The organism is Cupriavidus pauculus (assembly GCF_008693385.1).
Lineage (GTDB): Bacteria > Pseudomonadota > Gammaproteobacteria > Burkholderiales > Burkholderiaceae > Cupriavidus > Cupriavidus pauculus_D.
The window spans coordinates 2,314,223-2,371,893 of the sequence record NZ_CP044067.1 but is presented as its reverse complement, the minus strand read 5'-3'; the positions used below and the strand labels follow the sequence as shown (position 1 = coordinate 2,371,893).

The 57,671-nt window shown below is 67.0% G+C and carries 45 protein-coding genes (2 of these 45 running past the window's edge); 27 read left to right on the top strand and 18 right to left on the bottom strand.

Annotation, left to right across the window (positions count from 1 at the left end):
* The 4 genes from FOB72_RS28875 to treY form a co-directional block, all read left to right on the top strand.
* Positions 1-1,259 carry the 3' end of a glycogen/starch/alpha-glucan phosphorylase gene (locus tag FOB72_RS28875; RefSeq protein WP_223851625.1) on the top strand. Its footprint begins 1,321 nt before the window's first position, so the window shows 1,259 of its 2,580 coding nt (coding positions 1,322-2,580); its start codon lies beyond the left edge, outside the window; the stop codon is at positions 1,257-1,259.
* A 242-nt stretch (positions 1,260-1,501) separates the two neighbouring features.
* Positions 1,502-3,154: a glycogen synthase GlgA gene (glgA, locus tag FOB72_RS28870; RefSeq protein ID WP_150376612.1), complete on the top strand. Its 1,653-nt coding sequence runs from the start codon at positions 1,502-1,504 to the stop codon at positions 3,152-3,154.
* A gap of 12 nt (positions 3,155-3,166) precedes the next feature.
* The gene (gene treZ, locus FOB72_RS28865; RefSeq protein WP_223851624.1) at positions 3,167-5,137 is read left to right on the top strand and encodes a malto-oligosyltrehalose trehalohydrolase; all 1,971 of its coding nucleotides are present in this window, start codon (positions 3,167-3,169) and stop codon (positions 5,135-5,137) included.
* A gap of 30 nt (positions 5,138-5,167) precedes the next feature.
* Positions 5,168-7,747 (top strand): malto-oligosyltrehalose synthase, encoded by a 2,580-nt coding sequence (treY, locus tag FOB72_RS28860; protein WP_150376610.1) that lies wholly within the window; start codon positions 5,168-5,170, stop codon positions 7,745-7,747.
* Positions 7,748-7,776: 29 nt separating this feature from the next.
* Here the strand turns inward: treY and FOB72_RS28855 are convergent, their stop codons facing one another.
* Positions 7,777-8,790: an SDR family oxidoreductase gene (locus FOB72_RS28855; RefSeq protein ID WP_150376608.1), complete on the bottom strand. Its 1,014-nt coding sequence runs from the start codon at positions 8,788-8,790 to the stop codon at positions 7,777-7,779.
* A 226-nt stretch (positions 8,791-9,016) separates the two neighbouring features.
* On the opposite strand from FOB72_RS28855, the gene ligD reads away from it, so the two are divergent.
* From ligD to FOB72_RS28825, 6 genes are all read left to right on the top strand, one after another.
* Positions 9,017-11,569, top strand: coding sequence for a DNA ligase D (gene ligD, locus FOB72_RS28850; protein ID WP_150376606.1), 2,553 nt, complete (start codon positions 9,017-9,019; stop codon positions 11,567-11,569).
* Between the two features lie 397 nt (positions 11,570-11,966).
* Positions 11,967-14,039 carry a response regulator gene (locus FOB72_RS28845; RefSeq protein WP_150376604.1) on the top strand — a complete coding sequence of 691 codons (2,073 nt, stop codon included), beginning with the start codon at positions 11,967-11,969 and terminating at the stop codon, positions 14,037-14,039.
* 192 nt (positions 14,040-14,231) lie between these two features.
* Entirely contained in the window at positions 14,232-15,362 is a 1,131-nt protein-coding gene (locus tag FOB72_RS28840; RefSeq protein ID WP_150376602.1) for a Ku protein, read from the top strand.
* Positions 15,363-15,487: 125 nt separating this feature from the next.
* A complete protein-coding gene (locus FOB72_RS28835; protein ID WP_150376600.1) occupies positions 15,488-16,030 on the top strand; it encodes an Ohr family peroxiredoxin in 543 nt (180 codons plus the stop codon).
* Between the two features lie 88 nt (positions 16,031-16,118).
* Entirely contained in the window at positions 16,119-17,162 is a 1,044-nt protein-coding gene (locus FOB72_RS28830) for a LysR family transcriptional regulator (protein ID WP_150376598.1), read from the top strand.
* Entirely contained in the window at positions 17,159-18,046 is an 888-nt protein-coding gene (locus tag FOB72_RS28825) for a DMT family transporter (RefSeq protein WP_191002296.1), read from the top strand. The genes FOB72_RS28830 and FOB72_RS28825 overlap by 4 nt, the downstream gene beginning before the upstream one ends.
* A 32-nt stretch (positions 18,047-18,078) precedes the next feature.
* On the opposite strand, the gene FOB72_RS28820 is transcribed toward FOB72_RS28825, so the two are convergent.
* From FOB72_RS28820 to FOB72_RS28815, 3 genes are all read right to left on the bottom strand, one after another.
* On the bottom strand, positions 18,079-19,635 hold the full coding sequence (locus tag FOB72_RS28820; protein ID WP_191002295.1) for an ATP-binding protein: 1,557 nt from the start codon (positions 19,633-19,635) through the stop codon (positions 18,079-18,081).
* A 116-nt stretch (positions 19,636-19,751) separates the two neighbouring features.
* Positions 19,752-19,928, bottom strand: a complete 177-nt coding sequence (locus tag FOB72_RS32320) for a hypothetical protein (protein WP_191002294.1) — start codon at positions 19,926-19,928, stop codon at positions 19,752-19,754.
* A gap of 75 nt (positions 19,929-20,003) precedes the next feature.
* Entirely contained in the window at positions 20,004-21,035 is a 1,032-nt protein-coding gene (locus FOB72_RS28815) for a GlxA family transcriptional regulator (RefSeq protein ID WP_150376592.1), read from the bottom strand.
* A 223-nt stretch (positions 21,036-21,258) separates the two neighbouring features.
* Here FOB72_RS28815 and FOB72_RS28810 point away from each other — a divergent pair, with 223 nt between their 5' ends.
* The 3 genes from FOB72_RS28810 to FOB72_RS28800 all read left to right on the top strand — a co-directional run bounded on the left by FOB72_RS28810 (position 21,259) and on the right by FOB72_RS28800 (position 24,119).
* A complete protein-coding gene (locus FOB72_RS28810; protein WP_150376590.1) occupies positions 21,259-21,999 on the top strand; it encodes an acetoacetate decarboxylase in 741 nt (246 codons plus the stop codon).
* A gap of 49 nt (positions 22,000-22,048) precedes the next feature.
* Positions 22,049-22,834, top strand: a complete 786-nt coding sequence (locus FOB72_RS28805; protein ID WP_150376588.1) for a 3-hydroxybutyrate dehydrogenase — start codon at positions 22,049-22,051, stop codon at positions 22,832-22,834.
* Between the two features lie 76 nt (positions 22,835-22,910).
* Complete coding sequence (locus tag FOB72_RS28800) at positions 22,911-24,119, top strand: DUF3734 domain-containing protein (RefSeq protein WP_223851817.1); 1,209 nt, start codon at positions 22,911-22,913, stop codon at positions 24,117-24,119.
* 14 nt (positions 24,120-24,133) lie between these two features.
* Here the strand turns inward: FOB72_RS28800 and FOB72_RS28795 are convergent, their stop codons facing one another.
* The gene (locus FOB72_RS28795; RefSeq protein WP_223851623.1) at positions 24,134-24,850 is read right to left on the bottom strand and encodes a response regulator transcription factor; all 717 of its coding nucleotides are present in this window, start codon (positions 24,848-24,850) and stop codon (positions 24,134-24,136) included.
* Between the two features lie 329 nt (positions 24,851-25,179).
* Here FOB72_RS28795 and FOB72_RS28790 point away from each other — a divergent pair, with 329 nt between their 5' ends.
* Positions 25,180-25,932 (top strand): sensor histidine kinase, encoded by a 753-nt coding sequence (locus FOB72_RS28790; protein ID WP_191002293.1) that lies wholly within the window; start codon positions 25,180-25,182, stop codon positions 25,930-25,932.
* Between the two features lie 15 nt (positions 25,933-25,947).
* Here the strand turns inward: FOB72_RS28790 and FOB72_RS28785 are convergent, their stop codons facing one another.
* From FOB72_RS28785 to FOB72_RS28755, 7 genes are all read right to left on the bottom strand, one after another.
* Entirely contained in the window at positions 25,948-27,648 is a 1,701-nt protein-coding gene (locus tag FOB72_RS28785; protein ID WP_150376580.1) for an FAD-dependent oxidoreductase, read from the bottom strand.
* Positions 27,649-27,840: 192 nt separating this feature from the next.
* A complete protein-coding gene (locus tag FOB72_RS28780; protein WP_150376578.1) occupies positions 27,841-28,320 on the bottom strand; it encodes a BON domain-containing protein in 480 nt (159 codons plus the stop codon).
* A gap of 305 nt (positions 28,321-28,625) precedes the next feature.
* On the bottom strand, positions 28,626-28,988 hold the full coding sequence (locus FOB72_RS28775) for a hypothetical protein (protein ID WP_150376576.1): 363 nt from the start codon (positions 28,986-28,988) through the stop codon (positions 28,626-28,628).
* A gap of 18 nt (positions 28,989-29,006) precedes the next feature.
* Positions 29,007-30,191, bottom strand: coding sequence for an MFS transporter (locus tag FOB72_RS28770; RefSeq protein ID WP_191002292.1), 1,185 nt, complete (start codon positions 30,189-30,191; stop codon positions 29,007-29,009).
* A gap of 1 nt (position 30,192) precedes the next feature.
* Positions 30,193-30,906, bottom strand: a complete 714-nt coding sequence (locus FOB72_RS28765) for a hypothetical protein (protein WP_150376572.1) — start codon at positions 30,904-30,906, stop codon at positions 30,193-30,195.
* A 115-nt stretch (positions 30,907-31,021) separates the two neighbouring features.
* Entirely contained in the window at positions 31,022-32,194 is a 1,173-nt protein-coding gene (locus tag FOB72_RS28760) for a tripartite tricarboxylate transporter substrate binding protein (RefSeq protein ID WP_150376570.1), read from the bottom strand.
* Between the two features lie 113 nt (positions 32,195-32,307).
* Positions 32,308-33,369, bottom strand: a complete 1,062-nt coding sequence (locus FOB72_RS28755; protein ID WP_223851622.1) for an alpha/beta fold hydrolase — start codon at positions 33,367-33,369, stop codon at positions 32,308-32,310.
* A 139-nt stretch (positions 33,370-33,508) separates the two neighbouring features.
* On the opposite strand from FOB72_RS28755, the gene FOB72_RS28750 reads away from it, so the two are divergent.
* From FOB72_RS28750 to FOB72_RS28745, 3 genes are all read left to right on the top strand, one after another.
* Complete coding sequence (locus FOB72_RS28750; protein ID WP_150376566.1) at positions 33,509-34,459, top strand: LysR family transcriptional regulator; 951 nt, start codon at positions 33,509-33,511, stop codon at positions 34,457-34,459.
* 134 nt (positions 34,460-34,593) lie between these two features.
* The gene (locus tag FOB72_RS32700) at positions 34,594-35,268 is read left to right on the top strand and encodes a protein-L-isoaspartate(D-aspartate) O-methyltransferase (protein WP_223851621.1); all 675 of its coding nucleotides are present in this window, start codon (positions 34,594-34,596) and stop codon (positions 35,266-35,268) included.
* Positions 35,265-36,617: an erythromycin esterase family protein gene (locus FOB72_RS28745; RefSeq protein WP_223851620.1), complete on the top strand. Its 1,353-nt coding sequence runs from the start codon at positions 35,265-35,267 to the stop codon at positions 36,615-36,617. Before FOB72_RS32700 ends, FOB72_RS28745 begins: the two co-directional genes overlap by 4 nt.
* Here the strand turns inward: FOB72_RS28745 and FOB72_RS28740 are convergent.
* Both FOB72_RS28740 and FOB72_RS28735 read right to left on the bottom strand, forming a co-directional pair.
* Entirely contained in the window at positions 36,614-37,672 is a 1,059-nt protein-coding gene (locus tag FOB72_RS28740) for a linear amide C-N hydrolase (protein WP_150376564.1), read from the bottom strand. The genes FOB72_RS28745 and FOB72_RS28740 overlap by 4 nt on opposite strands.
* Positions 37,673-37,776: 104 nt before the next feature.
* Positions 37,777-40,461 (bottom strand): tannase/feruloyl esterase family alpha/beta hydrolase, encoded by a 2,685-nt coding sequence (locus FOB72_RS28735; RefSeq protein WP_150376562.1) that lies wholly within the window; start codon positions 40,459-40,461, stop codon positions 37,777-37,779.
* 296 nt (positions 40,462-40,757) lie between these two features.
* Between FOB72_RS28735 and FOB72_RS28730 the strand changes: the two genes are divergently transcribed.
* The 3 genes from FOB72_RS28730 (at position 40,758) to treF (ending at position 43,814) form a co-directional block, all read left to right on the top strand.
* Positions 40,758-41,270: a shikimate kinase gene (locus tag FOB72_RS28730; protein ID WP_150377530.1), complete on the top strand. Its 513-nt coding sequence runs from the start codon at positions 40,758-40,760 to the stop codon at positions 41,268-41,270.
* Positions 41,271-41,353: 83 nt separating this feature from the next.
* Positions 41,354-42,124, top strand: a complete 771-nt coding sequence (locus tag FOB72_RS28725; protein ID WP_150376560.1) for an SDR family NAD(P)-dependent oxidoreductase — start codon at positions 41,354-41,356, stop codon at positions 42,122-42,124.
* Positions 42,111-43,814 carry an alpha,alpha-trehalase TreF gene (gene treF, locus FOB72_RS28720; protein ID WP_150376558.1) on the top strand — a complete coding sequence of 568 codons (1,704 nt, stop codon included), beginning with the start codon at positions 42,111-42,113 and terminating at the stop codon, positions 43,812-43,814. The genes FOB72_RS28725 and treF overlap by 14 nt, the downstream gene beginning before the upstream one ends.
* Positions 43,815-44,122: 308 nt before the next feature.
* On the opposite strand, the gene FOB72_RS28715 is transcribed toward treF, so the two are convergent.
* Positions 44,123-45,040 carry a 2OG-Fe(II) oxygenase gene (locus FOB72_RS28715; RefSeq protein ID WP_150376556.1) on the bottom strand — a complete coding sequence of 306 codons (918 nt, stop codon included), beginning with the start codon at positions 45,038-45,040 and terminating at the stop codon, positions 44,123-44,125.
* 236 nt (positions 45,041-45,276) lie between these two features.
* Here FOB72_RS28715 and FOB72_RS28710 point away from each other — a divergent pair, with 236 nt between their 5' ends.
* From FOB72_RS28710 to FOB72_RS28685, 6 genes are all read left to right on the top strand, one after another.
* Positions 45,277-47,541: an alkaline phosphatase family protein gene (locus FOB72_RS28710; RefSeq protein WP_150376554.1), complete on the top strand. Its 2,265-nt coding sequence runs from the start codon at positions 45,277-45,279 to the stop codon at positions 47,539-47,541.
* Positions 47,542-47,633: 92 nt separating this feature from the next.
* Entirely contained in the window at positions 47,634-49,046 is a 1,413-nt protein-coding gene (locus FOB72_RS28705) for a cytochrome-c peroxidase (protein ID WP_150376552.1), read from the top strand.
* Positions 49,043-49,717: a hypothetical protein gene (locus tag FOB72_RS28700; protein ID WP_150376550.1), complete on the top strand. Its 675-nt coding sequence runs from the start codon at positions 49,043-49,045 to the stop codon at positions 49,715-49,717. The genes FOB72_RS28705 and FOB72_RS28700 overlap by 4 nt, the downstream gene beginning before the upstream one ends.
* Positions 49,718-50,012: 295 nt before the next feature.
* Entirely contained in the window at positions 50,013-50,993 is a 981-nt protein-coding gene (locus tag FOB72_RS28695) for a Bug family tripartite tricarboxylate transporter substrate binding protein (protein ID WP_411859858.1), read from the top strand.
* Positions 50,986-51,909, top strand: a complete 924-nt coding sequence (locus FOB72_RS28690) for a PhzF family phenazine biosynthesis isomerase (RefSeq protein WP_317889544.1) — start codon at positions 50,986-50,988, stop codon at positions 51,907-51,909. The genes FOB72_RS28695 and FOB72_RS28690 overlap by 8 nt, the downstream gene beginning before the upstream one ends.
* Positions 51,906-52,391: a RidA family protein gene (locus tag FOB72_RS28685; protein ID WP_150376548.1), complete on the top strand. Its 486-nt coding sequence runs from the start codon at positions 51,906-51,908 to the stop codon at positions 52,389-52,391. Before FOB72_RS28690 ends, FOB72_RS28685 begins: the two co-directional genes overlap by 4 nt.
* Positions 52,392-52,417: 26 nt before the next feature.
* On the opposite strand, the gene FOB72_RS28680 is transcribed toward FOB72_RS28685, so the two are convergent.
* From FOB72_RS28680 to FOB72_RS28670, 3 genes are read right to left on the bottom strand one after another with little or no spacing between them, the layout of a single operon-like run.
* Positions 52,418-53,221 carry a helix-turn-helix transcriptional regulator gene (locus FOB72_RS28680; protein WP_150376546.1) on the bottom strand — a complete coding sequence of 268 codons (804 nt, stop codon included), beginning with the start codon at positions 53,219-53,221 and terminating at the stop codon, positions 52,418-52,420.
* A 22-nt stretch (positions 53,222-53,243) separates the two neighbouring features.
* On the bottom strand, positions 53,244-53,927 hold the full coding sequence (locus FOB72_RS28675) for a Fe2+-dependent dioxygenase (protein ID WP_150376544.1): 684 nt from the start codon (positions 53,925-53,927) through the stop codon (positions 53,244-53,246).
* A 40-nt stretch (positions 53,928-53,967) separates the two neighbouring features.
* Positions 53,968-56,178 carry a TonB-dependent receptor gene (locus FOB72_RS28670; protein ID WP_411859886.1) on the bottom strand — a complete coding sequence of 737 codons (2,211 nt, stop codon included), beginning with the start codon at positions 56,176-56,178 and terminating at the stop codon, positions 53,968-53,970.
* A 477-nt stretch (positions 56,179-56,655) separates the two neighbouring features.
* On the opposite strand from FOB72_RS28670, the gene FOB72_RS28665 reads away from it, so the two are divergent.
* Positions 56,656-57,671: the 5' portion of an esterase-like activity of phytase family protein gene (locus FOB72_RS28665; RefSeq protein WP_150376540.1), read on the top strand. Its footprint extends 151 nt past the window's final position; 1,016 of the gene's 1,167 nt are visible here — the first part of the coding sequence; the start codon lies at positions 56,656-56,658; its stop codon lies off the right edge, out of view.

The following is a 57,671-nucleotide window of genomic DNA, read 5'->3' as shown; positions in this document are numbered from 1 at the left end:
TGGCCAATCTGGCCTGCCTGGGCAGCCATGCGATCAATGGCGTCGCGGCATTGCACTCGCAACTCATGCGCGAGGACGTGCTCAAGGACGTCTACGAGATGTGGCCCGACAAGTTCACGAACGTGACCAACGGCGTCACGCCGCGCCGGTGGATTGCGCTGTCCAACCCGCGCATGACGCAGTTGGTCACCGAGGCCATCGGCGACGGCTGGATCCGCGACCTCGGCGAGATCCGCGCACTCGAGCCCTACGCCGACGACGCGGCGTTCCGCGAGCGCTGGTACGACGTGCGGCGCGAGAACAAGCGCGACCTCGCGCGCCTCGTGCGCGACGCCACCGGCGTGGTCATCGACCCCGAGTCGATGTTCGACGTCATGGTCAAGCGCATCCACGAATACAAGCGCCAGCATCTGGCGGTGCTCCATATCATCGCGCTTTATCACCGCATCAAGTCGGATCCGCATGCGGAGATCACGCCGCGCACGTTCCTGTTCGGCGGCAAGGCCGCGCCCGGTTACCACTATGCCAAGCTCATGATCCGCTTCGTCACGTCGGTTGCCGACGTGGTGAACAACGATCCGCAGGTGCGTGACCGGCTCAAGGTGGTGTTCCTGCCCAACTTCAACGTGACCTATGGCCAGCGCATCTATCCCGCCGCGGACCTGTCGGAGCAGATCTCGCTCGCGGGCAAGGAGGCCTCGGGCACCGGCAATATGAAATTCGCAATGAACGGCGCCATCACGATCGGCACCATGGACGGCGCCAATATCGAGCTGCGCGACGCGATCGGCCCCGATTTCTTTTTTCCGTTCGGGCTCAATGCGGCCGAGGTCTACGCGCTCAAGGCCGCGGGATACCGGCCGGCCACGTTCTACGAGAGCGACCCCGAACTGCGCGCGGTCATCGACCTGATTCAGCACGGTTTCTTCTCGAAAGGGGATGCCGCGGTGTTCCGTCCGCTCTTCGAAGGCCTGCTCCAGCATGACCCATACATGCTGCTCGCGGACTTCGCGTCGTACGTGCATTGCCAGCAGAACGTCTCCAACGCCTATGGCGACCGCGCGCGCTGGCAGCGCATGTCGATCCTGTCGAGCGCACGCTCCGGGCATTTTTCGTCCGATCGTGCGATTCGCGAGTATGCCGACCGCATCTGGCGCGTGGAGCCGGTCCCGGTCTGCCTGCTGCACCGTTCGAGCGGACAGGTTCAGGGCGCGCGACAGGCGGGCGAACCCGGCTTCAGCGAGCGCTGCGCACCGTGAACGGGGCAGCGCGGTAGTTTCTACAACGACCGAGGAAGCTTGTACATCCACCTATGACAATGCGCCGGCGTGCAGCCACCGCCGCACACGTGCCGGCGCGGTTTTCACGCAGTGCAGCACGCTGGCACGGACTTCGCATTGGTCGTCGGCGCGCGTTTTCCGCGCCACGAGCCAATAACAAGAACGAACCCTGTATTGCGGCGCTCGCCGCACCTGCGGTTCGTTTTCATCCGGAGTCCACCTTGAACGCGAACATCCTTTTCGTCGCGGCGGAAGCGCAACCTCTTGCCAAGACGGGCGGCCTTGCCGACGTCATTGGCGGTTTGTCGGGCGCGCTGCAGCAACGCGGCGCGAACGTGTCTGTCCTTATGCCCGGCTATCCGCGCGCGGTCGCGGCGGCACGCGGCGTACGCAGCCTGGGCGCGATCCGGCTGCCAATGGCGCTGCCTCCCGGGCATAGTCCCGCCCGGCTGCTCGAGGGCCAGATGCCGGACAGCGGCGCGCGCGTGATTTTCCTCGATTGCCCCTCGCTCTACGATCGCCCCGGTTCGCTCTACGTCGATCCGACGGGCCGCGATTTCTGCGATAACGCGCAGCGTTTTGCTGCGCTCGCACATGCGGCCGCAGCGATCGCCGCGGGCGAGACACCGCTCCCGGCGCCGGCGATGGTTCACGCGCACGACTGGCATGCCGGCCTGACGCCGCTGTTCATGCGCATGCGCGGATTGCACATTCCTACGGTCTGCACGATCCACAACCTCGCGTTCCAGGGCGTGTTCCCGATGGAGCTGGCCGGCACGCTGGGCATTCCCGACGAATATCTCGCGCCGGATGGCATCGAGTTCTGGGGCAAGCTCAACTTCCTCAAGGCCGGCATCCGTTACGCCGATCGCGTGACGACCGTCAGCCACACCTATGCGCGCGAAATCCGCACGAGCCACTTCGGCCACGGCCTGGAAGGGCTGCTGGACTATCGCGCCGATGTACTCGGCGCGATTCCGAACGGCGTGGACACGTCGGCATGGGATCCCGCGACAGACCGCCTGCTGCCCCAGCGCTACGACGCGCGCAGCGTGGCGGGCAAGAAGGCATGCAAGGCTGCGCTCCAGGCGCGCTTCGGCCTGCCGCAGGATGCGGACCGCCCGATCGTCGCCATGGGCAGCCGCCTCACGCATCAGAAGATGGCGGACGTCGCGCTCGATGCGATCGAAATCATCGTGTCGGCGCATGCGGATGTGCAGTTTGCGATTCTCGGCTGCGGCGATCGCACGCTCGAGGCTGCGTACGTCGAACTCGCCGCGCGCTATCCCGATCGTGTCGCGGTCGCCATCGGCTATCGCGAGGAAGACGCGCACCTGCTGCATGCCGGCGCCGATGCGCTGCTGCATGGCAGCCGCTTCGAACCCTTCGGCCTGACGCCCGTGTACGCGATGCGCTACGGCACCGTGCCGATCGTCTCGCGCGTGGGCGGTTTGGCAGATACCGTGCGCGATGTGGGACACGAGGCATTGCCAGCCCCGCGCGCGAATGGGATCATCTTCGACGGCGAAAGCGCGGAGGACATGGCGGAAGCCATCACGCGCGCGCTGGGCTGGCTGGGCAAGTCGCGGCACTGGCGCGCGATGCAGCGCGTGGGCATGCAGACCGATTTCAGCTGGGACAGCCCGGCACGCCAGTACATGGCACTGTACGGCGCGCTTGCACCGGCACTCGCCATCGCTCCGCAACCGATCGCGGAGACACTGGCGGTTGCCATCGAGCGCGACGAAGCCCAGGCGGCCGCTGCCACGAAGCCGGCCAGGGCGCCGAGGAGCCGCAAGCCCGCACGCCCGGCATCCGTTGCCGAGCCGCAGGGCGCGACTGTGGAGTCCGTGGCTGCCGCCACACTTGCCTGACCGGAACGCGTCATGATGCAGACGATGCCGATGGAGCCTTCAGCGACGCCCGCCCCGCCCGGTGCCAACTGGGAGACGCTGGGTGGCGATGTGCGGACGCTGCCGTGCAACGAAGACGGCGAAGCGGTCTATCGCTTCGGCCCCGCGGCACTCGCCGACGGACGCGTGCGCTTTCGATTGTGGGCGCCCGATGCGGCCGCGCAGGGGCAAACGGTGCGGCTGGAAATCGCGGGCGTGCCGCCCATCCTGATGTCGCAGGGCGAGCGCGGCTGGTTCGAGGCCGTGACCGCCTGCTGCCATGGCGCGCGTTACTGGTTCCGGCTCGACGACGGCACGACGGTCCCCGACCCCGCCTCTCGCGCGCAAGCCGAAGACGTGCATGGCGCGAGCGTATTCTGGCATCCGGCGGACGAGACCGGATATGCATGGCGGCATGTCGAATGGACCGGCCGCCCATGGCACGAAGCCGTGATCTATGAAATGCACGTGGGCCTGCACGGCGGCTTCGCCGGCGCGCTGCGCGTGCTGCCGCGCCTGGCCGCGCTCGGCATCACCGCCGTCGAACTGATGCCGATCGCGGAATTCCCCGGCGCACGCAACTGGGGCTACGACGGCGTGCTGCCGTTCGCGCCCGAACATGCCTACGGCACGCCCGATCAGCTGCGCGAACTCGTCGATACCGCGCACGGCCTCGGCATGATGGTGCTGCTCGACGTGGTCTACAACCATTTCGGCCCCGATGGCAATTACCTCCATCGCTACGCCAGCAGCTTCTTTCGCGAGGACCGGCAGACGCCGTGGGGCCCCGCGATCGACTTCCGTCAACCGGAAGTGCGGCGTTTCTTTACCGAGAACGCGCGCTACTGGCTCGAACAGTTCCGCTTCGACGGCCTTCGGCTCGATGCCGTGCACGCGATCGAAGATGAAGGCTGGCTGCCGCAACTCGCGAACCATCTCCGCCATTGCATCCCTGGCCGGCATCTGCACCTCGTTCTCGAAAACGATCACAATGACGCCGGCCTTCTGCGCAGCGGCTACGACGCCCAGTGGAACGACGACGCGCATCACGCGCTCCATGTACTGCTGACCGGCGAGCATGACGGCTACTACGGCGAGTTCAATGCGGACCTGCCCGAAACGACGCCCTCCGGCCCCGGTACTCCCGCGCTGCGCCATCTCGCGCGCGTGCTGGGCGAGGGCTTCGCATGGCAGGGCGAGCTGTCCCCGCATCGCTCGGGCGACGCCGATGGACCGCTGCAGGGCAGAGCGGTGCGCCGTGGCCAGCCGAGCGCGATGCTCGAGGCCACCGCGTTCGTCATGTTCCTGCAGAACCACGACCAGACCGGCAACCGCGCCTTTGGCGAACGGCTGACGACGCTCGCCGATCCGGACGCACTGCGCGCCGCCGTGGCGCTGCAGCTGCTGAGTCCGCAGATCCCGCTGATCTACATGGGCGAGGAAGACGGCGCGCGCGAACCGTTCCTGTACTTCACCGATCATTCGCCCGAACTCGCGCAGGCCGTGCGCGACGGACGTCGCCGGGAGTTCGCCGCCGCCGCGGCTTTTCGCGACGAGGCACGCGCCGGACAGATTCCCGACCCGAATGCGCCCGAGACCTTCGAGGCCTCCCGGCCGCATTGCGACGACACCGACGGCTACTGCCGCGCGTGGCATCACTATTACAGCGAACTGCTGTCGATCCGCCGGCACGAGATCGTGCCGCGCCTGGCCGGTGCGCGCAGCGCGGGCGTCGAGATTCTCGGCGATCGCGCGCTCGTGGCGCGCTGGACGCTCGGCGATGGCAGCGTGCTGTCGATCTGGCTCAATCTCGGCGATACGCCGGTGCCGGCGCAATGCGAACCTTCCACGGCGCTGCACTCTAGCCTCTTGCCGGGCGGCATCGCCACGCTGACGGGCGGCACGCTGCCGCCGAAGTGCTGCGTCACCTGCCTGCACCGCGCCGACGCGCATGGCCATGCCTGAGCCCGCCGGCAAGCATTCACCCAAGGACTCATGAGCGACATTGAACTTGCCGGGGTGCCGCGCGCCACCGCTCGCCTGCAGATGCATGCGGGCTTTACGTTTGCCCAGGCCGCGGCCCTGGTGCCCTACCACGCGGCGCTCGGCATCAGCCATCTGTATCTGTCGCCGATCACGTGCGCACGGCCCGGCTCGACGCACGGCTATGACGTGACGGACTGCACGCGCATCAATCCGGAGCTCGGCGGCGAAGAAGGGTTCTATACCCTGTGCCGCACGGCCCGCGGAGCAGGCCTCGGCATCGTGCTCGATATCGTGCCGAATCATATGGCCGCGAGCGTGACGCACAACGGCTGGTGGCGCGACGTGCTGGCAAAGGGACAGGACAGCCGTTACGCGCATCACTTCGATATCGACTGGGAGTCGCGGGATCCGGTGCTGGCCGGCAAGGTGCTGGTGCCGATCCTCGGCGAGCGTTACTGGGAGACGCTGACATCGGGCGCGCTCTCTATCGAACGCGATGCCGACGACCGCGCCGTCCTGCGATACGGCGACCAGACGCTGCCGCTGGCCGAGACGCCGGCGACCTCCCCTGACAGCGCGGAGGCCTGGCACGCGCTGCTGGAACGCCAGCACTATCGCCTCGCATGGTGGCGCACGGCCGCGGCGGAGCTGAACTGGCGCCGCTTCTTCGAGATCAGCGAACTCGTCGGGCTGCGACAGGAGCGCGAGGACGTATTCGAGGACACCCACGCACTCGTGTTCCGGCTCTATCGCGAAGGCTGGATCGACGGCGTGCGAGTCGATCATGTCGATGGCCTCGCCGATCCGGCCGGGTACTGCCGCCAGTTGCGCGCGCGGCTCGATGCCTTGCGTCCGGGCCGCCCGGGCGAGCAGGCACGCATGCATCCCTGGGTCGTGATCGAAAAGATTCTCGGCGAAGACGAGCCCTTGCCCGCGGACTGGCAGACCGACGGCACCACGGGCTACGACTTCATGAACGATGTCGCGGCCGTATTGCATGACGCGCGGGGCGAAACGGCGCTCGACGCGCTGTGGCACGAAGTCGGTGGAGACATGCGCGACTATCCGGCGCATGTGAAAGCCGGGCGCGATCGCATTCTCGACCGGCACCTGATGACCGAGTTCGGCGGCGCATGCGCGCGGTTGTACTCGCGCGTGCGCGCCACGCCCGCATTGCGCGATATCACGCTCGCGGCCCTGCGCCACGCGCTGCACGCGCTGCTGCTGCAGATTCCGGTGTATCGGACCTATTACGTGGCGGACGAAGGCAGGACATCGCGCGGCACCGACGATGCCCTGCTCGATGCGGCGGCCGAGCGCGCCCGCGCCACGCTGGCCGGCGACGAGCGCGTCGCACTCGACCTCATCGTGACATCGCTGCGGGACGATGCGCCCATCGGCACGCCAGCCGGCGACCTGCGGACGCGGCTCCAGCAGATCATGCCCGCGCTCGCGGCCAAGGGTGGCGAAGACACGGCGTTCTATCGCTACGGCCGCCTGCTGTCGCGCAACGAGGTGGGCAGCGACCCCGGCGTGCTGGCGATCGCACCCGAGCATTTCCATGCGCGGCTGCTCGCGCGCCCCCGCCATGCGATGCTCGCCACGGCCACGCACGATCACAAGCGCGGAGAAGACGCGCGCATGCGGCTCGCCGTGCTCAGCGAGCTTGCCGAAGCGTGGAGCGACGCGGTGCGCGACTGGGAGGCGAGGCTCGCACCCGTGGTGACCGCCTCGCCGAAGGGACCGGACGGCGTCGATCGCATGATGCTTTACCAGACCCTGCTTGGCGCCTGGCCTGCCGACCCGCGCGTGCTGGAGCGAGAGGACGCCCAGCGCGACCTCATTGCGCGCGTGCTCGCCTGGCAGACGAAATCCATCCGCGAGGCCAAGCGCCACGGCAGCTGGACCGATCCGGATCCGCAGTACGAGGCGGCTTGCGAGGCATTCGTCGCCGCGCTGGCGGCAGGCGGCGCCGATAGCGTGCTCGAACGCATCGGGCAGTTCGCGCATCGCATCGGTCCCGCGGCGGCACTCAACAGCCTCTCGCAGACCCTGCTGCAACTGACCGCCCCCGGTGTACCGGACCGCTATCAGGGCAACGAGGCGTGGGACTTCAGTCTGGTCGACCCCGACAATCGCCGCGCGCCCGACTACGAACGGCTGCGCGCTCAGTGCGAATGCACGGCAGGGTGGGCGCACTGGTTACGGCATTGGCGCGACGGCCGCATCAAGCAGCAGCTGATTCGCGCGGTCTTGCAGTTTCGCCGCGAGCAGGAAACGCTGTTCACCGCCGGCACATGCCAGCCACTGGTCGCCACGGGCGCGATGTCCTCCAGCGTACTGGCGTTCACGCGGCAATGCGGGGCGCTGGAAGCGATCACCGTGGTCACCCGGCATGCCGCGCGGCATGTGGAACCGGATCTGCCGCGCGTGCCCACGCAATGCTGGGGCGACACGGCGCTGCGCGCGCGCGACGGCGGCGCTTGGGTCGATGTGCTGACCGGACGGGCCATTGCCGTGCACGCGGGACATTTGCGCATCAAGGACGTCCTGCATCAACTGCCCGTCGCGTTGCTCGTGCGCGGGTAGGCCCCGGCTAGCAGCGCCGGGGTGCGGCTTCAGCGGCGGCTGCGCAGCATGGCGGCCACCGCCGCCGATGCGCCCATCACGACCATCGTCGTCAGCAGCGGATGCTTTGCGGACGACGTATAGGGGCAGGACCGCAACGCGCGCCGATGTCCAGTCCGCTCGATCAGGCTGTTGGCCCCGTCATAGAGCGCATTGTCCTCGCGCGGCCCCGCCGGCGCGCTGGTCTGCTGCGCGCGGCCCATGAAGCGGCGCATAAAGCGGTCGAACGCGTACGGCGCGTGATAGGCCGCCGCGGAGAACGCCTTGGCGGCGCCACCCACGAACAGATCGCGCCGAGGATGCTGCGCCGCGAACAGGATCGCATCGGCGGCCAGTGCCGGATCGTAGAGCGGCGGCGGCTGCTGGGGCTCGCAATGCAGGAAGTTCTTCGCATGCGACACCATCGGTGTCTCCAGCCCCGCCGGCTTGATCAGCGTGACGGAGATCGGCGCCTTCTCCTGCTCGAGTTCCAGCCGCAGCGTATCGGTAAAGCCCTTGATCGCGTGCTGCGACGCCGCGTAAGCGCTCTGCAGCGGCATCGGCCCGTCGGCCGCTTCGCTGCTGATGTTGATGATCGCGCCGCCGCTATGCCGCATATGCGCGGCCGCGACGAGCGAGCCATGCACCACGCCCCAGTAATTGGTGTCGAACAGCCGTCGCTGGTCCTCCAGCGGTACGTCGCCATGACGCCCGAAGATCGTCACACCCGCGTTATTGACCCAGGTATCGAAGCTGCCGAAGCGCTCGATGGCCATTTGCGCGACGCGCGCGACGTCCTCCTGATTTCCCACATCGGCCCGCGCCGTGATGACTTCAGTGCCGTGCTCGCGCAACTCTTCCGCCAGTTGCTGGAGCGCTTCTTCGCTGCGCGCGACCAGCACGAGCTTGGCCCCGCGCGCGGCGGCCGCCCGGGCCGTCACGAGCCCGACGCCGCTGCTGGCACCCGTGATGACGATGACCTGCGACCCAATCTTCTTGAGTTCGACCTTTTTTCCGGATTCCATTGTGTCGCGTCCTCCTGAACGGTAGCGAATCAGAATCAGTCGAACGTCGCAATTCCCGTTCCCGGGGCCGCACGCCATACACCGCCTTGTATTTCTCGCAGCGGCGTGTGCAATACGTATTGAAGATTTACAACGCGCGCATGTAGGACAGGGGCTTATTTCCGGGGCGTCGTTTGCTGCATAAGCTGGAAGGCAACCGCCACCGACGCATCGAGAGGCATCGACCATGGCCAGAACCTCACATAGCACGCCTGCGACGGACACGCCTTCGCCGCTGGGAAAATACCAGACGATGCGCGACTTCGGCGCGACGCCGGAGCCGTCAGGGAAAAAGTCGCCGCGCGGCCGCGCGGGCAAGGCGCTGTCGTTCGTCATCCAGAAGCACGCGGCACGACGGCTGCATTACGACTTCCGGCTGGAACTCGACGGCACGCTGAAAAGCTGGGCGATTCCCAAGGGTCCGAGCTACGATCCGGCCGACAAGCGCATGGCCGTCCACGTCGAAGACCATCCGCTCGATTATGCGGACTTCGAGGGCGTGATTCCCGCCGGGCACTATGGCGCGGGAACCGTCATCGTATGGGACCGCGGCGTGTGGATTCCCGATACCGATCCCGAACAGGGCTATCGCGATGGCAAGCTCAAGTTCGAACTGCGCGGCGAAAAGATGCAGGGCCACTGGACGCTCGTGCGCATGGGTGGCAAGCGGCAGCGCGACCAGGATGCATGGCTGCTGATCAAGGAGCGCGACGAACTCGCGCGCGCGGCATCGGACTTCGACGTCGTGGAGGCATTGCCGGACAGCGTGCTCGCCGGAACGGCGAAGGCGGCGACCGACGGCAAGTCGGGCAAGCCGGCACGCGCGAAGAAGGCGAAGGCCGTCGCCCTGCCCGACGCCGTGGCAAGGCATGCGAAGCAGGCCACGCTGCCGCTGGCGTTCGCGCCGCAGCTCGCGACGCTGGTCGATGCCCCGCCCGCGCAGGGCGATTGGCAGTACGAGATCAAGTTCGACGGCTATCGCCTGCTCGCGCGCGTCGATGGCGACGACGTGCGGCTGTTCACGCGCAATGGCAACGACTGGACCAGCAAGCTTCGCTCGCTCGCGGCGGAAGTCCGCACGCTCGGCCTGCCCGACGGGTGGCTCGACGGCGAGATCGTGGTCGTGGATGCCAATGGCGCCACCGACTTCCAGGCGCTGCAGAATGCGTTCGAGACCTCGCGCGTCGACGCCATCCAGTACTACCTGTTCGACCTGCCCTACTATGCGGGCCACGATCTGCGCGCGGTGCCGCTGAGCGAGCGCCGGGCGTTGCTGGGGCGGCTGATGGAGAACAATACCGCGCCGCGCCTGCGCTTCAGCGAAAGCCACGACGTCGATCCGCACGAGATGCTGGAAGCCGCCTGCCGCATGAAGCTCGAAGGCGTGATCGGCAAGCGCGTGGATGCGCCCTACGTCAACACGCGCGCGAACACGTGGATCAAGCTCAAATGCACGCTGCGGCAGGAGTTCGTGATCGGCGGCTTTACCGATCCCAAGGGCAGCCGCAACGGACTCGGCTCGCTGCTGCTCGGCGTGCACGATGCCGATGGCAAGCTCCGTTATGCGGGCAACGTGGGCACGGGCTTCGATACGGCGCTGCTCGACAGCCTGCGCAAGCAACTCGACGCGCTGGCCGCGGACACCGCGCCGTTCGCGGATCTGCCCCGCGGCGTCAAGGGCCATTGGGTCAAGCCGAAGCTCGTCGCCGAAGTGGCGTTCGGCGCGTGGACCAAGGATGGCCGCGTGCGGCATTCGGTGTTTCATGGGCTGCGCACCGACAAGCCCGCGGGCGCGGTCTCCGTGGAGAAACCCGTTGCGGCAACGAAGGCAGCCGGCCGCAAACCCGATGCGAAGCTCGGCAAGATCGTCATCAGCCATGCGGACCGGGTCATCGATGCTTCGACGGGCCTCACGAAAGGCGACCTCGTCCGCTATTACGCCAGCGCCGCGGGACTGATGCTGCCGTACCTCAAGGGCCGCCCCATCGCCCTGGTGCGCGCGCCCGCCGGCATCGATGGCCAGCAATTCTTCCAGCGCCACGGCGATACGCTCGATATCGATGGCGTCAACGCGCTCGATCCCAAACTGTGGCCCGGCCATCCGCCGCTGCTGGAAATCGCCTCCGAGACGGCCATCGTCGCCGTGGCGCAACTCAATGTCGTGGAATTCCACACCTGGAACGCGCGCGCGAAGACGATCGACAAGCCCGATCGCGTCGTGTTCGACATCGATCCCGGCGAAGGCGTCGAATGGCCCCGCATCCAGGAAGCCGCGCATCTGGTGAAAACGCTGCTGGACACGCTGGGCCTGCAAAGCTTCCTGAAGACGAGCGGCGGCAAGGGCCTGCACGTGGTGGTGCCGATTGCCGCGCGGGCCGGGTGGGACGAGGTCCGCGACTTCGCGCAGGACGTGGTCCGGCATATGGCGACCACCATTCCGGACCGCTTTGTCGTCAAGAGCGGCCCGCGTAACCGTGTTGGCAAGATTTTCATCGATTACCTGCGCAATGGTGTCGGGGCTACCACCGCCGCCGCGTTTTCCGCACGCGCGCGGCCCGGCCTCGGCGTCTCTATTCCCGTGGCCTGGGATGAGCTCGACGAACTGACCTCGTCGGCGCAATGGACCATCGCCAATGTCGCCGACCGGCTCGACGCGCTGGCGCGCCACGATCCGTGGGCCGGCCACGACAAGGTCCGCCAGACGCTGACGCGCGCCCGAAAGCTGCTCGCCGACGCCTGACCGCCCCCCGACTTCCGCTGTAGGCGTCCGTCTGTCAGCGGGTCTGAGGCGCGCGGCACGCTTCTTGCCACTCCGGTCGGAAAACGTATGCCATTTCCGGCCCGAGCAACGAGGCGAAACCATGAGATACCACCCGTCAGGCCCGTCCAAACCCGCGCCAGCCCGCCATGCCACGTGGCTGAAGGGGCCCATGCGCCGGCCGGCGACGCGTTGACGCGCGATACAAAAATTACAAGGCAACGGTGCGCCAAACGGGTAATTTTTACAAAATCGACCGTCCCGAGCGGTCCCAGGCACTTTCTACTGTTTTTGACGTGACGACAACAATACATCGCACTCCTCGTACTTTCTTGATCGCCGCTTCCGCTACCGCGACGTCCTGCGCCGCCCGCTTGCCATGACTACGTCCACACACGCGCCGACACCCTCCGCCGCCACGACCGCTGCCACCCGTCGTCCGTTGATCCTCAACGTCGAGGATCGCGAGGGGCCGCGCTATGTGAAAAGCCGAATCCTCCATCGCGCCGATTTCACGGTGCTCGAGGCATCGTCCGGACAGGCGGCGCTGTCGCTCGTACGCCAGCATTCGCCGGACCTCGTGCTCCTCGGCACGCGGTTGCCCGATATCGACGGCCTCGAGGTCTGCCGGCTCATCAAGGCCGATGCGCAGACCGCGCGCAGCCTCGTGCTGCTGACCTCGCCGGGGGTCACCGACTCGCACCGCCGCGCGCAGGCGCTCAATGGCGGCGCCGACAGTTTCCTCGTGGAACCCGTGGAGCCCGAGGAACTGGTCTCCAGCATCAACGCGCTGCTGCGCATGCGGGGCGCGGAGGATGCGTATAGCCGTACGTCGCAGGCGCTGCACGAGAACGAGGACCTGTTCCGCCAGCTGGCCGAGTCGCTGGCCGACGTGGTCTGGATCTTCGATCCCGCCGCGCGGCGATTCCTGTTCGTGAGCCCGTCGTTCGAAGCGCTCTGGGGCCGCCCCGTCGGCGCCATCCAGCAGGAACCGAAGCGCTGGGTCGATTGGGTCGTCCCCGAAGAGCGCGACCGCATGAGCAGCGAGTGGGATGCCATGCTGCGCGATGGCCGGCTCGATACCGAATTCCAGCTCGAGCGGCCCACCGGCGAAATCCGCGAAGTCCATATGCGGGCGTTTCCCGTGCGCGGCGCCGATGGGCGCTGCCTGCGCGTGGCGGGCATCTGCCAGGACGTCACGCGGCACAACCGCGCCGAACGCGCGCTCCATAACGAAGAGCGCCGCAAGGACGAATTCCTCGCGATGCTCGCGCACGAACTGCGCAACCCGCTCGCGCCGATGCGCAGCGCGGTGGACCTGCTCCAACGCGGCGCGCCTTCGCGCGAAGACATGTTCCGCGCGCGCGACATCATCGGCCGGCAGCTGCGCCACCTCACGCGCCTCGTCGATGACTTGCTGGACGTGTCGCGCTTCAACCAGGGCAAGATCACGCTGCGGCGCGACCTCGTCGAGTTGCGCAGCGCGCTGAACACGGCCGTGGAAACGGTGCGGCCGCTGCTCGAGACGCGCCGCCATACGCTGCGCCTGTCGCTGCCCGAGCAGCCGCTGCCGGTCTGCGGCGACATGGTCCGGCTGACGCAGATCTTCGCGAACCTGCTGCACAACGCGGCCAAGTACACGCCCGAAGGCGGCGCACTGTCCGTCACGGCCTCCGTGGTCAGCTCGCCGAACGGTGACCGGGTCGCCGTGCGCGTGTCCGACAATGGCGCGGGCCTTTCCACCATGCTGCAGCGGCAGCTGTTCGACCCGCTCGCCCCCGCCGTGCATGACAACGGCAACGGCCAGCTAAACGATGCAGAGGAATCGCAGGCACTCGCCGAGCATGACGATCAGGTCGCCGCGAGCGCATTGCAGCAAGACGACGGCCATCCCGACAACCTCGCGGCGCGCGAAGGTCCCGGCATCGGCCTGACGCTCGTGCAGAAACTCGTGGTGCTGCACGGCGGGCGCGTCTCGGCGGAAAGCCCGGGACCGGGCCGTGGCAGCACGTTTATCGTCGAGCTGCCCGTGGAGCCGTGGCAGAACTGGCAGCCGTCGGCGGGCAAGCCGCGCATGCAGGCCAGCACCGCCCACACGATCATGCTCGTCGATGACAACGTGGATGCGCTGGAAGCCATGACGATGACGCTGCAGACGCTCGGCCATACGGTGGTCACGGCCTCGGATGGCCAGACCGCCGTGGACCAGGCCGCGAGCGTGCGTCCCGACGTCGTGCTGCTGGACCTCGGCATGCCCGCCATGGACGGCTTTGAAACCGCGCGGCGCCTGCGTGAGATTCCCGAACTGCGCAACGCGCGGCTTGTGGCGCTGACCGGCTTCGGCCAGCCCGACGACCGCCGCCGTACGCGGGCCGCCGGCTTCGACCTCCATCTGGTCAAGCCGGCCGACCTCGATGCCATCACCCGTTTGCTGGACGAACTCGATGCCTGAGCCAGCGCCATCCGCCGCTCACCGATACCAAGGAGTTGACGTTGCACATTACGCCTGAACCCGATATCACCCCACCCCCGCCGGAAGTGCCGCCGCCCGAGGCACCGCCCGATATGCCGGCCGATCCTGTCAGCGATCCGCCTCCGGGAGACGTGCCCCCGCCGCCGCCGCAACGCGCGTAGGAGGGCCGCCATGTCGCGCATCATCTGGAAGGGCGCCATCAGTTTCGGCCTCGTCAATATTCCGGTGTCCCTCAAGCCGGCATCGCGCACGCACACGCTGGACCTGGACATGCTCGACAAGCGCGACATGGCGCCCATCGGGTATCAGCGCATCAACAAGCACACGGGCAAGCCCGTGGAGAGCGACGACATCGTCAAGGGGTATGCGTACGAGAAGGACGAGTACGTCGTCCTGAGCGACGAGGACTTCCGGCAGGCCAACGTCGAAGCCACGCAGACCGTCGATATCGTCAGCTTTGTCGACGCGGCGAGCATTCCCCCCTACTACTTCGAGACGCCCTACTACCTCGAACCCGACAAGCGCGGCGAGCGCGGGTACGCGCTGCTGCATGAAACGATGCGCCGCACGGGCCGCGCCGCGCTGGCGATGGTCGTGCTGCGCAACCGCCAGCATCTGGCGGCCGTACTCGTCTCCGGCAAGGCGTTGGTGCTCAATACGATGCGGTTCGCCGACGAGGTGCTGCCGATCGAGGACCTTGCGCTGCCCAAGGGGGGCAAGCAGGGCGCCTCCGCGCGCGAGGTCGAGATGGCCGAAAAGCTCGTGGAGGACATGAGCGAGGACTGGTCGCCCGAGCAATACCGCGATACCTATCGCGACGACCTGATGGCCGTGATCGACGCCAAGATCAAGTCCGGCAACACGCAGTTGCTCACGCCGGCGAGCAAGGACACCGCACCTGCCGGCAAGGGTGCCAAGGTCATCGACATGATGGCGTTGCTGCGGGATAGCCTCGGCAAGCGAGGGAAGCGAGCCGAAGAGAAGGCCCCGGCTGCGGAGGAGACCCCGGCAAAGAAGGCCGCTGCAAAGGGGGCCGCCGCGAAGAAGGCCGCCGCAAAGAAGGTGGCTGCAACGAAGGTGGCTGCAACGAAGGCGGCTGCAACGAAGGTCGCTGCAAAAAAGGCCTCTGCAAAGAAAGTCGCGACAAAGAAAGTCGCGGCAAAGGAAGTCGCGGCAAATAAAGCGGCAAATCCAGCCCCAAAAAAGGCCGCAAGGGAGGCCGCCCCCAAAAAGGCCGCCCCCAGGAAGGTTGCCGCCAACAAGACCACTGCCCGAAAGCCGACCGTCAGAAAAGCCGCCTGACACCGCCCCGGCCGCAATACATTGGTGCCGGCGATGCAACATACTGCGTCCCTCGCATGCGCTAGTCATCGCCTCGCCCCCCGCCTAGCATTGAAACTCGGCTCGGCCTCATTACGGCTTACAACATGACAACCCTGACACCCCCACCCACTTCGCTGCTCGAGCGATACCGGGGGGAGGCATTCAAGCCGCTCTACGCTACCCGGGTCACGGTGGCCGGCGGCACCACCGAACATGGGCGGGCCTCCGGCATCGCGCAGTCCGACGACGGCACGCTCCAGCTGGCGCTGCGCATGCCGAAGGCGCTGGGCGGGCCAGGCGGGGGGACGAATCCCGAGCAGTTGTTCGCGGCCGGCTATGCGGCATGCTTCCATGGCGTGCTGCATCTGCTCGCGGCGCGCGCTTCCATCGCCGTGCCCAATATGACCGTCGATGTCACCGTGACCTTTGGACGCGATCCCGTGGACGGGCTCTTCATGCTTACCGCGGACGTGGAGATTCACCTGCCGGATGTCGAGTTCGCGGTGGCTGAAGAACTCGTGCGCAATGCGGAGCGCGTGTGTCCTTACTCCAAAATGACACGGCAGGGCATTCCGAGCATCACACTGGCGGTACAGCCGCGGGGCGGGCATCGGCACGGCATGAGCCACGCATTCGGGACCCGTTAAGCGTTGTAAATCCTCGTTAGCGCCACCGCGCACGGGGCAAGGCCGCGGCAACAATCGGCTCGATACTCCTGTCGATGTGCCGGTACCCATGAGACTCACTGAATCTTCGCGCGCCACCTCGCACGCCACCTCGCACACCACCTCGCCGGACGCGGGCACGGACGCCCTGTCCGCCAGCTTCGCGACGAGCTACGCGGGCGTCATGGCCTTTATCGCCGTCGTGCGCGAAGGCAGCTTCGCCAAGGCTGGCGAGCGCCTCGGCATTGGCCGCTCCGCGGTCAGCCGCAGCGTGCAGCGGCTGGAAGACCAGCTTCACACCCGGCTCTTCCTGCGCACCACGCGCTCCACGCGGCTCACGCGCGAAGGCGAGCTGTTCTTCGAGAACTGCCACCAGGGCGTGGAGCGCATCGTCGAGGCGATGAACGACATGCGCGAACTCCGCGAGGGGCCGCCGTCGGGACTGCTGCGCATCAGCGCGACGGTGGGCTTCGGCCGTAAGGTCGTGGCACCGCTGCTCGCGGAATTCCGCGGCCGCTACCCGGAGATCGCGATCGACCTGCTGCTCGACGACCGCCACACCGATTTCGCCGCGGATCGCATCGACGTGGCGTTTCGCAACGGCCGCATCGAGGATTCGAGCATCATCGCGCGCCAGATCATCCCCATGCAGATGGCCTTGTGCGCGTCGAAGCAGTACGCCAGCGAGCACGGCCTGCCCGAGACCCTCGACGACCTTGCCGATCACAACTGCGTCAACTTCCGTTTTGCGAACGGCCGCATCTTCGAATGGGAGTTCAGGGTGTCGGGCGAGACGCGCAAATACCAGCCGCGCGGCTCGCTCACGTTCAATGACGCGGATCTCGTCCTGCAAGCCGTGCTGGACGGCCATGGCATCGCGCAGATGGCGGGCTATCAGATCTGCGACCACCTGACCGCCGGATCGCTCGTCATCGCGCTGGCCCGCCACGCGCCCGACGATCGTGGCCACTACGTCTGCTACCTGAGCCGGCAGCACCTGCCCACGCGCATCCGCGTGTTCATCGACTTCGTGACCGATCGCATCCGCGCGCTGAACCTTGCATGCCTCAGCGACTACGATCCGCAGTATCCGCCTACCTGGAGAAAAATTTGAGTCTCGCCGCATGGCTGTGCGCCCTCGGCGCCATCGTTCTCTGGGCTGCATTCGCCTCGATGGTCGGTCAGGCGCGCGACGTGCCGCCCTGGCTGCTCACGGGCATTTCGCTCTGCATCGGCAGCCTCGTCTCGCTGCCGCGCATGCGCGCATGGCGCGTGCCCGTGCGCACCTGGGCATTCGGCGCCGGATGCCTGTTCGTCTATCACGTGTGCCTGATCGGCGCGTTCCGGCTCGCGCCCGTGGCCGAGGCGAACCTGATCAACTACCTGTGGCCGCTGCTGATGGTGATGCTGTCTGGCTTTGTCGGCCGTCGTGCGACGTCGGCCGCAGCCGCAATCGCGACACCGCGGCTGCGTGCATGGCTCGGCTGCGGCATCGCGTTCGCCGGCTGTGCACTCGCCATCCAGCCGTCGGGCGGCAGCGCCGCATTCACGATGACGCAGCTGGCCGGCTACGCCTGCGCGGCCGTTGCCGCGCTGACGTGGGCCATCTATTCGCTCGGCTCGCGGTGGCTGCCGCCTTATTCGTCGTGGGCGGTCGGCGGGTTCTGCCTCGGCGCGGGGCTGCTGGCGCTGGCGGGGCATTTCGCCTTCGAGGCGCGCTACGTGCCAACCGGCGCCAACTGGATCGCCATGGCCGCAATCGGCCTCGGCCCGCTCGGGTACGCCTTCGTGCTATGGGATCGCGCGATGCGCGCCGGCGATGCCGCGAAAATCGGCACCGTGGCCTATGCCACGCCCGTGCTGTCGATGCTCGGGCTGGCCCTCACGCTGCGCGACACGCACACCAACTGGCCGCTGATCTTCACGGCCAGCGCATTGATCGTGCTCGGCGTGCTCGTCGGCACACTGGAACCGCGCCGCCGCGAGCAGGCGTCATGATGCGGTAATGCCATGATCGGGCACCCCGCCGCTCAGCCGGCCTCGGCAAGCGGCAGGTCGCGCGCCGGAACGCGCTCGGCGGCGTGCGTGTCCGCGTGCCGCGGGTGCCCCCCTTGCGAGCCCGCTTTCTCGGCGGCATAGATCCGCGTGTGTGCGGGCAGCCGGTAGCGCACCGATTCGTCTTCCATCTGCGTGGCGGACAGCAGCGATTTCGCGACGAGGCTGTCGATCGCATCGACCACGTCGGCGCGCTCGCCATCGACCACGCAGAGCGCGTCGAGCGCGGTCTCCAGTGCGAAGGCATCCCCGAACAGCGCCAGCCGCAGGAATACCTTGCGCTCGACACCGGAGAGCAGAGCGTGACTCCAGTCGAGCAGCGCGCCCAGCGTCCGATGGCGCGGCGGCGCCGTGCGGCGCCCCTGCCATTGCAGCAGAAAGCGGGTATCGAGCAGCGCCGCGGTGCCGTCGATGCCGAATGCCCCAACGCGGCAGGCCGCAAGCTCGATCGCGAGCGGCACGCCATCGAGGCGCCGGCAGATCGCGGCCACCTGATGCGCCTCGCTGTCGGTCATCGCGATGGGATGACCGTTGGCCTCGGCACGTTCGAGAAACAGTTGCACCGCGGGATAGGCCTGCGCCTGCGCGGCCGTGAACGGCGCGTCCGGCGGCGGGCTCGCCAGCGGCGGCAGGCGGTAGACGTGCTCGCCTTCGGCACGCAATGCCTCGCGGCTCGTGGCCAGCACATGATGGTTCCGCGATCGCGCGACCAGCCGTTCCGCGAACGACGCCACCGTGCACAGCACGTGCTCGCAGTTGTCGAGCACGATCAGCACGGGCGCATCCGGCAACGCGTCGGCGAACGCCTGCAATGCGTGCCGCAGCGCGTCGCCATCGGTGTGCGCGCCGAGGTCGATAAAGGACGTGGCCGCGCCGCAACCCGATGCAACGTCATGCGCGATGGCCACCGCCACGGTCGTCTTGCCGATACCGCCAGGGCCGACGATCGACATGAAGCGATGCACGCGCAAAGCCGCCGCGATATGCCCCACGGCTTCGCCGCGCCCCAGCATGCGCGCCAGACGTGGCGGCAACGGCTGCTCCACCGCAGGCGCGGGCCGGGTGGCGATGCCACCCATGGCGCCGCGATCCGTGCCGGCATCGCGCGGTGCGGCGGCGCACTCCGTGTCGGGCGCATCGCGATGCGACGCGCGGACACGCGTGATCTGTCCCACGAAGCAGTAGCCGCGTCCCGGCACGTTGGTCACGTAGCGCGCCCCACCGTCGCCATCGTCGAGCATCCTGCGCAGGCCCGCGATATGCACACGCAGGTTGCTGTCATCGACCACCATGTTGCGCCACGCACGTGCCATCAGCTCGCGCTTGTCGACGACATCGCCCGCGCGCTCCAGCAACGCGATCAGGATATCCATCGCGCGGCTGCTCAGCGGCACGCACAGGCCGTCGCGCTCGAGACGTCGCTGCGTGGGAAACAATCGGAACGCGCCGAATGCAACGATCTCTTCCACGTCCGCGACGGCGGCCATGGCGACCGCGGGCGCTGTGATTGCCGGACGGATTGTTGCATTCATGGATGGGACACCCCGGATAGCGACCGATTCCGTGGCAGGCCGGGCGCGAGTTTCGATACTTGACTCATTCTCCATTGTTTCCCTCAAAACACGTATGCCCAGATTGCTCTCTTGTGTCACATGACGGGAAACAAATTGAGGGCCATCGCGGATATCGACCAGCGGAAGCGGCTCAGGCAGGCGATGGCGGCCAGCTCATCGAGGCTGACATGTCTTTCCAGGTTGGCATCGACGTGATCCAGCACGCGCTGCAAGCGCTGGACGTCCATACGGGTAACGGTTTTGCACGACATGCGAATCATTCTGCTAATGCATTCACACAAAGGCAATGTCACCCGCGCAGATTGGCAGAATTTCAGGGGTATTGGTCAGCGTTGCATGCCGAACGACACTGGAACGTCCTCGATACCGTCTTGACGATACTCGGACGGCGACAATCCCATATGACGGCGGAATGTGACACGCATGCGTTCCTCGTCGCCGAAGCCGCAGGCGTGCGCGATCTGGTCGATCGAACGCTCCGAAGCGCGCAGCAGGCGGCAGGCCGCTTCCACGCGGAAATGCTCGACCGCCTTGGCTGGCGTGCGGCCGACCTTCTCCTTGTAGGCGCGCGCGAAATTGCGCGGGCTCATGTTCACGCGCGCGGCCATGCGGTCCACGGTCAGCGCCTCGTCGCCGAGATTGTCGAGGATCCAGAGGTGCAAGCCATCGAACGCGGGCGTGTCCCGGACCTGTGCCTTGAGCATTTCGCTGAGCTGTGGCTGCTCCGCCGGCCGCTTCAGGTACACGACGAGCTGCTTGGCCACGGCCAGCGCGATGTCATGCCCGAGGTCCGCCTCGACCAGCGCCAGCGCGAGGTCGATACCCGCCGTGACGCCGGCCGAGGTCCAGACCGGATCCTGCTGCACGAAGATCGCGTTCCGGTCGACCGTGATGCCGGGGAAGCGCGTCGCGAGGTCGTCGATATTGATCCAGTGCGTGGTGGCGCGGCGGCCCTGCAGCAACCCCGCTTCGCCAAGGAAGAACGCACCGGTGCACACCGAGGCGGTACGCCGCACGATGCCGGCGGTCTGCCGCAGCCAGTGCACGAGGTGCGCCGAAGCATCGACCACCTCGAGGATCTCGGGCGTCCCGGGCACGATCACGGTGTCCACGTCGCGCGGCTGGTATTGCCCGACATCCTCGGTATGCAGGACCACACCCTCGATCGACCGAACGATGCCGCCGCCGATGCTGACCGTATGGCAGTCATAACCGGGCAACCCCCGTGCCTGCGCCAGATTTGTCGCGCACCAGAACACGGTCTGGGGACCGCTGAGGTCGAGCAGCCCGAACTTCGGAAATGTGACAAACAGGATGCGACGCGGCGCCGCAAGCGTCGGAAGGGTGGCGATGGACATGACGGGACGGGCAGGGTTGTCTGGATCGTAGGCCAATTGAAAGATTCTGCAAGCTCAGGCGCATCATGCCGCACACAGTAGGGCGGAGCGAGTCACCCATAGGTGTGATGGCGATCCATCGTTCGGGCTCCCACAATGGATCGCATCGTGCCGGCATGCGCCACGGCGTTGCCCGCGATTCGTGAGTCACCCATCTGCGACATCACCCTGAGGACCGTTACCCATGGAAATCAAGACGATCCGCGAGCGCGCCTTCGCGACGCCGCTATGTAGCCCTGCCTATCCGATGGGCCCGTACCGCTTCATCGATCGCGAGTTCTTCGTCATTACGTACCGTACCGATCCCGCGCTGTTGCGCGCGGCGGTGCCGGAGCCGCTGGAGATCACCGATCCGATCGTGCACTACGAGTTCATCCGCATGCCCGATTCCACGGGTTTTGGCGACTACACCGAATCCGGACAGGTCATTCCGGTGAGCTACGAGGGCCGCGCGGGCAGCTACACGCATGCGATGTTTCTCGACGACCATCCCCCGCTCGCGGGCGGCCGGGAATTGTGGGGCTTTCCCAAGAAGCTCGCCAGCCCCAAGCTCGCCGTGCATACCGACACGCTGGTGGGTACGCTCGACTACGGCCCCGTGCGCGTGGCAACGGGCACCATGGGCTACAAGCACCGCGAAATCGACAAGGAGGCGCTTGGCCGCTCGCTTTCGGAAACGCCCAATTATTTGCTCAAGATCATTCCGCATGTCGATGGATCGCCGCGGATTCTCGAACTCGTCTGCTACTTTCTCAAGGACGTGCAGATGAAGGGGGCATGGACGGGCCCCGCAGCCCTCTCGCTGGCGCCGCATGCGCTGGCTCCCGTCGCATCGCTGCCGGTACTGGAAGTCATCGGTGCGAAGCATTATGTCGCGGACCTCACGCTTGGTCTCGGCGAGGTTGCATTCGATTACCTGGCATGACCGCGTTCGCGCGTCTCTTCTCACCTGAAGTTCACCTGAAGGCCACATCATGAAACTCCAGAACAAGTCCGCCATCGTGACCGGCGCCGCAAGCGGCATCGGCAAGGCTATCGCCGAATTGCTCGCGCGCGAAGGCGCGGCCGTCGCCATCGCCGACCTCAACCTCGACGCCGCGCGCGCCACCGCCGAGGAAATCGAGCGCGCGGGCGGCCGCGCCTTGCCCATCGCCATGGACGTGACCAACGAGCAGGCGGTGGACGAAGCCACCGACAAGGTGGCGGAAGCGTTCGGCGGACTCGACATCCTCATCTCCAATGCGGGCATCCAGATCGTGAACCCCATCGAGAAGTACAGCTTCGCGGACTGGAAGAAGATGCAGGCGATTCACGTCGATGGCGCGTTCCTGACCACGCGCGCCGCGCTGCGTCATATGTACAAGGATCCCAAGCGCGGCGGCACGGTCATCTACATGGGCTCGGTCCACTCCCATGAAGCATCGCCGCTCAAGAGCGCTTATGTCACGGCCAAGCACGGGCTGCTCGGCCTGGCGCGCGTGCTCGCCAAGGAAGGCGGCGAGCGCAACGTGCGTTCGCACGTGATCTGCCCGGGCTTCGTGCGCACGCCGCTCGTCGACAAGCAGATTCCCGAACAGGCGAAGGAACTCAATATCAGCGAAGAGGAAGTCGTGCGCCGCGTGATGCTGGGCGGCACCGTCGATGGCGTGTTCACGACCGTCGAGGATGTCGCACAGACGGCGCTGTTCCTCTGCGCGTTCCCGTCGCAGGCACTGACCGGCCAGTCCTTCGTGGTCAGCCACGGCTGGTACATGCAGTAAGCGCGCGCGCCGCGCGCCATCGGTTCCGCAGGGACGCGCGCGGCGGCCCTACAAGACCAAGGAGCAATCCATGTCGATGGTTCAGCAACGGCCGCCCCGCGCGGCCGCGGACACCCTTGCGCGCAAGATCGCTGCCGCGCACGATGCCTACCCCGTCAGGGCGCTCGTGCTGCAGGGCGGCGGCGCGCTCGGATCCTATCAGGCGGGCGTCTACGAGGGACTGGCCGCGGGCGGCATCGCGCCCAACTGGGTGGCCGGCATTTCGATCGGCGCCCTCAATGCCGCGGTCATCGCGGGCAATGCTCCCGAGGACCGCGTGGCCCAGCTGCGAGCGTTCTGGACCCATATCTGCCGTCAGCCGTGGCTGCCGAGCCTGTTCCCTTACGACCTGATCGCCGACGGCGCCGCGCACTGGCCCGATACGCTGCGGGTGTGGTTCGACGGCCTGGAGGCAAGCCGCGCGCTCCTCGAGGGCCAGCGCGGCTTCTTTCATCCGCGCGCCTGGCCGCTGCCGTTCGCGCCGGGCAACGGCGCGGCCGGGGCGAGCTACTACGATACCGCGCCGCTCAAGGCCACGCTCGAGCGCTTTGTTGACTTCGACCGCATCAATCGCCATCAGGAGATGCGAGTCTCGGTCGGCGCGGTGAACGTGCGCACGGGCAATCTGACCTACTTCGACAATACCGAGACCCGTCTGCGCGCCGAGCACTTCATGGCATCGGGTGCGCTGCCCCCTGGCTTTCCCGCCGTGGAGATCGACGGCGAGCACTATTGGGACGGTGGACTGGTTTCCAACACACCGCTGTCGGAAGTACTGCGGGCCAAGCCGCGCCGCGATGCGCTGATCTTTCAGGTGGACCTGTGGAGCGCGCGCGGCGCGCTGCCCGACAACCTGATGGACGTGGCGACGCGACAGAAGGACGTGCAGTACTCGAGCCGCACGCGCGCGATCACCGACTACATGGCGGAGCAGCAGCGCTTCCGGCAGATGCTCAATGACGTGATGGCGCTGGTGCCGGCCAGCAAGCGCGATAGCGCGGGCTACCGCGATGCGGCGGCCTATGCCTGCACGGCGCGGCGCAACGTCATCCAGATGATCTATCGCGACAAGCCGTTCGAGGGCAACGCCAAAGACTTCCAGTTCGGCCCGCTGACGATGCGCGAGCATTGGCAGAGCGGCCTGGAGGATATCCGCGAAACGCTGCGCCATCCCGAGTGGCTCGCCATGCCGACGCACGACGCGCCGTTCGTCACGCACGACCTGCACCGCACGCACCGGCAATAGCCGGCGCCGCGATGTCAGCCGGCCGCGCGCGCGGCCGGCATCGCGGTGGCACGCGGCACCGCAAATGCGGGTTCCTGCCGCGCCGCCGCATCGCCCAGTTCGTGGACCATCTTCACCAGATCGGCGAACGTGCGCGCGGCCATCTTGCGCATGGCCTTGCTGCGATGGATCTTGATCGTGACCTCGCTGATGCCGATACGGCCCGCGATCTGCTTGTTCATGAGTCCCGACGCCGCCAGCAGCATCACCTCGCGCTCCCGGTCGCTCAGCGACGAGAATCGCGCGCGCAGGTCGAGTCCGCACCGGAACGTGGCGCGCTTGCAGCGGTCCGCCTCGATGGCGCCGGACACCGCATCGAGGAACACCTGATCGCGGAACGGTTTGGTCAGAAAGTCATGCGCGCCGGCCTTCATCGCGCGAACGGACATCTCGATATCGCCATGCGCCGTGATAAAGATGATCGGCAGGTCGATACCGTGCAGCCTTAAATGTTCCTGCAGATCCAGGCCGTTGGTGCCCCGCAGCCTGACGTCGAGGACAAGGCAGCCCGGCAGGTCCTCGAGCTCGCTCTGCAGAAACTCCTGCGCGGCAAGAAAGCCGCGCGAGGCAATGCCGACCGACCTCAGCAGGTCCGCGAGCGCGCCATTCATATGGGGGTCGTCGTCAACGATATAGACGAGCGCATCGGGCAGGACGCGCTCGCGTGACGGGAGGAGAAACGAGGGATTCACGGCGAGACTCCAGACTGCAATTGTTACGTCGATGGAGTCTAGGTATCGTGAAAATACGCGTCAAGACGGAAACCGGGACGTTCAAGTTTCCGTACGCGCAACAATCATCGTATCCCTCGCGGGGAGCGAGGCATGGCGCGAAATCTAGCAGCGCGACGCCCGCGTGGCTGCCGTCCAATGGACGGAGGTCCTACACCTTGCGGATAATCGCCGTCGGGACGCAGTCGGCAGTAATACAGGGATATCTGTCATTTACCGTGCGTCCGGCGTCCTCGTAACATCGCCGCACCCAACCCACACGAGGCCACGAGGCCGGCATGACATCCCCCATGACCACACCGACCCGACCTCTGCTCACGCCCGAAGAGCGCGCCGCGCTGCGCGGGGCACGCGTGTCGATGCTTGGCGAACTCTGCGCGACCGTGGTCCATGACGTGCTGCAGCCGATCTCCGCGAGCGTGATGCGTGGCCATGCCGCCCTGCGCTGGTTGCGGCTCTCGCAGCCGGACGTGCCCGAGGCCATCGCTGCCATCGAGCGCCTGATCGTCGACGCCGACCGCGCGATGGAGGTGGTGACGCGCTTTCGCGCCATGGCGAGCGACAAGCCGGGGGCGCCCGAGACCCTCGTGCTGAATGCCCTCACGCGCGAGTGCCTGGCATGGCTCGACCATGAGTTCGACCGCCATCGCATCGCCGTGGAGACCACGCTGCCGCGCGACGACCTGCGGTTGCTCGGCGAACGCGTGCCGCTGCAGCAGGTGCTCGTCAACGTGCTGATGAATGCCATACAGGCCATGGCGATGGCGCGTCCGGCCGACGACAGCAGGTGGCTGCGCGTGACGCTCGCCCGCGTGGGCCGCGAGGCCGAGATCGCCGTCCAGGACAATGGCCCGGGCCTCGACGACGCCGTCATGGCACGCATGTTCGATGCGTTCTATACGACGCGGCCGGACGGCATGGGCATGGGACTCGCCATCTGCCGCACCATCGCGCATGCGCATGGCGGCAATATCCGTGCGGAGCGGCCGCGCGAAGGCGGCGCCCGCATCGTCATCCGTCTGCCGCTGCTCGGCATGCCCTGAGGAAAGCCCTTCGCTTCAGACCATGGCGTGCGCGGCGAGGTAGGCGTGGACCTGCGACACCACGGCCGCGCCCTCGCCTACTGCCGTAGCCACGCGCTTGGTCGACCCCGACCGCACGTCGCCCACGGCAAAGATGCCGGGCACGCTCGTCTGCAGCGAGCCGCTGCCCGCCTGTCCCCGCTCGGCATCGAACCCGGTCACCACGAAGCCCTTTGCATCGAGCCGGATATCGCAATCGCGCAGCCACCGCGAATTCGGCTCGGCACCCGTGAACAGGAAGACGTGGCGCACGGCCATATGCGTACGCACGTCGGTGTCGCGATGGCGCAGCGTCACGTCGTCCAGCTGATGCGCGCCGCCCAGCGCCTCCACTTCCGTATGACAATGGACGGTGATATTGGGCTGCGCGGCGATCCGGTCGATCAGATAGCGCGACATGCTCTGCTCGAGCCCCGGACCGCGAATCACCACGTGGACATGCGCGGCATGCGTGGCCAGATACACCGCGGCCTGCCCCGCCGAATTGCCACCGCCCACGAGCACGACCTCCTGCTTCGCGCAGAGGCGCGCCTCCACCGGCGACGCCCAGTAATAGACGCCCCGCCCCTCGAACTCGGCAAGCCGCGACAGCGGCGGCCGGCGATAGGCGGCGCCGCAGGCGATCACCACGGCGCGCGTGCGAATGCACCGCCCATCCGTGAGCACCACCTGATGGGTCTCGTCACCTCTGCCGCTGCATTGCAGCCGGTCCACCTCGAGCGGTATCGCGATATGCGCGCCAAATTTCTGGGCCTGCGCGAACGCGCGGCTCGCAAGCGTCTGCCCGGACACGCCCGTCGGAAAACCGAGATAGTTCTCGATGCGCGCACTCGCGCCCGCCTGGCCGCCCGGCGATAGTGAATCGAGCACGGTCACGCATAGCCCCTCCGACGCGGCGTACACGGCGGAGGCCAGTCCCGCGGGACCCGCCCCGACGATCGTGACGTCGTAGACCTGCTCGGGCTGGAACTCCGGCAACAGGCCGAGGCACGAGGCCAGTTGCCCCGCATCGGGCCGGCGCAGCAGGTTGCCGCCCGGGCACACGACCAGCGGCAGATCGTGCGGCGCGCCCGTATCGGCCGCGAACACCCGCGCCGCATCGGCGTCCGCGTCGATGTCGATGACCGTATGCGGATGATTGTTCCTGCGCAGGAAGGCCTGCAGCAGCGACATGCGCGAGTCGTCGCTGCGGCCGACGAGAATCGGACCGCGTCCGCGCTCGATCAGCGCCGCGCGGCGCAGGATCAGCGCGCGCATGATGCGCTCGCCGAGCTCGGCTTCCGCCACGAGCAACGCACGCAGACGTTCGGGAGGTATCACCACGGCGGTGACCGCATCGAGCGCAATGCCATCGACAAGCTCGGGGCTGCCGGACAACTGGCCGATCTCTGCAAGGAAATTGCCCGGTCCATGCTCGGTGACCAATGCCGCGCGCTCGAGGCCGTCACGCTGCAGCACGCGCACATGGCCTGCCAGCACGAGGATCATGCCCATGCCGGGGCCGCCGGTGCGCACGACGTAGTCGTCCGCGACCCACTCGCGCCGGATGCCGAACGCGCTCACGCGTTCGATCTCGGCCGCGGTCAGGCAGGGGTACATCTGGTGACGCCGCAGCATCAGCGGCGAGTAGACGGCGCCCTCTTCCGCAGTGGGCAGGTGGTCGAGGTTGTGGCTCATGGCAATTCTCCGTAACGCTTGAGAACATATTGCGTCATGGCGTGCCACACGAATGGTGTTTTCCGGGAAACACCATGTCCTGCCGAACTGGAAAAATCAGGTCGAAAAAAAGCCGCGGCACCAATCGTGTGTCGCGGCTTCGCGGCATGTTGCGCCGCGCATCAAGGATCCGGTTGAACTACCGCGACGAAATTAACGCGACGAAACCTTGAGCGAGTCGTTGACCGAGGTCACGCCTTCCACCGAACGCACGGTGCTCAGCGCGAGCTCATGCTGTTCCTTGGAGGGCACGGTGCCCGTCAGGTTCACGACGCGGTCCTTCGTCTTGACGTGGATGCCCGTGGACTTGAGGTCCTTGGTGGCGAGCAGCTTGGTCTTGACCTTGGTCGTCAGCGCGCCGTCCGTCACGCCCTGCTTGGCGTTGTCGGCCGTGTTCTCGACCTTGTCGCCGAGCTTGGCATCGGTGGTGGCGGCAGGCAGCTTTTCCTTGTCGCCTTCCGTATGGCCCGGCATGCCCGGCGCATTGTTGGCAGGCGGTGCCTTGCTGTTATCCGAGGTGGTGGCCACCTTGATGAAACCACCACCGCCCATGTCCAGGGCGTGAGCACCGCCAGCGAAGGCGAGTGCTGCGGCGACGGCAACGATACGAAGGGTCTGTGCAGTCTTCTTCATGGCTCTCTCCTGAGTGCTTGGGATTGTTTGCAACGACGGTACGAGACCGTTACGACCATTACTGCAAATCGCGGGCCAGCCCGAAGACACCCCGTGAAATCAGGCACAGACGGGACTTGTTCGGATATCGGAAAGCGAGCGCGGCGCCTGGCATGTAAAAACACCGCACGCGTTGTAAATCGCGGTGCTTGCGATGCCTCGCATGCGTTACCTGCGGGCCTGTCAGATGAAAGAGGACACACATCTTCCGCGTGGCACGACGCTTGCAACGAAAGGACCGCGGCATGCTCGCCGCGTCATGGAGACTAGCGATGGGACAACAGGGACAGCAATCGGGAAATCAATCCCAATCGGGCCAGAACCAATCGGGCCAGAAGCAGCAGGAACAATCGCAGCAGCCCGGTCAGCGCGGTAACCAGCAAGGCGGCATGCAAGACGACAAGCAGCGTCAGGGTGGCGGTCAGATGGGCAACCAGGATCAGCGCCCGGGCCAGTCGCAACAGCAGGGCGGCCAGCAGGGCCAACAGGGCCAGCAAGATCAGCGCGACCAGCAGCAAGGTAACAAGCAGCAGTAACTGCGAAGCTCCCCCCGGGCCTCGATGCGACATCTCCACGGTTGTCGCAACGCAATGAGGTAAGACGAGGCCCACGGCCGGGACATCCGTCATGGATGTCCCGGCTTCTTTTTATGCGGTGACGCGCGTGGGCGCGTCCGCCGCGCGTTCGGCACGCGAGCGCGCGAGCATCATCGCGGACGCCATCCCCACCACGCACAAGGCTGCGGGCAACAGGAACGCCCGGCCGCCGACGCTTGCGAACAGGAAGCTGCCCGCGTAGACGCTCGCTGCGGTGAGCAAACCCGTGAATGCCGCATAGACACCGGTGCTGCTCGACAGGACATTGGCCGGCATGCGTGAGCGCATGTACTCGGCCGCGCCAAGCTGCGTGAAGCCAAGCGTCGCGCCCTGCAGCAACTGTGCGATCACGGCGACCTCCATGCGCGGCGCCATGCCGATCAGCGTCCAGCGCAACGCGCTCGCCGCGCACGCCAGGGCGATGAGCCTTGGCGCGCTGGCACGCGCGACGATGCGTGCGCCCACGGTGAACACGACGATCTCCGCGACCACGCCGAGCGCCCAAAGATAGCCGATGGCCGCGCCGGAGAATCCCTCGCGCTTCCAGAACAGCACGCCATAGCTGTAGAAGAACCCGTGGCAGGCCTGCGATACCGCGGCGCTGCACAGGAACAGCATGAACCCTGGGCGCCGCAGCACCTGCATGATCGGCCCCTGCACGCGCTGGCCCACGCGCACGGCATCGCCGGGCAACGCGAGGCCGACGAGGCCCTGCGCGATATAGGCCACGAGGAACACGATCGCGATGATGTCGGTGCCCGCGCGATCGACGAGCCAGCCGAGCACGATGGACATGGCCACCACGGCCATCGAGCCCGCGCTGCGCAGGCGGCCGAAGTTGAGGCCGTGGCGCGCGACACCGGCGATGGCGATGGACTCGCTGAGGGGCAGCAGGCTGGCGGAGCAGGCGCGCGTGGCCAGGAACACCAGCAGCACGCCGACGAAGCCGTCGGCGAGGGTCAGCATGGCGGCGCTCATCGCGGAGGCCGCCACCATCGCGAGCAGAATCGTCTTGCGGCTGCGGGCCTGATCGGCCATCGCGCCGATCATCGGATTGACCAGCACGGCGAGGCCCGCGCCGAGCGCGAGCACGAGGCCGGTCTGCTGCTCGCTCAGGCCCTGCGCGCGGATCCACAGCGGGAAGAAGCTGATGGTGATGGCAACGGGCGCGTAGAGCGACACGTAATACAGGTAGAAAGCCGCGCTGGTGCGGCGTGGATCGGCAGGCAGGGACACGTCAGGCAGGACGAGGGTTGGTCACGGGGACTTCGCGCGGCACGAGTTCGCGCACGCAGGCGTCGCGCGCCTGGCTGCCGGCAGCCAGGATGTACGGCGTGATCGACCGCATGAGCCGCGCAAAGCCGTTGTCGCGCAGGAATGCCGAAATTTCGGGCGATTGCGCAAAGCGGTTCATTTCCTCGACCTCGTCGGCGGTGAAGCTGCTGCGGTCGACGGACTTGTTCTGGATGACGAGGTCGATCATCTTGGTACCGAATCGCGATTCGAACACCACGGACAGTTCGGTCGGTAGCATCGGCTCGGTGAACGTCAGCGCGAACGCGGGACGCACCACCTGCTCGAGCATCTCGGGCGTGAGCTTGGCATGCGCGCACGCGGCGAGCTTGTCCTTGGGAATCGGACCGACCTTGTCCGGCATGCGCGCGAATGCGCGGTCCATGCCGACGATCATGAGCCGGCTCACGTTCATCGCGCGGATCAGGCGCGTGAGCGCGGTGTTCATGTCGATGACGGTCACGCCGTCGGCGGGTGCGCTCCGTGCGGCATCTGGCTGCGGGGAGGCGGCCGCCGGCGGTTGGGATTCGGTGGGGGGATCGGGCTGCGGGGCCAGTTGCTGGGTCTCGGCAAAGGCCGGCGCGACGGCGGCCATGCACGCGCAGGCTAGCGCCAGGCTGGACAGCCTGGAAACCGTACGGCGAACGATGCCCCTCATGATTGACCCCGTCGTGCGCGACCACGGCACGCGCCGCGGCATCACAGCGACGATTGTAGAGAGGATTCGGCCACTTGTGCGCGGGGCGTTGTGCGTGTGCGCACGCCGCGGCCGTTCAGGCGATCCGGTGCGACACCAGCGCCACCGCCTGACGCCAGATTTCCCGTTGCCGGTCGAGGTAGTCGATGGCCCGGGCGCCGGTCAACCCCAGCGGCTCGGCGCCATCCTGCCCCAGCCGGCGCTGTAGGGCGGCGTCCAGCAGCAGCCGCTGGAAGCGGCGCGATAACGCGGCGCACTGGGCACGCGTGACGCTGGGCGCGGCCAGTACGCCGTACCAGGCGTCCTGCCACATGCCGTCGATACCCGCCTCCGCGAACGTCGGCGTGGCGGGTGCCAGCGGGCTGCGGGTCCGGCCCGTCACCGCCAGCGCGCGGACGCGCCCCTGGCGCATCAGCGGCAGCGAGGCCTGCAGCGTGCTGACCAGCATCGTCACATGGCCGCCCTGCAGGTCGATGAGCGCCCGGGCGCTGCCCGGATAGGGGATATGGGTCATCGTGACGCCCGCCTCGTGGCACATGAGCTCGCCCACGAGGTGCGCGCTGGAATGGATGCCAAGCGAGGCGTAGGCGAGTTCGCCCGGCTGTTGGCGGGCCTGCGCAAGGCGCGCGCGCAATGCCGCGATGGCGTCGCCACTGCCGAACCGCGCGCCGTCGCCGCCGATGAGCAGCACGTGAGGGGTGCTGGCGACCACGGCGATCGGCTGAAGCGCGGGCGGCACGCGTGGCCCGCCCGGGGCGCCCGGGAGGGCCACCGCGCCGCCATCGACACGAGGGGCGCCACCGGCGGCGCGGCTGGCCATGCCGGGGGCCGATCCCGCCTGCGCGTTCGGATTCGGCAGCAACGGACTGATACTCACCGAGCCGACCGTCCCGAGCAGCAAGGTCTGCCGCTGCGGACCCGCACGCACCACCTCGTTCAGCGCGACCTGCCCCGCCGCGCCGGGGCGGTTCTCGACCAGCGTCAGCACGCCGTCGCCAGTCAGGCTGTCCGCGAGCAGGCGCGCGATATGGTCCGCTCCGCCGCCCGCGCCATAGCCGACCAGCATATGAATCGCCGCGTCGGCCGCCCACGCCTCGGACCCGCCGCGGGCAAGCGGCAGGCAGGCGAGCGCGGCCAGCAGCCGTCGGCGGGCGACATCTGGCGGGATGCTTGCGGGAGTGCGATACGGCGGCGGGTCTGGACGCGTCTTGGCGCGGCTATCGGAACCGGGCCACCCGGGGAGAGGCATGAGGCTGGACCAAAGGCGAATGCTCGCCGCATGGTAGCACCGCACTCCAGGTGCCGCCTCCGGGCAAACCCGGTTGCAACCAGCGTGGCTGCACGGACCGCTGGCGGCCAGCCTCAGCCGCCCCCCGCCGGCACGCAGGCCGCCCCCCTCGAGTCTGCCCCCGGGTCCGTGCCGAACAGCGCCCTCGCCCCGCACTGGGACCCAAACATCCGTGACTGGTCGTGGCCCACGCCCTCGACCTCGAACGCCTCGTGCCCGATCACCTCCCCCGGCGCCGCCAGCAGCCGCTCGTAGCGCATGTAAGCGCGCGCCCGCATCAGCCGCGTCGGCCCCTCGGCCTCGGCGCCGCACGATTTATCGAGCAAGCGATGGTTCGGATCGTTGTCCGCCGAGCCGACCATATAAGTCACCTGCCGGCCCATATACCGCGTATAGAGCGCCATCCCATCCGCCCCCCGCGCATATGGCACCATATCCTGCACGCCATACCGGTACCGGTCGTAGTTCGCACACACGGCCGTGTCGTACGGCGCAAACCGCTCGTAATCGGGCGCCACCGGCCGCACCGGCGTGAAATACAGATACGAGGACGGGTTCGCCACGACATAGCGCAAGGTCACCCCGCTAGCCCGGATGCGCTCGTCCACATTGTTGAGCACCGCATAGCGATGCACGATCTGCGCGCCCGCCGAGTGCCCAGCCACCACCACCTCCCTCACCCGCGGCAGCCGCGCCCGATCGGTCACGAACGCGACGAGGTCGTCCAGCACCTGGAGCGAACTCAGCGGCACCGAAATCCCCGACACCGCGTCCTCGCCCGCGATCCACCCATCGGTGGTCCAGTGCGGCATATCGGGAAACCGCTGGCCATCGGCCCGGCCCGGAAAGTTCGGCGCCACCAGCAGGACTTCCGCCGGCGGACGCCCGCTGGCCTTCAACAGCGCCTCGCCCGCCGCGTAATAGCTGTCCCCATTTCGCCTGAGCCCATGCTGGATGAACACCACCTCCCGGATTCCGCGCAGATCGCCATCGAGCCGATGGTTCGCATAAACCGGAAAGTCGTAGCCGGCGCCCTGCCCCAGATGGACACGCTGCCATTGAGGTTCGGCCGCGGAGGCCAGCACATGGCTGCCCAGCAGGATGACAGCGGTGGAAAGCAAAGCACGCAGGCGCACGGCATCTCCTTGCAGATGGGGGGGGACGTACGGTAGGGGACGTACAGAAGGGAAAACGCCCATGGCCCTCGCTCCGATGACCGACGTAGGATGTATACCTCCAGGCTTTCTTATATTTTTTCCATATACATAGACCACCATGGAGTTGAGACACCTCCGTTATTTCCTTGCCGTGGCCGAAACCGGGTCCGTCACGCGCGCCGCCGAGCAGCTCGGCATCCAGCAGCCGCCGCTGTCCCAGCAGCTCAAGGCGCTCGAAACCGAACTCGGGGTCACGCTGTTCGAACGTCAGCCGCGCGGCGTCGCCCTCACGCCGGCCGGCACTGCCCTCCTCGACGACGCGCAGGATCTGTTCGCGCGCATCGAACGCATGCGTACCCGCATGCAGCGCATGGCCCGCGGCGACGAAGGCGCGCTGGCCATCGGTTTTACGAGTTCGGCCGCCGCGCACAAGCTCACGCCCGAAGTCCTGCGCGCCTGCCGCCGGCAATTTCCCCGCGTCACGCTGTCGCTGTCCGAGCGCAACGCGGCCGAGGCGATCGAGCAACTGGCCGACGGCAAGCTCAGCGCCGCGTTCGTGCGGGCGCCGGTCCAATACCCCGAAGGCGTCCAGTTCGACCTGCTGCTCGAGGAAGAACTCGTGATGGCCCTCCCGCTCGACCACCCGCTGCTGCGCAAGCGCAGTGCCGCCGGGGTCGCGACGCACACACCGGTATCCCTCCGCGAACTGGCCAACGATCCGTTCATCCTCGTGCGCCGCCCCGGCGCGCCGGGCATGTACGGCGATCTGCTGCGCGAATGCGAAGCGCTGGGCTTTACCCCACGCATCGGCGCGGAAGTCGAACGCATGCTGACCAACCTGAACCTCGTTGCGGCCGGCGCGGGCGTGAGCGTCGTGCCCGCGTCGATGGCGGGCCTGAACCGCCACGGTGTCGCCTACTGCCGCATGGTGGAGGCGGACCGCCTGCGCGCGCCGCTGACGCTCGGCTATCGATCCGCCGACCAGGACCCCGCGCTGGCGGCGCTCGTGGCACTCACGCATCGTATTGCGGCGCGGCATCGAAAACGGGGGGAAGAGGGCGCAACCTGAAGACGGGAGAAACTGCACCCCTGCACCTCCAAACTACAAAACGCGCCGCGTCGGCGGCCATCCGCTGCGCCCCGCGCGGTGGCAGGAATCTTGCGCGCCCCTGAAGGGACATTCCCCGTCAGGAGACTCATGCCATGAGTACGCTCTGCGAGCGCCGTGGCCGCATGGTGGAAATGCAACTGGCACGCCGCGGCATTCGCGATGCGGCCGTGCTGCGTGCCATGAACGAGGTGCCGCGCGAGCGTTTCGTCGCGGCCGACCTCGTCGATAGCGCGTACGACGATGCGCCGCTCGGCATCGGTGCCGGCCAGACCATCTCCCAGCCCTACATCGTCGCCCGCATGGTCGAGGCCCTGCAGCTGACGCACGTCAGCCGCGTGCTCGAAATCGGCGCGGGCTCCGGCTACGCCGCCGCGGTGATGGCGCGCATCGCCGCCCACGTCACCACGCTCGAACGCCACCCCCGGCTCGCCGACGCCGCACGAGAATGCCTGCACACGCTCGCGGTGGACAACGTCGATGTCCACGCGGCCGACGGCACGCTCGGCTGGCCCGACGCCGCGCCATTCGACGCGATCGTGGCGGCCGCCGGCGGTCCGCGCATTCCCGAGGCATGGATCGACCAGCTCGCGCCGCACGGCACGATGGTCATGCCGCTCGGCGATACGCTCGGCCGCCAGGAACTCGTGCGCATCACGCGCGATGACGATGGGACGCTGCGTCGCGAGGATCTCGGCCCCGTGGTCTTCGTTCCGCTGGTCGGCGCGCAAGGCTGGCAGGCCGACGCCGATCGGGAGACGCTGCCATGACGCAGGGGCTCAGCAGCGTCGCTGGACGTAACATATCGGAAATGATCGCGGCCGCCGCGCTACCGTTGCCCGATCTCGACCGCCCCGCCTTTGCCGAATGGATCGATGCATTCGCCGACTGCCGCGTGATCCTGCTCGGCGAGAGCACGCACGGCACGGCCGAGTTCTATCGCGCGCGCGCCCGCATCACCGAGGCGCTCGTCACACGGCACGGCTTCGACTTTGTCGCGGTGGAGGCGGACTGGCCCGATGCCGCCGCCATCGATCGCCATATCCGCCAGCGGCCCGCAGTGCCCGGCGGCGACGAGGCGCGTCCGTTCTCGCGCTTTCCCACCTGGATGTGGCGCAACACGGAAATCGCGCAACTGACCGACACGCTGCATGCGATCAACGCCGAGCGTTCCCCCGCCGATCGGGTGGCGTTCTACGGGCTCGATATCTACAGCATGCGCGCCTCGATGGCCGCCGTGCTGTCGTACCTCAACCAGATCGATCCCGCGGCGGCCGCGCTTGCGCGCGAACGCTATGGATGCCTCGATCCGTGGCGCAGGGCGCCATCGGCCTATGGCCGCGCGGTCATGACGGGCGCGCTCGACACCTGCGAGCGAGCGGTACTGGCGCAGCTGCGAGACCTGCTCGACAAGCGCCTGCACTACGCCGAAGCCAATCGCGATGCGTTTTTCGAGGCCGCGCAGAACGCGCGCCTCGTCGCCTCGGCCGAACGGTACTACCGCATCATGTATCAAGGCTCGGCCGAAGGCTGGAACCTGCGCGACACCCATATGTTCGAGACGCTGATGCAACTGCTGACGCTGCACGGCAGCAAATCGAAGGGTGTCGTCTGGGCGCACAACTCGCATATCGGCAACGCGGCCGCGACCTCGATGGGCACCGAGCGCAACGAGATCAGCCTCGGCCAGTTGTGCCGCGAAGAACTCGGTACGCAAGCCGCACTGATCGGGCTCGATACCTACATGGGCACGGTCACCGCCGCCTCGGACTGGGACGGTCCCACGGAGACCAAGACCGTGCGCCCCGCGCGCGCGAACAGCTACGCGCATCTGGCGCACGATGCGGGACTCGCGCGCGCGATGCTCGACCTGCGTGCCGGCGCCACCGGACCGGGCGCGGCAGGCGATGCGCTGCGCGCGGCGCTCCTCGCCCCGCGCCAGCAGCGCTTTATCGGCGTGATCTATCGCCCCGAGGCCGAATTCCAGAGCCATTACATGGAAACGGTCCTGCCGCATCAGTTCGATGCCTGGCTGTGGCTCGCCGAGACCACCGCCTTGCAGGCGCTCCCCGCCACGCCACGCGCGGGCGTGCCGGATACCTGGCCATTCGGCCTCTAGCGACGCGCGACCGCCGGCGAAAGGAACCCGAACGCCGGCGCCGGCCGGAAGTCGCGCAGCGCGTCGCCCGCATGGACGATGCGCTGCTCCGGCCCCAGATCCAGCCGCATGACCTTGCCCGTCTCGCGCGAGAAATCGACCCGCTTGAGATCGACCCAGAACGTATTGGGCGTCAACGCCGATTCGAAGAAGTACAACTGCCGCTTGTGGTCGGCCACCGTACGCCAGCGCGTGGACGAGATATTGGGCTCGTCCGGCGTGGTCAATCCAAACGGGACCGACACGTTGCGGATCACGCTGAACACGCTCGCGAGCGCGACGACGGGGTCCTCGCTCTTCGGAATCGCATTGACGTAGAAGCTCGCGCGCGCAAAGCGGTCCGACGAGCGATTGGTCCCCGGCAGGAACGTCGTGCCACCGATATTCTTCCAGTAGGTGTTGAGCGCAAGCTGCTCTTCGAAGATCGGCGAGTTCGTCATCACCTGGTACGCGCGGTCGTGATGGATGACCTGCCGGCCGTCGATGTACTCGACGATCGCGCTGTCGCCCGTGCTATCGGACATCGACAGATGCAGCGTCGCCAGGCGCGATTCGCCGGGAACGTTGTCGGTGACCACGGTGAACGGCTCCGTGCGTAGCGCGGCCACCGCCTCTCGCACGGTGCCGAAGTTGTCCAGCACGTACTGGCCCCAGGCAGCCAGCGACAACAGCGGCCGGCGGCCATCGTCGGCCGGGTATTTCGATTCGACGAGCCACAGCACGTTGACCGACAGTCCCGCTTCGTTGAGCCCGTCCGTCGTCGAGATGTCGTAGCCGGACGCGATCACGCTGCCGTAACGCGAAGTCCACCGTATCGAGCGCGGCCCCGCCGCGCCGTCGCGCTGCATCCCGCGCGGGAAAATCCACAGGTTGGTCGCCACATCGGACTTCCAGTCCATCGACCGCGCCGTGATCACGTCGCCGTCGTTGCCGATATAGACGAACCGCGTACAGGACAGGGCCGTTGCCGGCCACGCCAACACCATTGCGAACAGCAGCACAACGCATCGTTTCATGCCGGCCTCCGGAGCGTGGGGATCGCCGTGCCATTCTAGTCATAAAAAAAGGGCCCCGCAGGGCCCTTGAAGATCGATTCCGCGACGTATCGTGATGACGGGGTTCAGTTCAGCAGCCCGATCTCGAACTTGTTGCCGAACGAGCCGAACAGCAGGCCGCCGTTGTTCAGGTAGGTCGCCGCGACACCGCCACCGGCCGTCATCACGCCGAGCACGGGCTGGTTGTACGTCAGCGTGCCCGCGGTGCCGTCGCGCGTGATCGACGTCCCGGCCAGCTGCGAAGCGAACTGCGAGCCGTCCGTCGACATCATGCGGAAGTTGCCGTCCGCCGAGCCCACGGCCGTGGCGGTCTGCTTCGCATAGACGCTCATGCCGAACGACGTGGCGCTGCGCGTCAGGATCAGCGGCACCGGCGTCCCGTTGACCAGGCCGCCCACCACCGAGCCGATGGCCGTTCCGCCGGTCGTACCCGTGGTCGCGCCCGTATCGAATGCATCGAACGCATTGCGCGAGGCGTTCCACGCGATATAGCCCTTGGTCGTCGTCGCGCAGGCCGCGTCATAGACGATGTACCCGTTGACCGGATCCTTGCACGTCTGCCACGTTGCGGCCGACGAGCGCATGCGTGCCGAGCCGTTGACCACCGATACCGTGCCGCCCGTGTTCAGGATGCCGTTGACGTTGTAGATGTCCGCCACGGCCTTGTAGTCGGAGGTCGTGTTCTGGAATGCCACCAGCGGCAGGAAGCCGCCACCCGATGCGGGTGCCACACCGCCGGCAAGCACACCGCCGCCGGTCAGCGTGAAGCGCGCGCCGTTCTCGTCGCTGTTGTACGTGCAGCCGCTCTGCAGCGTAAGCTGGCCGGTGCGCACCGTCGCGGCCGGACGCTGCAGGCTGGCGTCGATCGTCACCGTGTAACGCAGCGTGGCCGGGTCGATGCGCACGGACAGTTCTTCGCCGTTCGTGTTGCCGCCCTTCCACGTGGTAGCCACCGTCGGCATGTTCAGACAGGCCTGCACCGCGCCGGAAGCGCCTTCGCACGTGTAGTTGATCGCGGCGTCCGCACTGCCCGCGCCCTTGAACTTCGGCCATGCCGGGTACTGGCACAGCGGACGCGTACGGCCATAGGTGCCCGCATTGGTGTCCATGACCTGCATCGTGCCCGGCGCCACGCCCATCTCGACCCAGTTCTCGAGCGCGGTCAGAGAATTCCATGCCGGCACGAAGCTGCCGGTGCCGTGGCCCATGCCCGGGACCGTGTAGAAACGAATGCCCTGATCGACGGCTGCCTGCCCCACCGTGGTCGTCACGGCCTTGAACCATGCAATCGTCGAGTTGGGGCTGATGACCTCGTCGGCCAGGCCGTGCAGCAGGATCAGCCGGCCGCCATTGGACAGGAACGGCGCGATATTGGGATTCGTCGCGTCGGTCTGCGCGGACACATCCTGCACGCGCGAGGTCCAGCTGCCGGGGCTTGCCGGATCGAACGTCAGGGTGTCGAACGTCGCGTTACGCGTGACGAAGTACTTGGTCCACTGGTCGCCCGTCACGTACATGTTGGCGTCCGCCGTCGTGGCCGGATTGCCGGGCACCGCGCGCGTGCCGAGGTCGCGCGTCGTGAACGGGCCCGCTACCAGCGCGCCTTCGAGGATGTTGTAGCCGCCGGCCACCGTGACACCGTTGGCGAGCGGATAGGTAAGCTGCAGCGGCTGCTCGATGACCTTGACCGTCGCGATCTGCGCGAGCGAGAGGCAGGTGTCGCCGGTATCGGTACCGCCCGGACATTGCAGGCTCTGCAGCACCTGCATCGAGCTCAGGCGGCAGCCCTCGACGTTGCTGATGACCTTGTCGGCCACACCGTCGAGCGTGTCGCACGCGGACATCACCGCGTTCTGCACGAGCAGCGTCTTGTTCAGGTTGAGCCAGCCGGCACCGCCGTTGAGGTACAGCGCGCGGCCCAGTGCAACGTTGGAGAGGCGCGTGCCCGTGTAGTTGAGCGCGGGCTCGTTGGCGATCACGCCCGTGTAGTCGGTCGGCCAGCGCTGGATATAGCTGAGCGCGTCGCGGCCGCCGGTCGAAGTACCGAGGAAGTACGCGCGCGTGGGGGCCTTGCCGTAACGCTGCTGGATCAGCGCGAGCGCCACGTCGTGGGTCTTCTTCAGCGTGTCGCCGCCGTAGTTGCGCAGTTGCTCGTCGTTGGTCGCGAAGCGGCCATCGGTGATGCTCGTGCTCTGGTGGCCCGAGTCGTCGCCCCATGTCGCGTAGCCGCGCGAAAGCGGCGCGGGATCGTCCGGCAGCGCGAAGCGCACGGTCTCGGTACCGTCGATCAGCGTGCCGTCGAAACCGCCGCCGCCGAACTGGATGCCCTTGCCGTTCCACTGCGTCGGCAGGTTGACCGCGAAGTTGATGCTCTGCGAGGCGGCGTCCACGGGCGCGATCGCGCCACGCACCTGGCAGTATTCGCCGAGCTTGTTGCCGGTGGCATCGGCCGCGATGAGCGTGGCGGCCGTTACCTTGGCGCCGCCCGTGGCGAGCGCGATCTGGGAGGGACCGACCGCGACGCTGGCCAGCGCGGCACAGGCTTCCTGCGCGCTGAGCGCCGGCGGCGGATTGCCGGTGCCGGTACCGGGGTTGCCCGGGTCGGACGGATTACCGCCCGCGGGCGGCGGCGTGGTCGAGCCCGTGGCGGGCGCGTCGTCGCCGCCGCCGCAGGCACCGAGCAACAGGGTCGCCGCGAAAGCGGCTGCCAGCAACGCATAGCGCCGCTGGCCGGATGTTCCGGTGGTCATGATCTGGTCTCCTCCATGTGTATCCGGTCGAGTGGCCGGCTTTCACTGGTATTTCGCTTTGGACCGTGACGGTATCACCGGGAGGGTGCCACGTAAAATATATGCATCCAGCAGTATCGATACTTACAACGTATAGCTACGCCAAACGGATTGCCAGCCCCGGGCGGTGACAGCCTGCGTTTTCCCCCCTTGATTCATGACGCCATCGTGATACCGTTGCGAAAGCGCACGACACGTCGCTCCAGCAGGCGGCGACAACGATCTTGGACGACGACAATCTTTTCCTCATCGGATTCATGGGCGCCGGCAAGACCACCATCGGCCGTGCGGTGGCGCGCCGGCTCGAACGGCCGTTTTTCGATACCGATCACGAGATCGAGTCGCGTTGCGGCGTGCGCATTCCCACGATCTTCGAGGTCGAGGGCGAAGAAGGGTTTCGGCGCCGCGAAACCCGGATGCTCGACGAACTGACGCGGCAGCGCGGCATCGTGCTCGCGACCGGCGGCGGCGCGGTGTTACGGGAAGAGAATCGCGAAATGCTGCGCACGCGCGGGCGCGTGGTCTACCTCGATGCCTCGCTGGCCGAGGTCTGGCGCCGCACGCGGCGCAACCGCAATCGTCCATTGCTGCAGGGCGAGAATCCCCGCGCGCGCATCGAGGCGCTGTACCGCGCGCGCGAACCCATCTATCGTGAACTGGCGCACCTCGTGATGCCCGCCCACCAGGGCAGCGTCGAACAGGCCGCGACCATGGTGCTGCGGCTGCTGGGGCTGGAGCCGCCCGGCCCCACGCCGTGCGGCTTTGGCTGACAGAAGAGTCAGACTCGCCGCCGTGAACTTTGCCCGGCATCCGTCGCTCTCACTGTGATCGGGTTCCATGCGAAAGGGCTTTCATGCGACTGCAGGGCAGGACTGCACTTATCACGGGCGCCGCGGCAGGAATCGGCCAGGCGATCGCACTGCGGCTCGCGCAGGAAGGCGCGGACATCGTGGTCGCCGCGCATCATGACAACGCGCAATCGCGGCAGGTCATCGAGCAACTCGCGCAAACCGGGCGCCGCGCGTTTCTGGTCAGTGGCGATGTGGGCAAGGTGGCCGACGCCCGTGCCATGGTCGAGGCAGGCGTGCAGGCGGCCGGCCGGCTCGACATCCTCGTGAACAACGCCGGCGTCGAAGTCCGCGCGCCGTTCTCCGACGTGTCCGAGGCCGATTACGATCGCGTGCTCGACACGAACCTCAAGGGACCGTTTTTCCTGACGCAGGCATTCGTCAGGCATCTGCAGCAGGCAGGCCAGTCCGGCGGCCGCATCATCAATATCAGTTCGGTGCACGAGGAACTGCCGTTCCCGCACTTTACGAGCTACTGCGCCAGCAAGGGCGGCCTTCGCATGATGATGCGCAACCTCGCGATCGAGCTCGCTCCGCTAGGCATCACGGTCAACAATATCGCGCCCGGCGCCATCGAAACGCCGATCAACCGCAACCTGATGTCGGATCCGAAAGAACTCGATGCGCTGCTGCGCAACATCCCGCTCGGCCGACTTGGCCAGCCCAACGATGTCGCGGGCCTGGCCGCCTTCCTCGCCAGCGACGACGCGGCCTATATGACTGGCACCACGTTGTTCGTCGATGGCGGCCTGCTCTGGAACTATGCAGAACAATAATCCCGTAGGGCATCCATCCGGCACCGCGCCGCGCCACGCGCATTGCCATTCGCTTGCACCATCGATCACGCACCTGCCGTGCCCCGAACCCCGCACACTCCACGGCTGCGCCTCGGCGGACGCGGTATCGCCCGCGGAACGTTATGCCGAGCTGTTCGTCGATGTCCAGTCGAGCGGGCTGTTTGCCGACAGCAAGACGTTTCCGGACTGCGCCCCGCTCGAACCGCCCGATGTCATCCTCGCGCGCTACCGCGAGCAACGCGATGGGGCGGACTTCTCGCTGCAGCGCTTTGTCGAAGCACATTTCGCGCGCGAGCAACTGCCCGACGACCATTACGAATCGGACCCGAACAGCTCGCTGCGCGAGCATATCGATGATCTCTGGCCGATCCTGACGCGCGAGCCGAGCGAGCATCCGCCCCTGTGCTCGCTGCTGCCGCTGCCGAAGCCCTACGTCGTTCCCGGCGGACGCTTCCGCGAGCTCTATTACTGGGACTCGTACTTCACGATGCTGGGCCTGTCCGCGAGCGGCCGTTACGACCTCATGCGCGCGATGGCGGACAACTTCGCATATCTGCTCGACACGTACGGCCTGATTCCCAACGGCACGCGCACCTATTACCTGAGCCGATCGCAGCCGCCGGTGTTCACGCTGATGGTCGATCTGTTCGAGGTCCACGGCATCGAGGACGCACTCGCCTATCTGCCGCAGCTGCAGCGCGAATATGCGTTCTGGATGGATGGCGTGTCGATCCTGCGGCCCGGCTCCGCGCATCGCCGCGTGGTGATGCTGCCCGATGGACGCATCCTCAATCGCTACTGGGACGATCGCGCGCATCCGCGCGAGGAAGCCTATCTGGAGGACATCGAGACCGCGCGGCGCAGCGGACGGCCGGCGCACCTCGTGTTCCGCGACCTGCGCGCCGCGGCGGAATCGGGCTGGGACTTCAGTTCGCGCTGGTGCGACGCGCTGGATGCCGACGGAGCGACCTGCGCCGATCTCACGACGATCCGCACGACATCGATCCTGCCCGTCGATCTCAACGCGCTGCTATGGCACGCCGAGCGCAACCTCGCCGAACTCTCGGCCGCCGCCGGCGATGCCATTGCCGCCACGCGCTACAAGGATGCCGCTGCCCGTCGCGCCGAGGCGATGAACATGACGATGTGGGACGACGCGACCGGGACGTTCCTCGACGTGGACTGGCTCCGCGGCGAACGCCGGCCACAGCTTTCGGCGGCCACGCTGATGCCGCTGTTCGTGCAGCTGGCCAACCCGGAACAGGCCGCGCGCGTGGCCGAGGCGGTGGCCGTGCGGCTGCTCGAGGACGGCGGGCTGGCGACGACCGCCTCCCAGTCCGGCCAGCAGTGGGATCGGCCCAATGGCTGGGCGCCGCTCCAGTGGATCGGTGTGGTCGGGCTGCGTCACTATGGCCACGACGCGCTGGCCGACGACATCGCCAGCCGCTGGCTCGCGACGGTCGCCAGCCTGTACACGCGGGAATTCAAGCTGGTGGAGAAATACCGGCTCCAGCGGCACAGCGATGGTGCCGAGGGGGGCAGCGGGGGCGAGTATCCGTTGCAGGATGGCTTCGGCTGGACCAACGGTGTTGTGAGCGCGCTACTGCAGCATTATCCCGACCATCCGGCCGTGGACAGCCGCGCCGGGCATCCCGACAGCAACGGCTGACGCGTCCCCGGAATCGGCTGGAAACCTTGATGCAGTGCACGTTCCGGGAGTAACCGGACCGAGGTGCGGGGAACATTGCACGGAATTGCGTTCCTTTGTTCAGAATGCTGCAATGCGATGGGATTTAGCGCGTATTTCCCCCAAAGATTCCGCAACATCATGCAATAACTCAGCTGAGTTATTGGCGCGCCGCGCCCGACGCGTCACACTGTGGGCAGGGTCGTATCGACACGGCTCTAACGCACTTGGCAACTCTTGGTACCCCGACGGCCCCCGCGCGTCGGGGTATTTCTTTGTGCGGCCGGTTCTCACATCCCGCCCGCCATTCCCGCCGGCACGAAACGCCGCTGCCGCATCCATTTCGTCACCACCCATTTCTCGCCAGCCGTGACCTGCGACCCCGCGTGCAGCGTCCGCGCATCGAGCTGGTTGCGGGCGTCGCAGTACTCGAAATAGACCGCATTGCCTCGCCGGGGCACCACGCCGAAGCCGACCTCGGGGAATACCGTATCTCCGCCACCCGCGACGTCGTTGAGATAGATCACCAGCGTGCTCACGCGCTGGCCGCTGCGCGCGATCGACGCCTGGTTGGCGGCGTTGCTCGGCATCAGGAAGTCGAAGTGCGGCGCGCTGCGGGCGCCTTCCGCATAGCGCAGCACCTGCAGCCCTTCGCCGTTCTCCACGGGCATCCCCATCAGCGCCGAGATCCGGCGATCGATCCGCGCGACCAGCGGGTTCTCCTCGAGCCGAAAAAACATGCCCTCGCTCGTGCGGTTGCCGCTGACCATATCGAAACCCGTGGAAGGATCGACGGTGGTGGACGGCGTGAGGCGCGGCCTCGCCATCGCCACCAACGCCTCGCATTCGTCGCCGCTCAGCACGCCCTCGAGCACGGCGATCAGAGGCTTTTCCATGCGCGACACCACGCGCACGTCGCGGTCCGTCGTCGCGATGACGGGCCCCTTGCCGATGCGCGGGCCGTCGCCGGCAGCTACCGGGCCCGCGGCCACGGGCATGGCCACATTCAAAGCGCCACGCGGCATCGGCAAGCCATCCCGCTGCGCGCGGGCGATGGCGGCGACGAGCTGTCCCGCAATGCCCGCGTCGAACTGCTGCGCGGCCAGCGCATCCACGATATCGCCAGGGGTGTGGCCCGCGCCGAGGCTGCGCGCGATCCAGTCGCCGAGCGCGTCCGAGAAGTGAATGGTGGTCTGCTGGGTGGTCATGACGAGGGGCGCGTGGCGCCTGCCGGATAGCAACAGCCGCGCATTATTGCTGCGTGTTTCACCTGATGCAACGTCCAGACATTCAGCCACAGCCTCGTCATATAGTTTCATATGAAATTAAATTGTCATTTATGCACCCTACTATCGCGCCTGCCGCTACACGGCGCGACGGCATGCCACCGTCAGCTATCCCCTAGAGAAATCCCACGCTTCGCCGTTACAAGCAGAGGTCAGTCATGCACAAGAACACGCCATATCGTCACCTGGCTCAATCCCCCAAGGTCCGCACCGCTCTCACCGCACTGGCAGCGGCATCGCTGCTCGCCGCCTGCGGTGGCGACGATTCCACGAGCGCCAGCAACGGCACGCCCGGCGGCGGTACCACGCCGGCCTCGGTCACGGTACAGGGCAGCGTCGTCGGCGCGGCCATGAAGACCCCGACCGGCATGGCCGCATCGAGCGCCGCGGGCGTCGACTACGCGAAGTCCACGACCGGTGACGACGTCGATCTGAAGCCGACGGCCATCGCGTACGGCAATGCCACCGTCTGCGCCGATATCAACGGCAACGGCGCCTGCGATCAGGGCGAACCCAGCACGACCACCGCGCTCGACGGCACGTTCCGCCTGACCGTGCCGCAAAGCGTGACGGGCACGAGCCTCCTCGCCACGGTCGGCACGACCACCACGTTCGCCGATCCGAACCAGAATGGCAGGAACACGGCCGTCGCGAGAAAAATGATTCTGCGCAGCGCGCCGGACCAGTCGCTGAACGGCGCGAACGTCACCATCAGTCCGCTGACGACCGAAGTTGCGCGCCTGATGCAGGCCGAAGAGCTGACCTATGCCGACGCCACCGCGCGCCTGGCTGGCCGCCTGAGCTTCAACAACGACACGGCGCAAGCCACGGACGTCACGGTCAAGGCCGCGGACGTGGTCGCCAGCGCCGGCACCGTTGCCGACGCCAACGCCAGGAAGGCACTGCTGACCGAAGCCAACGCGCTGGCCAACCGCTTCGCGCTCGCCAGCACGATGCTGGACCGCGGCTATGCGTCGGACGCCAAGACCGATCCGGTCACCACACTGGCCGCCGCGCAGGACGCCGCGTTCAACCCGGAAGGCATTCCGCGCTATGACCACCTGTTCGTGGTGATTTTCGAGAACCACAGCAACCAGTCGATCGACAGCCCGTCGTACCCGAACCTGTATCGCTACCTGAACCAGGAAGGCAACAAGGCGGCCAACTACTTCTCCACGGGCAACCCGAGCGAGCCGAACTACATCTCGCTGGCCAGCGCCGACGACTGGGGCGTGTCCGATGACAGCCCGTGGAACTGCCTGCCCACGGGCAACACCGCCGACGCGCCGACCGACGCCTTCGTGCCGCTGAACGCCTGCACGAACACCGCGATCCATAACCTGAAGAACCGTCGCAACCTGTTCACCGCGACGTACAAGGCCGGCCTCTCGACGCGCGTCTACAGCGAGTCGATGGACCCGGGCCAGGATCCGCGCAAGGACGGCGCCGGCAACGCGGCCATCATGGGCGCGAACACGAGCAACGGCACCAATACGCTGGAGCCGATGATCAGCAGCCTGTACAAGACCAAGCACCACCCGGCCGTGAACTTCGACGACGTGCGCAACCGTCCCGACTTCTTCAAGAACCTGACGCGCTCGGTGGGCGGCGGTCAGTGGGACTCGGCCATCGACACGTACGCGAAGGCCAACAACATCACGTGGAACACGCATCAGTTCGAGGATGACCTGAAGAGCGGCGATGTGGGCGCGCTGAACTACATCGTGCCCGATCAGTGCGACGACATGCATGCCACCGGCTCGGCCGTGGCGAACTGCACGGGCGGCACGGCCATCATCAGCCGCGGCGACCTGTACGCCAAGTACCTGGTCGAGAAGATCCAGGCATCGCCGGTGTGGAAGAACCCGAACAAGCGCTCGGCCATCGTGATGATCTTCGACGAAGGCTCGAGCTTCTTCGGCAGCTCGTCGTGCTGCGGCTGGAATGTGGGTGGCCTGCAATCGTCGGGCGTGCCGCTCGGCGAGAGCAACACCACGCCCGTTCCGACCTATTCGAAGTCCAACCGCGGCGACGGCCCGACCATCTTCGGCGTGCTGACGAACCAGGCTGGCGCACCGAAACAGGTCGTGGATTCGGACTCGTACAGCCACTTCTCGTTCGTGCGCACCATGCAGGACATGTTCGCACTGGCCGATCCGGGCGTGAACACGTCGTATATGAACCGCTCGAAGTACACCGAGAAGTTCATCGCCGACAACCTCGCGAACCTGGCCGAGTACTCGGGCAGCGGCGATACGCACTTCGATGCGGTACGTCCGATGAACCACAAGTACGTGACGAAGGCGGGCGACCGCGTCTCCGGTGGCGCCACGGCCGGTGCCGGCGGTAGCGGCAGCTTCAACAACGGCAATCTGGCTTCGGGTCCGGACAGCACGCAGACCAACATCTTCGCGCTGCGTTGAGCGTAACGATGTCCGTGGCCCGCCGGGCCACGGACATCCGCACCGCACAGTCGTTTTCCTTTCTATCCGGCGCGCTGCCACGCGCTGCAGTCATGCGTAAATTCCCGATCGTTTTCTGCCTTGCCGCCGCCGCGTTCTCTCTGGCCGCGTGCAAGGATCGGCGGCAGGCCGGCGCGCCCGCCGCGGCCCCTGCCGCGGATGCGTCCGTCCAAGCCGTCGCCGTCGCCGTCGCCGTTGCCGCCCCCGCGCCCTCGAAGCTCTCGCCCCCCGCGCAAGTGGGCCAGCGCATGTTCTTCGACCCGACGCTCTCGGGCTCCGGCCGCATCTCGTGTGCGACGTGTCACGATCCCGCGCACGCGTATGCGCCGGCCAACGACCTGTCGGTGCAGCTCGGCGGCGCGGACATGAAGCAGGCGGGCACGCGCGCGGTGCCGACGCTGATGTACAAGGACTACACCGATCCGTACTCGGACGAATTCCAGAACCCCGACATGGTCAGCCCGCCCGCGCCGGGCGGCGGCATGACATGGGATGGCCGCGCCAACACCATCGCCGAGCAGGCCGCGATTCCGCTGCTGGCCGCCAACGAGATGGCGAACCCGAGCCCGGATGCCGTGGTGGCCGCGATCGAGCACGGCCCCTATGCCGAACTGTTCCGTCAGGCGTACGGCGCGGACGTCTTCGCCGACCGCAAGCGCGCGTTCGAGCTGGCCGGCGTTGCGCTGCAATCGTTTCAGACCGAGGACCGCAGCTTCCACCCGTACTCGAGCAAGTTCGACCTGTTCCGCAACAACAAGATCGGCGGCGCGCTCAACGAGGCGGAACTGCATGGGTTGCGTCTGTTCGTGGATCCGAACAAGGGCAACTGCGTGGCCTGCCATCTGATCGGTGGCGGCAACGGCGGCAGCCAGGACATCACGAGCGACTACTCGTTTGCCGCCATCGGCGTGCCGCGTAACAAGAGTATTCCGGCCAACGACGATCCGAACTACTTCGACATGGGCCTGTGCGGGCCGCTGCGGACCGACCATCTGCCGACCACGGCGAACAAGGGCGTTGGCTGCGGCATGTTCAAGACGCCGATCCTGCGCAATGTGGCCACGCGCCATGCGTTCATGCACAACGGCGTGTTCCATACGCTCGACGAGGTCGTGCACTTCTACAACACGCGCGACACGGAACCCGGGCGCTGGTATTCGCGCGATGCGCACGGCAAGGTGCGCAAGTTCGACGACCTGCCCGCCCGCTACCAGGCGAACATCGACGACCAGATGCCGCTCGATGGGCGCCGTGCCGGCAGCAAGGCGCCGATGACCGAGGACGAGCTCAAGGACCTCGTCACGTTCCTCAACACCCTGACCGATGGGTACGTGGTGCCGGCCGATGCCAGGCCTGCACCGAAGGCCGGCGTATTCGGTCCGGCCACGCCCTCGACGCCTCCTGCGCCTCCCGCGCCTCCCCCGCCCGCACAGCCCGCCTCCATTCAGAAGACCGCCGCACGATGATCCGCCGCCATTCCGCTTCCGCCACCGTGACCGTCACCGTCAGCGCGCAGGGCGCTGCCGCCGTTGCTGCCGCGGCCGTGACCCTGCTGGCCGGGTGCAAGCCGTCCGAGCCGACGCAGGACACGTTCGCGCGCGTGCTGCGCCAGCATATCGACAGCCACGCCGAGCTCTGCGTCGGCCGCCACGCGTGGCCGATCGATGTTCCGGACGTGCCCGAGCGCGCCACGCTGCGCGACTACCAGCAACTGAACGCGCTCGAGCATGCGGGCCTCGTCACGCATGAAAGCGGCCTCACGATGAAGCGCGACCGCCACGACGGCACGTTCGACACCGTGCCCGCGTGGCGCTATACGCTGACGGACACGGGCCGCACGTTCTTCAAGGCGCATCCGGAAACCGCCAATGCGCATGCCACCGGCATGCCGGACCTCTGCTACGGCAAGATCCGGCTACAACAGGTCCGCGGCTGGACCCCGATCCAGCGCGACCCGGATGCCGCGCGCGACATCACCACGGTCACGTACACCTACACGATCGACGCCGCGCCGTGGACGCACGACGATGCCGTACAGCGTGCGTTTCCGGTGGTGGCGCGGGTCGTCAATGGCAGTGGCAAGGACGAGCTACGACAGGACGTGGCCGAGTCGCCGAACGGGTGGATCGTGAGATAGCGAATCCGGTCGCGCACACCCTTTGCGCCAGATCAAATCGCGGAAACAGGCTGACACGTTTTTGGGTGTTTTTTCGGCGCACTATTGCGACGCCTACCTCTGCTTGAAAGGAGGCCGCCACGGCCATCGTGATGCCTATCCGAGCGCGGCACTCGGAACGTGTGCGGACGGGGAGGCCGGGCCAAAGGCCTGACCGAAACCCACCGTCGCATTTCGGATCCACCCCGTCGCATTTCGGTTCGCCGTCGCTCGGCACCCTTTCTAGACTCGGCACATCCACTATCGGGAGCCTGCCGTGTCATTCCTACCCAAGACTCTTCTCACCTGCCGCGCGCTGATCGCGGTGGCCGCCGTCGCGTGTGCCGCCGGGGCGCGCGCTGAAGCCTGGCCGGCCAAGCCGATCACGATGGTCGTGCCGTTCCCTGCCGGCGGCGGAACCGATCTGGTCGTGCGGTCGATTCAGCCGTTGCTGCAGCGGGAACTGGGCCAGCCTGTGGTCATCGACAACCGCAGCGGCGCCGGTGGCACGATCGGTTCCGGATTTGTCGCGCGTGCCGCCGCCGATGGCTATACCGCCGGCGTGGTCACGACAAGTACGCATGCCGTCAGCGTGGCGATCTATCCGAAGCTCGCCTACAACCCGAGCAAGGATTTCGCCTACGCGGGCTTTATCGGCACGTCGCCGTACGTGCTGGCCGTCAACAACGACCTGCGCGCGAAGGATACCAAGGCCTTCATTGCGAAGCTCAAGGCCGACAAGACGCAGCACAGCTTTGGATCGGTCGGCGTCGGCACCGTCTCGCACCTGATCGGCGAGCAGTTCCAGAAGCTGGCCGGCGTGCCGATCACGCACGTTCCCTACCGTGGCGCCGCGCCCGCCTACACGGACCTGATCGGCGGGCAGGTCCAGATGATGTTCGACAACCCGGTCGGCCTCGCCCCCTATATCAAGTCCGGCAAGATCGCGGCCATCGCGACGACGGCCCCCACGCCGCTGCTCGCCGACGTGCCCACGATCGCCAGCCAGGGCGTGCCGGGCTTCGAGCAGCAGCTGTGGTACGGCATCGCGTTCCCGAAAGGCACGCCCCCCGCAGTCGTCGAGCGCTTCAACGCGGCGTTGAACAAGGTACTGTCCGACAAGACCGTGGCCGACGACCTCGCCAGCAAGGGCGTGACCGCGCGCCCCGGCACACCGGCCGCTTTGCAGGCCGCGGTACAGAAGGACACCCCGTACTGGGGCGCGATTGCCAAAGCCGTGGGAGCCACTGGTGAGTGAAGTCACGCTGATTCGCGTCTTCGTTCGCGCCGCCCGCGAACGGGAGGAAGTCTTTCACGCCAATGGCACGCTGCGGTCCGAACTGGCGGACGCCCCCGCGGGAGGCAATCCGGTACCGCTCGTCGCCGACGCGCGTGGCATGAGCGCCGCGGCGATGCAGGCAGTGGCCGCGGAGTATGGCCACGAATCGGCCTTCGTGCTGCCGAGCGAGCGCGGCTGCGACTGGCGCCTGCGCTTCTTCGTGCCCCAGCACGAGATGGAGATGTGTGGCCACGCCACGGTGGGCACGCTGTGGGCATTGCGGCAGTGGGGCCAATGGACGAAGCCGACCGCCACCATCGAGACGCTGAGCGGCGTGGTGCTCGCCCGGTGGGACGAGGGCGAGCGGCGTGTGTGGATCTCGCAGCCGGAAGTCCGCCTCGAAACCCTCTCCGACGCCGACAGCGCCCGCGTGGCCGCGCAGCTGAACCTGCCGCCAGGCCCGTCACAAGGCGGGTACCGTGCGGTCAATGCCACCACGAGCCGCGCCAAGACCCTGCTCGAGTTGCCATCGGTCGAGGCACTCGATGGCCTGAAGCCCGACTTCGCCACAATGGAAGCGCTGTGCGAGTCGATCGCCTCGACCGGGCTCTATCCCTATGCGTTCGGCGGCATCACGCGGGACGGCAAGCAGATCGTGCACGCGCGCCAGTTCCCGAAGTCGTCGGGCTATCCGGAAGATGCGGCCACCGGCATCGCCGCCGCCGCGCTATGGGGCTACCTCGCCCGCCGGTCGAGCACGACCGCTTCCATTGCCGTATGGCAAGGCGATACCATGGGCAGTCCCTCGGAAATTCTTGTAGCGCCGCGCCATTCCGAACTGGGCGAGCCGGCGGGATGCTGGCTCAGCGGCAATGTTGCCTGGAGTCATCCATGACGATTCAATCGCCCGAAGCGCGGCTTGCGGAAGCCGGCTTCGTCCTGCCCGAGGTACCGACACCGCGCGGCAACTATGCCCCGTTCAGCGCGATTCCGCTGGGTAGCGGACAGTGGGTGTCGATCGCGGGACAGGTATGCCGGCGCAACGGCGTCGCGATGAGCGGACAGTGCAGCACCGAGGCCGATATCGAGCCCGCGCAGCGCGCGGCCGAGGTCTCGATGCTCAATGCGCTCGCCGCGCTGCGCATGGCGTGCGGTGGCGAGCTGTCGCGCGTGCATCAGGTGGTGCGCGTGCGCGGCTTTATCCGCGCGACGCCGGAATTCACGCGCCACCCTGCGGTACTGGACGCGGCCTCGGCAGTCTTGCGCATCGCGTTCCCCGAGCACGATCTGCCCGCGCGCACGGCGCTGGGCGTGTCGAGCCTGCCCGACGCCGCCTATACGGAAATCGAAGTCGACGCGATCGTCGCCACGGTATAAGTTGCCGCGCGATCGCGGGACACCGCTCAGTCGATATCCCGCAGCAGGCGGTGCAGATGGCCGCTGCTCGCGAATCCGAGCTGAACGCTGACCCGCGCCGCGGTCTGGCCCGATGCCAGCAATGCGCGGGCATGCGACGCGAGCATGCGGCGCCGGACCTCCACCGGACTCGCGCCAAGCTCGATCTGACAGGCACGCTGCAAACGGCGAATCGAGACGCCGAGATCCGCGGCCACGGCGTCGATCGACGGCATCGCCTGGTCGCGTTCGAGCGCCGACGTGAACCGCCGGACCATGCGCAGCACGATCGATGCGGGCTCGGCCGGCACCGCGGCAGGTAACGCAGGCAGCCGGCCCGTGACGATCTGCTCGACGATCGCCCGCACCAGAAAGGCCGCACTCTGCGCGGTAATGGTGGGGGCCAGCAGCGCATCGAGCATGGCCACCGTGGCCGCATCGAGGTGCAGCGCGCCAAACTGCCGGCATTCGCGCAGGCGGTCCGGCGGCAGATAGAGTTCGCCGTGATGCTGGCGTCCGGGATCGGACGTCGTCACATGCGTGGTGGAAGCGGGTAGCAGCACGGCCGTGCCCCGCACCAGCATGGCATCGTGCGTCGCGTCCGGCGCGGCATCGTCCGCGGTAGCGTCGTCCGACGGCGGCGCGGCAACGTCCCAGACAGTCCGCAATCGGCCCGCGCGCGGCCACAGCAGCATGCCGCAATCGTGCATATGCCATGCGCGCTGGAAACCGGGCTGCCGGCTCTCATGCAAGGCAAAGCCGTGGCTGGCGGTCAGGTGCAGTTTGGGAGAGAGGTGGGGCGTGCGCGGCATGCTGCCGATGATACCCGCGGAATCAGGCGTCTGCCCATCGCCGCAGCAGGTTGTGATACACGCCCGTCAGGCCGATCACCGACGCGTGGTCCGCGCCCAGTGCCCCGCTGGCCTGACGCAGGTTGTTGTCGAGGTCGAACAACAGCGCGCGTTGTCCGTCGTCGCGCACCATGCTCTGGATCCAGAAGAACGACGACACCCGCGCGCCACGCGTGACCGGCGTCACATGGTGCACGCTCGTGGCCGGGTACAGGACCATATGGCCCGCCGGCAGCTTGACGCGCTGCTGGCCATACGTGTCCTCGATGACCAGTTCGCCACCGTCGTAATCGGCCGGATCGGTCAGGAAGACGGTCGCCGACAAGTCACTACGAATACGGAAGTCGGTGCCCCGCAGATATCGGATGGCGTTGTCCACGTGATTGCCGAACGTCTGGCCACCCTCGTAGCGATTGAACAGCGGCGGAAACACCTTGAGCGGCAGCGCCGCCGAGAAAAACAGCGCGCTGTTGGCCAGCGCGTCCTGGATCAGTCCGCCCACCTCATGCGCGACGGGCGAGCCTTCCGGCAACTGCATATTGCGCTTGGCCAGCGCGGACTGGTAGCCCGAAGTCTGGTTGCCGTCCACCCACTCGGCGGCATCCATCAGTGCGCGGCATCGTGCGACCTGCTCGCGCGTCAGCAGGTCGGGAATCTGAAGCATCATGGTCGGTGCGCCCCCGGGGCGCCAGCCCCGGGGACAGTGCTTAGAAGCGGAAGTTGGCGGTCAGCATACCAAAACGCCCCGGCGCCAGCGATGCATAGTGCGCGGTAAAGGCCTTGGTGAAGTACTCGCGGTTGAACAGGTTCTGGACGTTGAGCTGCAGCGTCAGGTTCTTGTTCACACGGTACGCGGCCATCGCGTCGAAGCGCCAGTACGACGGCACATACAGCGAGTTGGCCGGGTTGCCGAATACCTGCGCCACGTAGTACGCGCCGCCACCGACCGTGAAGTCGGGCAGCAGCTGGTACGTCGACCAGAGGCTGAAGCTGTTCTTCGGCGTGTTCGGGAACTGGTTGCCGTTGTTGGCGCGGTTGACGGCGCCATTGTCCTCGAGCTCGCTATGCAGGTACGTATAGCCGCCAAAGACGCCCCACTTGTCGGTGAGGTTGCCGGCAAAGCCGAGCTCGAAGCCCTTGACCTTCTGCTTGCCCACGTTCTGCGTGGTGTTCGCATCCACGGCCACGCGCGCGTTGTCCTTGTCGATCATGAACACCGCGCCGGTCAGCGACAGCCGGCGGCCGAGCAGATCCCACTTGGTACCGAGTTCCCACGAGCGGCTGCGCTCGGGGTCCAGGTTCTGGATCTGCGCGGTCAGGTTGTCCGCGCCATCGCCGTTGGTCGTGCCCGGCGGCGACGAGGCCGTACCGTACGACACATAGATGCTGCCGTACTCCACCGGCTTGTAGACGATACCGGCCTGGTAGTTGAAGAAGTGCGAGCTGTTGGAGAGGCCCACCGCCGCCACCGCCGCGTTGGTGTTCGGATTGGTGTACGCGGGCGTGAACTGGTTCGTGCGATAGCTGTCGTAGCGCACGCCACCGTTCACGAGCCACTGCTTGGTGATCTCGACCGTGTCGAACAGGTAGACCGCGCGCTCGTTGGTGGTGGTATTCGTCGTCGCCGGCAGCTTGCCGATGCGGCCGCGCCACGGATCACCCGGGTTCGGGTTGTACAGGCTCGTGCAGTCGTAGCTGGCCAGCAGCGCGGCATTGCAGGTGGTACCCGCCACGCTCGGCACGATGTTGTACGGTGTGTTGTTGGTGTCGTCGCGGCTGAACTCGAAGCCGAACAGCGCGGTGTGCTTGAGGAAGCCGGTCTCGAACTTCGCGGTGAAGTCGGTCTGGTTGGTCAGCGTCTCGGTGGCCGAGTCGCGGTTCTTCGTGCTGCGGTAGACGTAGCCGTTGGCCACGTTGCCACGGCTGTCGTCGGGGTTCGTAACGATGTAGTCGTTGGTGGAACGGCCCCAGCGCGTCAGGTTACGCACCTTCAGGCGATCGCTGAACGCGTGCTCGATGATCGCGGTGCCGATATCGGTCTGCGTCTTGCGGAAGTCGCGATCGACGAGGCCGTAGAAGTTGTTGCGGTCCACGTTAGCGGGTCCGACCGGATTGGCCTTGCTCGCCTGCGCCGCCGGACGCGCGTATGGAATGCTGTAATCCGGCATATCGCGGCCCTGCAGGTGGTAGTACTGCAGCGTGACCTTGGTCGGCCCCGTCATGCCGAACGTCACCGACGGCGCAAAGCCCCACGAATGGCCGCCGACGGCCTCGCGGCCCGGCGTATTCGCGTCGTAGGCCATCGCGTTCAGGCGCAGCGCGGTGTTGTCGTTGAGCAGATAGTTGCCGTCGAGCGTCGCGCGCTTGTAGGCATCGGTGCCGATGCCCACCGAGCCCTGCACGAAGTTCTCCTTCTGCGGCAGCTTCGACACGATATTGATCATGCCGCCGACGGAGCCCTTGCCGCCGAAGGCCGAGCTCGGTCCCTTGATGACCTCGATGCTCTCGATATTGAACGTGTCGCGCGTCTGCGATGCGGCATCGCGCGCGCCGTCCACGAAGATGCTCGCCATCGAGTCGAAGCCGCGGATGAACGGACGATCGGAGATGGGGTTGCCGCCCTCTCCCGCGCCGAATGTGATGCCCGGCGTGGTACGCAGCGCGTCCTGCAGCGTGATCGATCCGCTCTGCTGGATGACCTCGGCGGGAATCACGGTCACCGACTTCGGCGTGTCCAGCAGCGGCGCGGTGAACTTGGCGGACTGTGCCTCATCGACCTTGTACTCGTCGCGCTGGGCCTGCACGGTCACGCTCTTCAGCCGGGCGGGCGGACTTGCCTGCGCCGTGGTCTGCGCCGGTGCGGCCGGCTGCGGTTGCGCTTCCTGGGCCGCCGCGCCCTGCATGGCCATCGCGGCCATCGGACCCGCGATCGCGGTGACGAGCGCGTTGGGTCGGAACACCTCCGAATATCTGCTCATGATGCTGATTTTCCCCGAGAGACTGTCTTTGTTAGTAGTGGCTCACATGCACGGAGAAGCAGACAGCCGAACCTGTTCTACAAGCCATACATGGATCCGGAGGCGGATTGTATGGATTTACGAATGAAAACACAAATGCGAATGATTCGCATATAAAGTCGATACAAACGCCATTTCACGCATCCAATGGACGTCTACAGCGGCCAAGTTCGGCGTTCGTAGCGGAAAATTGCGCGCTATCTGCACTTGCAGATGTTTCACTATCGACGACGGCCATGTTCACAATGTGGAGCGTGAAAACAACAGGTAGCGAAATACGCACCTGTGGGCTCGGCGATAAAAACCGGGGATCGCCGCAAAGCCTCGTCACGCGCGGCTGGCACAATCGCGCGTTGACCCCGCACAGGACATCCGCAAATGCGCGCCCGCGCCCGCCTCTTTCCCCTGAAGCCGATTCTGGTCAGCGCCCTGGGCGCACTGGCCATGCTGGCCCTGCCCCTCGCCCATGCCGCGGACCGCGCCGTGGGCAGCCTGCGTTTGATTGGCGAGCAACGTATTCCGTCCGGCGAGATGTTTCGCGACACGGCGGTCGGCGGCCTGTCCGGACTCGACTACGACGCGGCCTCCGACACCTGGTATCTGCTGAGTGACGACCGCTCGGAGAAGGCGCCCGCGCGTTTCTACACGGCCAGGCTAGACCTCGATGCGGAGGCGTTTCGGGGCATTACGCTGACCGGGGTCTCGGTGTTCACGCAGCAGGACGGCAAGCCCTATCCGTCGCGCCTGCGCCAGGTGCTGGCGCGCGGCGAGATTGCGGACTTCGAGTCGATACGCATCGATCCGACCGACCGGTCGCTCTGGTACACGAGCGAGGGCGATTGCCTGACGACGTTTCGCGATCCGTCGATCACGCATGGCTCCGCCACGGGCGCCTTTATCGCGCGCATCGAGCCGCCGCCGATGTTGCGGCTCTGCCATCCGATCGGTAGCGGCTCGCGCTTCAACGCGACATTCGAGGGCCTGACGTTCTCGGCAGACGGCCGCACGCTATGGGTGTCGATGGAGGGACCCACGCACGAGGACGGGCCACTGCCCACACCCGAGCAGGGCGCGTTCGGCCGCGTGACCGAATTCGCGCGCGACGGCGCCGTGCTGCGCCAGGTCGCCTATCCGATCGACGCCGTGGTACCCGTGCCGGCAAAGGGGAAGCACGGCGAAAACGGTGTCTCCGACATGCTCGCGGTGGACGAGAACCGCTTTCTGATGATCGAGCGCGGTGCCGCGCAGGACGAGAACGGCCGCTGGTCCAACGACATCCGCATCTACGAGATGAATATCCGCGACGCGACCGACGTGCGCGAGGTACCGGCGCTGCGCGAAGGCACGTTCAAACCCGCGACGAAGCGGCTCGTCCTGAATCTGAAAGCACTGGC

What these genes read in the sequence shown, in the direction of transcription:
- FOB72_RS28820 (WP_191002295.1), bottom strand. Translation starts at nt 19,635, where the DNA reads ATGAATGCAACAATCCGTCCGGCAATCACAGCGCCCGCGGTCGCCATG.
- FOB72_RS28700 (WP_150376550.1), top strand. Translation starts at nt 49,043, where the DNA reads ATGATCCGCCGCCATTCCGCTTCCGCCACCGTGACCGTCACCGTCAGC.
- treY (WP_150376610.1), top strand. Translation starts at nt 5,168, where the DNA reads ATGAGCGACATTGAACTTGCCGGGGTGCCGCGCGCCACCGCTCGCCTG.
- FOB72_RS28840 (WP_150376602.1), top strand. Translation starts at nt 14,232, where the DNA reads ATGTCGCGCATCATCTGGAAGGGCGCCATCAGTTTCGGCCTCGTCAAT.
- FOB72_RS28805 (WP_150376588.1), top strand. Translation starts at nt 22,049, where the DNA reads ATGAAACTCCAGAACAAGTCCGCCATCGTGACCGGCGCCGCAAGCGGC.
- FOB72_RS28670 (WP_411859886.1), bottom strand. Translation starts at nt 56,178, where the DNA reads ATGGCCGCGATGGCCATGCAGGGCGCGGCGGCCCAGGAAGCGCAACCG.
- FOB72_RS28800 (WP_223851817.1), top strand. Translation starts at nt 22,911, where the DNA reads ATGGTTCAGCAACGGCCGCCCCGCGCGGCCGCGGACACCCTTGCGCGC.
- FOB72_RS28745 (WP_223851620.1), top strand. Translation starts at nt 35,265, where the DNA reads ATGACGCAGGGGCTCAGCAGCGTCGCTGGACGTAACATATCGGAAATG.
- FOB72_RS28710 (WP_150376554.1), top strand. Translation starts at nt 45,277, where the DNA reads ATGCACAAGAACACGCCATATCGTCACCTGGCTCAATCCCCCAAGGTC.
- FOB72_RS28705 (WP_150376552.1), top strand. Translation starts at nt 47,634, where the DNA reads ATGCGTAAATTCCCGATCGTTTTCTGCCTTGCCGCCGCCGCGTTCTCT.
- FOB72_RS28810 (WP_150376590.1), top strand. Translation starts at nt 21,259, where the DNA reads ATGGAAATCAAGACGATCCGCGAGCGCGCCTTCGCGACGCCGCTATGT.
- FOB72_RS28735 (WP_150376562.1), bottom strand. Translation starts at nt 40,461, where the DNA reads ATGACCACCGGAACATCCGGCCAGCGGCGCTATGCGTTGCTGGCAGCC.
- FOB72_RS28830 (WP_150376598.1), top strand. Translation starts at nt 16,119, where the DNA reads ATGAGACTCACTGAATCTTCGCGCGCCACCTCGCACGCCACCTCGCAC.
- FOB72_RS28780 (WP_150376578.1), bottom strand. Translation starts at nt 28,320, where the DNA reads ATGAAGAAGACTGCACAGACCCTTCGTATCGTTGCCGTCGCCGCAGCA.
- FOB72_RS28785 (WP_150376580.1), bottom strand. Translation starts at nt 27,648, where the DNA reads ATGAGCCACAACCTCGACCACCTGCCCACTGCGGAAGAGGGCGCCGTC.
- ligD (WP_150376606.1), top strand. Translation starts at nt 9,017, where the DNA reads ATGGCCAGAACCTCACATAGCACGCCTGCGACGGACACGCCTTCGCCG.
- FOB72_RS28715 (WP_150376556.1), bottom strand. Translation starts at nt 45,040, where the DNA reads ATGACCACCCAGCAGACCACCATTCACTTCTCGGACGCGCTCGGCGAC.
- FOB72_RS28765 (WP_150376572.1), bottom strand. Translation starts at nt 30,906, where the DNA reads ATGAGGGGCATCGTTCGCCGTACGGTTTCCAGGCTGTCCAGCCTGGCG.
- FOB72_RS28675 (WP_150376544.1), bottom strand. Translation starts at nt 53,927, where the DNA reads ATGATGCTTCAGATTCCCGACCTGCTGACGCGCGAGCAGGTCGCACGA.
- FOB72_RS28845 (WP_150376604.1), top strand. Translation starts at nt 11,967, where the DNA reads ATGACTACGTCCACACACGCGCCGACACCCTCCGCCGCCACGACCGCT.
- FOB72_RS32700 (WP_223851621.1), top strand. Translation starts at nt 34,594, where the DNA reads ATGAGTACGCTCTGCGAGCGCCGTGGCCGCATGGTGGAAATGCAACTG.
- treF (WP_150376558.1), top strand. Translation starts at nt 42,111, where the DNA reads ATGCAGAACAATAATCCCGTAGGGCATCCATCCGGCACCGCGCCGCGC.
- FOB72_RS28815 (WP_150376592.1), bottom strand. Translation starts at nt 21,035, where the DNA reads ATGTCCATCGCCACCCTTCCGACGCTTGCGGCGCCGCGTCGCATCCTG.
- FOB72_RS28835 (WP_150376600.1), top strand. Translation starts at nt 15,488, where the DNA reads ATGACAACCCTGACACCCCCACCCACTTCGCTGCTCGAGCGATACCGG.
- FOB72_RS28730 (WP_150377530.1), top strand. Translation starts at nt 40,758, where the DNA reads ATGGGCGCCGGCAAGACCACCATCGGCCGTGCGGTGGCGCGCCGGCTC.
- treZ (WP_223851624.1), top strand. Translation starts at nt 3,167, where the DNA reads ATGATGCAGACGATGCCGATGGAGCCTTCAGCGACGCCCGCCCCGCCC.
- FOB72_RS28685 (WP_150376548.1), top strand. Translation starts at nt 51,906, where the DNA reads ATGACGATTCAATCGCCCGAAGCGCGGCTTGCGGAAGCCGGCTTCGTC.
- FOB72_RS28855 (WP_150376608.1), bottom strand. Translation starts at nt 8,790, where the DNA reads ATGGAATCCGGAAAAAAGGTCGAACTCAAGAAGATTGGGTCGCAGGTC.
- FOB72_RS28775 (WP_150376576.1), bottom strand. Translation starts at nt 28,988, where the DNA reads ATGACGGATGTCCCGGCCGTGGGCCTCGTCTTACCTCATTGCGTTGCG.
- FOB72_RS28760 (WP_150376570.1), bottom strand. Translation starts at nt 32,194, where the DNA reads ATGCCTCTCCCCGGGTGGCCCGGTTCCGATAGCCGCGCCAAGACGCGT.
- FOB72_RS28790 (WP_191002293.1), top strand. Translation starts at nt 25,180, where the DNA reads ATGACCACACCGACCCGACCTCTGCTCACGCCCGAAGAGCGCGCCGCG.
- FOB72_RS28725 (WP_150376560.1), top strand. Translation starts at nt 41,354, where the DNA reads ATGCGACTGCAGGGCAGGACTGCACTTATCACGGGCGCCGCGGCAGGA.
- FOB72_RS32320 (WP_191002294.1), bottom strand. Translation starts at nt 19,928, where the DNA reads ATGTCGTGCAAAACCGTTACCCGTATGGACGTCCAGCGCTTGCAGCGC.
- FOB72_RS28750 (WP_150376566.1), top strand. Translation starts at nt 33,509, where the DNA reads ATGGAGTTGAGACACCTCCGTTATTTCCTTGCCGTGGCCGAAACCGGG.
- FOB72_RS28680 (WP_150376546.1), bottom strand. Translation starts at nt 53,221, where the DNA reads ATGCCGCGCACGCCCCACCTCTCTCCCAAACTGCACCTGACCGCCAGC.
- FOB72_RS28740 (WP_150376564.1), bottom strand. Translation starts at nt 37,672, where the DNA reads ATGAAACGATGCGTTGTGCTGCTGTTCGCAATGGTGTTGGCGTGGCCG.